Origin of the sequence: Dehalobacter sp. DCA (assembly GCF_000305775.1) — a bacterium.
GTDB lineage: Bacteria > Bacillota > Desulfitobacteriia > Desulfitobacteriales > Syntrophobotulaceae > Dehalobacter > Dehalobacter alkaniphilus.
The window spans coordinates 1324283-1381953 of sequence record NC_018866.1 but is presented as its reverse complement, the minus strand read 5'-3'; the positions used below and the strand labels follow the sequence as shown (position 1 = coordinate 1381953).

Annotated in this window: 57 protein-coding genes, 1 pseudogene and 1 riboswitch (2 of these 59 running past the window's edge); of the genes and pseudogenes, 48 read left to right on the top strand and 10 right to left on the bottom strand. The window is 42.2% G+C overall.

Going from position 1 to position 57671, the window contains the following annotated elements; translation table 11 throughout:
• The 12 genes from DHBDCA_RS06575 to tatA all read left to right on the top strand — a co-directional run.
• On the top strand, positions 1-3147 hold the 3' portion of the coding sequence (locus tag DHBDCA_RS06575) for a DEAD/DEAH box helicase (RefSeq protein WP_015043420.1). Its footprint begins 63 nt before the window's first position; only the last 3147 of its 3210 coding nucleotides appear in the window; its start codon lies off the left edge, out of view; its stop codon occupies positions 3145-3147.
• A gap of 472 nt (positions 3148-3619) precedes the next feature.
• Positions 3620-6241, top strand: coding sequence for an AAA family ATPase (locus DHBDCA_RS06570; protein ID WP_015043419.1), 2622 nt, complete (start codon positions 3620-3622; stop codon positions 6239-6241).
• Between the two features lie 358 nt (positions 6242-6599).
• The gene (locus DHBDCA_RS06560; RefSeq protein WP_015043418.1) at positions 6600-7007 is read left to right on the top strand and encodes a hypothetical protein; all 408 of its coding nucleotides are present in this window, start codon (positions 6600-6602) and stop codon (positions 7005-7007) included.
• A 2-nt stretch (positions 7008-7009) separates the two neighbouring features.
• Complete coding sequence (mobP3, locus tag DHBDCA_RS06555) at positions 7010-8683, top strand: MobP3 family relaxase (protein ID WP_015043417.1); 1674 nt, start codon at positions 7010-7012, stop codon at positions 8681-8683.
• Positions 8684-8700: 17 nt separating this feature from the next.
• Positions 8701-8832 carry a hypothetical protein gene (locus DHBDCA_RS15880; protein ID WP_256364956.1) on the top strand — a complete coding sequence of 44 codons (132 nt, stop codon included), beginning with the start codon at positions 8701-8703 and terminating at the stop codon, positions 8830-8832.
• Positions 8833-8850: 18 nt separating this feature from the next.
• Positions 8851-10284, top strand: coding sequence for a DUF3991 domain-containing protein (locus DHBDCA_RS06550; RefSeq protein WP_041226366.1), 1434 nt, complete (start codon positions 8851-8853; stop codon positions 10282-10284).
• Between the two features lie 13 nt (positions 10285-10297).
• A complete protein-coding gene (locus tag DHBDCA_RS06545) occupies positions 10298-12115 on the top strand; it encodes a VirD4-like conjugal transfer protein, CD1115 family (RefSeq protein ID WP_015043415.1) in 1818 nt (605 codons plus the stop codon).
• Positions 12116-12126: 11 nt separating this feature from the next.
• Positions 12127-12396, top strand: coding sequence for a helix-turn-helix domain-containing protein (locus DHBDCA_RS06540; protein ID WP_015043414.1), 270 nt, complete (start codon positions 12127-12129; stop codon positions 12394-12396).
• Between the two features lie 272 nt (positions 12397-12668).
• The gene (locus DHBDCA_RS06535) at positions 12669-12902 is read left to right on the top strand and encodes a hypothetical protein (RefSeq protein ID WP_015043413.1); all 234 of its coding nucleotides are present in this window, start codon (positions 12669-12671) and stop codon (positions 12900-12902) included.
• Complete coding sequence (locus tag DHBDCA_RS06530; RefSeq protein ID WP_015043412.1) at positions 12903-13511, top strand: transposase; 609 nt, start codon at positions 12903-12905, stop codon at positions 13509-13511. It abuts the gene before it with no gap.
• A 324-nt stretch (positions 13512-13835) separates the two neighbouring features.
• A complete protein-coding gene (locus tag DHBDCA_RS06525; RefSeq protein ID WP_041226364.1) occupies positions 13836-14324 on the top strand; it encodes a TorD/DmsD family molecular chaperone in 489 nt (162 codons plus the stop codon).
• Positions 14325-14339: 15 nt separating this feature from the next.
• Positions 14340-14543, top strand: coding sequence for a twin-arginine translocase TatA/TatE family subunit (gene tatA / locus DHBDCA_RS06520; protein ID WP_015043410.1), 204 nt, complete (start codon positions 14340-14342; stop codon positions 14541-14543).
• A 187-nt stretch (positions 14544-14730) separates the two neighbouring features.
• On the opposite strand, the gene DHBDCA_RS06515 is transcribed toward tatA, so the two are convergent.
• The 8 genes and pseudogenes from DHBDCA_RS06515 to DHBDCA_RS15765 form a co-directional block, all read right to left on the bottom strand.
• Positions 14731-15603 (bottom strand): DegV family protein, encoded by an 873-nt coding sequence (locus DHBDCA_RS06515; RefSeq protein WP_015043409.1) that lies wholly within the window; start codon positions 15601-15603, stop codon positions 14731-14733.
• Between the two features lie 98 nt (positions 15604-15701).
• Entirely contained in the window at positions 15702-16796 is a 1095-nt protein-coding gene (locus DHBDCA_RS06510; RefSeq protein ID WP_242825011.1) for an efflux RND transporter periplasmic adaptor subunit, read from the bottom strand.
• A 66-nt stretch (positions 16797-16862) separates the two neighbouring features.
• A complete protein-coding gene (locus DHBDCA_RS06505; RefSeq protein WP_015043407.1) occupies positions 16863-17564 on the bottom strand; it encodes an efflux RND transporter periplasmic adaptor subunit in 702 nt (233 codons plus the stop codon).
• A 30-nt stretch (positions 17565-17594) separates the two neighbouring features.
• Entirely contained in the window at positions 17595-19148 is a 1554-nt protein-coding gene (locus DHBDCA_RS06500; protein ID WP_015043406.1) for a DHA2 family efflux MFS transporter permease subunit, read from the bottom strand.
• A 77-nt stretch (positions 19149-19225) separates the two neighbouring features.
• Positions 19226-20068 (bottom strand): annotated as a pseudogene (locus tag DHBDCA_RS06495) (beta-ketoacyl-ACP synthase 3); the annotation flags it as partial.
• A gap of 15 nt (positions 20069-20083) precedes the next feature.
• Positions 20084-20209 carry a hypothetical protein gene (locus DHBDCA_RS15875; protein ID WP_256364955.1) on the bottom strand — a complete coding sequence of 42 codons (126 nt, stop codon included), beginning with the start codon at positions 20207-20209 and terminating at the stop codon, positions 20084-20086.
• Between the two features lie 62 nt (positions 20210-20271).
• Complete coding sequence (locus DHBDCA_RS15770) at positions 20272-20742, bottom strand: HD domain-containing protein (RefSeq protein WP_051014029.1); 471 nt, start codon at positions 20740-20742, stop codon at positions 20272-20274.
• 21 nt (positions 20743-20763) lie between these two features.
• Positions 20764-21510 (bottom strand): putative ABC transporter permease, encoded by a 747-nt coding sequence (locus DHBDCA_RS15765; RefSeq protein ID WP_015043403.1) that lies wholly within the window; start codon positions 21508-21510, stop codon positions 20764-20766.
• Between the two features lie 213 nt (positions 21511-21723).
• Between DHBDCA_RS15765 and DHBDCA_RS15760 the strand changes: the two genes are divergently transcribed.
• The 6 genes from DHBDCA_RS15760 (at position 21724) to DHBDCA_RS06460 (ending at position 27139) form a co-directional block, all read left to right on the top strand.
• Entirely contained in the window at positions 21724-22038 is a 315-nt protein-coding gene (locus DHBDCA_RS15760; RefSeq protein ID WP_242824990.1) for a hypothetical protein, read from the top strand.
• Positions 22039-22127: 89 nt separating this feature from the next.
• On the top strand, positions 22128-22400 hold the full coding sequence (locus DHBDCA_RS15755; RefSeq protein WP_242824989.1) for a hypothetical protein: 273 nt from the start codon (positions 22128-22130) through the stop codon (positions 22398-22400).
• A 117-nt stretch (positions 22401-22517) separates the two neighbouring features.
• Entirely contained in the window at positions 22518-22730 is a 213-nt protein-coding gene (locus tag DHBDCA_RS06475; RefSeq protein WP_015043400.1) for a phasin family protein, read from the top strand.
• Between the two features lie 151 nt (positions 22731-22881).
• Entirely contained in the window at positions 22882-24432 is a 1551-nt protein-coding gene (gene istA, locus DHBDCA_RS06470; protein WP_015043399.1) for an IS21 family transposase, read from the top strand.
• Between the two features lie 5 nt (positions 24433-24437).
• The gene (gene istB / locus DHBDCA_RS06465) at positions 24438-25202 is read left to right on the top strand and encodes an IS21-like element helper ATPase IstB (RefSeq protein WP_015043398.1); all 765 of its coding nucleotides are present in this window, start codon (positions 24438-24440) and stop codon (positions 25200-25202) included.
• Between the two features lie 257 nt (positions 25203-25459).
• Positions 25460-27139 carry an ABC1 kinase family protein gene (locus tag DHBDCA_RS06460; RefSeq protein ID WP_015043397.1) on the top strand — a complete coding sequence of 560 codons (1680 nt, stop codon included), beginning with the start codon at positions 25460-25462 and terminating at the stop codon, positions 27137-27139.
• Positions 27140-27419: 280 nt separating this feature from the next.
• Here DHBDCA_RS06460 and DHBDCA_RS06455 read toward each other — a convergent pair whose 3' ends face one another.
• Together DHBDCA_RS06455 and DHBDCA_RS06450 are read right to left on the bottom strand one after the other, a co-directional pair.
• Positions 27420-27941 (bottom strand): ImmA/IrrE family metallo-endopeptidase, encoded by a 522-nt coding sequence (locus tag DHBDCA_RS06455; protein WP_242824988.1) that lies wholly within the window; start codon positions 27939-27941, stop codon positions 27420-27422.
• Positions 27942-27984: 43 nt separating this feature from the next.
• Positions 27985-28401, bottom strand: coding sequence for a helix-turn-helix transcriptional regulator (locus tag DHBDCA_RS06450; RefSeq protein ID WP_015043394.1), 417 nt, complete (start codon positions 28399-28401; stop codon positions 27985-27987).
• Between the two features lie 232 nt (positions 28402-28633).
• Positions 28634-28721, top strand: a riboswitch (cyclic di-GMP riboswitch).
• A 72-nt stretch (positions 28722-28793) separates the two neighbouring features.
• Between DHBDCA_RS06450 and DHBDCA_RS06445 the strand changes: the two genes are divergently transcribed.
• From DHBDCA_RS06445 to DHBDCA_RS06300, 30 genes are all read left to right on the top strand, one after another.
• Positions 28794-29009: a hypothetical protein gene (locus tag DHBDCA_RS06445; protein ID WP_015043393.1), complete on the top strand. Its 216-nt coding sequence runs from the start codon at positions 28794-28796 to the stop codon at positions 29007-29009.
• Between the two features lie 301 nt (positions 29010-29310).
• Positions 29311-29727 (top strand): sigma-70 family RNA polymerase sigma factor, encoded by a 417-nt coding sequence (locus DHBDCA_RS06435; protein ID WP_015043391.1) that lies wholly within the window; start codon positions 29311-29313, stop codon positions 29725-29727.
• 560 nt (positions 29728-30287) lie between these two features.
• Positions 30288-30995 carry a recombinase family protein gene (locus tag DHBDCA_RS15565; protein ID WP_015043388.1) on the top strand — a complete coding sequence of 236 codons (708 nt, stop codon included), beginning with the start codon at positions 30288-30290 and terminating at the stop codon, positions 30993-30995.
• A 16-nt stretch (positions 30996-31011) separates the two neighbouring features.
• Positions 31012-31173 carry an SHOCT domain-containing protein gene (locus DHBDCA_RS15435; protein ID WP_015043387.1) on the top strand — a complete coding sequence of 54 codons (162 nt, stop codon included), beginning with the start codon at positions 31012-31014 and terminating at the stop codon, positions 31171-31173.
• A gap of 80 nt (positions 31174-31253) precedes the next feature.
• Complete coding sequence (locus DHBDCA_RS06425; RefSeq protein ID WP_015043386.1) at positions 31254-32885, top strand: recombinase family protein; 1632 nt, start codon at positions 31254-31256, stop codon at positions 32883-32885.
• Entirely contained in the window at positions 32854-33753 is a 900-nt protein-coding gene (locus DHBDCA_RS06420; RefSeq protein WP_015043385.1) for a recombinase family protein, read from the top strand. The genes DHBDCA_RS06425 and DHBDCA_RS06420 overlap by 32 nt, the downstream gene beginning before the upstream one ends.
• A gap of 22 nt (positions 33754-33775) precedes the next feature.
• Complete coding sequence (locus tag DHBDCA_RS06415; protein WP_041226358.1) at positions 33776-35425, top strand: recombinase family protein; 1650 nt, start codon at positions 33776-33778, stop codon at positions 35423-35425.
• Between the two features lie 190 nt (positions 35426-35615).
• On the top strand, positions 35616-35780 hold the full coding sequence (locus DHBDCA_RS06410; RefSeq protein ID WP_242825010.1) for a helix-turn-helix domain-containing protein: 165 nt from the start codon (positions 35616-35618) through the stop codon (positions 35778-35780).
• A gap of 24 nt (positions 35781-35804) precedes the next feature.
• A complete protein-coding gene (locus DHBDCA_RS06405; protein ID WP_015043382.1) occupies positions 35805-38891 on the top strand; it encodes an Eco57I restriction-modification methylase domain-containing protein in 3087 nt (1028 codons plus the stop codon).
• A 4-nt stretch (positions 38892-38895) separates the two neighbouring features.
• Positions 38896-40524, top strand: a complete 1629-nt coding sequence (locus DHBDCA_RS06400) for an Eco57I restriction-modification methylase domain-containing protein (RefSeq protein WP_015043381.1) — start codon at positions 38896-38898, stop codon at positions 40522-40524.
• 58 nt (positions 40525-40582) lie between these two features.
• A complete protein-coding gene (locus tag DHBDCA_RS06395; RefSeq protein ID WP_015043380.1) occupies positions 40583-42703 on the top strand; it encodes an ATP-dependent nuclease in 2121 nt (706 codons plus the stop codon).
• Positions 42688-44406, top strand: coding sequence for a UvrD-helicase domain-containing protein (locus tag DHBDCA_RS06390; protein WP_015043379.1), 1719 nt, complete (start codon positions 42688-42690; stop codon positions 44404-44406). The genes DHBDCA_RS06395 and DHBDCA_RS06390 overlap by 16 nt, the downstream gene beginning before the upstream one ends.
• 617 nt (positions 44407-45023) lie before the next feature.
• Positions 45024-45554 (top strand): hypothetical protein, encoded by a 531-nt coding sequence (locus DHBDCA_RS06385; protein ID WP_242824987.1) that lies wholly within the window; start codon positions 45024-45026, stop codon positions 45552-45554.
• A gap of 294 nt (positions 45555-45848) precedes the next feature.
• Positions 45849-46244, top strand: a complete 396-nt coding sequence (locus tag DHBDCA_RS06380; RefSeq protein ID WP_015043377.1) for a hypothetical protein — start codon at positions 45849-45851, stop codon at positions 46242-46244.
• A 38-nt stretch (positions 46245-46282) separates the two neighbouring features.
• Positions 46283-46615, top strand: coding sequence for a hypothetical protein (locus tag DHBDCA_RS06375; RefSeq protein ID WP_015043376.1), 333 nt, complete (start codon positions 46283-46285; stop codon positions 46613-46615).
• Positions 46616-46730: 115 nt separating this feature from the next.
• Positions 46731-47903 carry an antirestriction protein ArdA gene (locus DHBDCA_RS06370; RefSeq protein WP_015043375.1) on the top strand — a complete coding sequence of 391 codons (1173 nt, stop codon included), beginning with the start codon at positions 46731-46733 and terminating at the stop codon, positions 47901-47903.
• Positions 47904-49082 carry an antirestriction protein ArdA gene (locus tag DHBDCA_RS06365; protein ID WP_015043374.1) on the top strand — a complete coding sequence of 393 codons (1179 nt, stop codon included), beginning with the start codon at positions 47904-47906 and terminating at the stop codon, positions 49080-49082.
• Complete coding sequence (locus DHBDCA_RS06360; protein ID WP_015043373.1) at positions 49083-49406, top strand: hypothetical protein; 324 nt, start codon at positions 49083-49085, stop codon at positions 49404-49406.
• Positions 49407-49600: 194 nt separating this feature from the next.
• A complete protein-coding gene (locus tag DHBDCA_RS06355) occupies positions 49601-50467 on the top strand; it encodes an antirestriction protein ArdA (protein ID WP_015043371.1) in 867 nt (288 codons plus the stop codon).
• A gap of 29 nt (positions 50468-50496) precedes the next feature.
• The gene (locus DHBDCA_RS06350; protein WP_242825009.1) at positions 50497-51210 is read left to right on the top strand and encodes a Flp pilus assembly protein CpaB; all 714 of its coding nucleotides are present in this window, start codon (positions 50497-50499) and stop codon (positions 51208-51210) included.
• A complete protein-coding gene (locus DHBDCA_RS06345; protein WP_015043369.1) occupies positions 51203-51940 on the top strand; it encodes a cobyric acid synthase CobQ in 738 nt (245 codons plus the stop codon). The genes DHBDCA_RS06350 and DHBDCA_RS06345 overlap by 8 nt, the downstream gene beginning before the upstream one ends.
• Positions 51937-53331 (top strand): ATPase, T2SS/T4P/T4SS family, encoded by a 1395-nt coding sequence (locus DHBDCA_RS06340; RefSeq protein WP_015043368.1) that lies wholly within the window; start codon positions 51937-51939, stop codon positions 53329-53331. The genes DHBDCA_RS06345 and DHBDCA_RS06340 overlap by 4 nt, the downstream gene beginning before the upstream one ends.
• A 13-nt stretch (positions 53332-53344) precedes the next feature.
• On the top strand, positions 53345-54259 hold the full coding sequence (locus DHBDCA_RS06335; protein WP_015043367.1) for a hypothetical protein: 915 nt from the start codon (positions 53345-53347) through the stop codon (positions 54257-54259).
• Between the two features lie 38 nt (positions 54260-54297).
• Positions 54298-55203, top strand: coding sequence for a hypothetical protein (locus DHBDCA_RS15750; RefSeq protein WP_242824986.1), 906 nt, complete (start codon positions 54298-54300; stop codon positions 55201-55203).
• A 112-nt stretch (positions 55204-55315) separates the two neighbouring features.
• Complete coding sequence (locus DHBDCA_RS06325; RefSeq protein WP_015043363.1) at positions 55316-55513, top strand: hypothetical protein; 198 nt, start codon at positions 55316-55318, stop codon at positions 55511-55513.
• A gap of 169 nt (positions 55514-55682) precedes the next feature.
• A complete protein-coding gene (locus tag DHBDCA_RS06320) occupies positions 55683-55892 on the top strand; it encodes a hypothetical protein (protein WP_015043362.1) in 210 nt (69 codons plus the stop codon).
• A 178-nt stretch (positions 55893-56070) separates the two neighbouring features.
• Positions 56071-56280, top strand: a complete 210-nt coding sequence (locus DHBDCA_RS06315; RefSeq protein ID WP_015045277.1) for a hypothetical protein — start codon at positions 56071-56073, stop codon at positions 56278-56280.
• Positions 56281-56330: 50 nt separating this feature from the next.
• Complete coding sequence (locus tag DHBDCA_RS06310; RefSeq protein WP_015043360.1) at positions 56331-56819, top strand: DUF4320 family protein; 489 nt, start codon at positions 56331-56333, stop codon at positions 56817-56819.
• Between the two features lie 26 nt (positions 56820-56845).
• Complete coding sequence (locus tag DHBDCA_RS06305) at positions 56846-57331, top strand: hypothetical protein (protein ID WP_015043359.1); 486 nt, start codon at positions 56846-56848, stop codon at positions 57329-57331.
• Positions 57328-57671, top strand: the start of a protein-coding gene (locus DHBDCA_RS06300; protein ID WP_015043358.1) for a hypothetical protein. 2788 nt of this gene lie beyond the right edge of the window; 344 of the gene's 3132 nt are visible here — the first part of the coding sequence; the start codon lies at positions 57328-57330; the stop codon falls past the right edge of the window. The genes DHBDCA_RS06305 and DHBDCA_RS06300 overlap by 4 nt, the downstream gene beginning before the upstream one ends.

Below are 57671 nucleotides of genomic sequence, written 5' to 3'. Positions count from 1 at the left end.
AATAGTGCTACGCAACTTGTTGAACCTAGTGGCATTGTTGCGTTTGAAAGCACTGGGGAAAGCAACTATGTTAGATTTAACAGTAAAAGACGCTATCGTTTACTTAATCGTAATGAAAGCAAGTTTCCTCAAAAGCCTTTTATTAGGGCTAACTATTTGACTGATCCAGCTTTTCAGATAAATAATTGCGAGTGGCTCAATCAACCCGAGCTGATATCTGCAACTGATGTACTAAATTCGCTAGTAGATCAATTTTCATATAAACAAGAAAATGCAACAGACAAAGGGCTTAGATTGCCACAAATTGGTGCGTTGCATGCAGTATCGGCCAACTGGACACTTTCAGTTAAAGAACCTGTAACAATTGTTATGCCGACAGGGACCGGAAAAACCGAAACGATGGTGTCAATATTCGCTGCACACCGTATACCAAGATTATTAGTAATTGTTCCATCTGATGCCCTACGCACTCAAATTGCCAAAAAGTTTGAGTCTTATGGAGTTTTACAAGAATTTGGAGTCATTGGTTTGTCGGCTATGAAACCGGTTGTGGGAAAGGTGGAACATGGTTTTAAGACAAAAGACGGTGCAAAGGCATTTGCAAAAGCATGTAATGTAGTCATTGCAACGGTATCAGCTTTGAATGAAAACGAGTCTACAATACGTGCCGCTTTTCTGGAACAATTTACTCATCTTTTTGTCGATGAGGCGCACCATATTGCGGCAGCTACTTGGAAAGAGATGAGAGATAGTTTCATTGGTAAGCCAGTTGTCCAGTTTACCGCAACACCATTTCGTGAAGACGGTCAACGTTTGGGCGGGAAAATAATATATTCATTTCCACTCAAAGATGCACAAGAGCTTGGAGTGTTTTCCAAAATAAACTATATCTCAGTAGTCGATTTTAATGATATAGATCGTGCAATAGCAATAACTGCAATTGGGAAACTAAGAGAAGATCTATCAAATAATTATGATCACGTACTGATGGCGCGCGTTAAAACAAAAAAGCGAGCGGATGAACTTTTACCATTATATGAAGAGTTGGCGCCAGATCTTAAACCGATAGTTCTATACAGTGGTCTCAAGCCTAAAACGAGCAGACAAAGGCTGAGTCAGTTACTAAACCTGGAGAGCAAAATCGTGGTATGTGTCGATATGTTAGGCGAAGGGTTTGATTTGCCGGCGTTAAAAATTGCCGCAATTCACGATCCGCATAGGAGCCTTGGTGTAACACTACAGTTTATAGGTCGGTTTGCGCGCGTGGGCGGCATGCGGTTAGGCGACGCAACCGCAGTAGTCGGTCGTGGTCATCGTAATGTAGATGTTAGGCTTCGTGAGTTGTATGCAGAAGACTCAGACTGGAATAAGGTTATTCGCAATATATCAGCTGATGCTATTGAAGAACAACAAGAGATGAGTGAGTTTGAACAAGCTTTTTCTAACTTACCAGATGACATCTCGATTGTTAACTTATCGCCTAAAATGAGCACCGTTGCTTATAAAACACAGACAACTTCTTGGTGTCCAGAACGAATAGAAAACTTATATAAGGATAGACTCATCAACCAGCCTGCAATTAATCACGCTGAACATGTAGCATGGTTCGTTACTAAAGACGTGGAAGCGGTCAGTTGGGGAGATGTTAAGAGTATCGCGCAGACCAGTTATAATCTATTTGTCGCATACTGGGACTCAACGCATCACATGCTTTACATCAACGCATCCAATAATGAAGGCGTTTTCAAGGAGTTAGCAGAGGCTATATGTGGGGAATCCGTAGAGTTATACAAAGGCGGAAGCGTTTATAAAACAATGGCATCTTTGAATCGACGAATCGCAACCAATGTCGGTCTCCTTGATACCAGAAACAGGGATAGCAAATTCGAATTACGAGTGGGTGCAGATGTAATTGAGGCCCTAGATGAAGAAGCTCGTCGAAACAAGTCACAAACAAATATATTTGCCCATGGTCTGGATAGCGAAAGCGGAGAAAGGTTGAGTGTGGGAGCATCGCTAAAAGGACGCATATGGAGTCACAAAGCAGCAATTAACATTAAGCAATGGATGACGTGGGCAGAATCGATAGGTGCAAAGCTTAATGATCCAAGCATCGATCCGGCCGCAGTCATGGATGGTTTTATTGTCCCGAAACCATTACAGACTAGGCCTGAAAAATTTGTTGTGCTTGGTCTTGAGTGGCCTACAGAATCGTGGCTCGATGTTGGTGAGAGCATTCAGATTCAAATAGGAGATTCCACAGCATCGTTTAATGACATCGATCTCACGGTAACAGATAATAATGACAGTGGGCCAATCCCATTTACCGTATCAACGCCCGATGGTGCCGAAGCAAAATATCAACTTACGATGAACCGTGGCAAGATGCTCTTTTCTACTGCCGGTAATGGAGATACAGCCTTTTATGTACGGCCAAGATCGACAGTGCCGTTTGTTGATTTCTTGAATGAGTACGGCCTTCGGGTTTTGCTAAATAAAGAAGCTATAATTGAACCGGAAATGGTCTTGATAATACCAAAAGAAAACGCCCCAGCTTATCGAAAGGAACTACTTAATGCTATCGATTGGAGCGGCATTGACTTGAGTGTTGAATCTCAAGGTAGAGAACGAAATCCCAAAAGTATTCAAGCCAGAGTAATTGAACATATAAAAACGTTGGATAACTGGGATATAATTATCGATGACGATGGAGCAGGTGAAGTTGCCGATATTGTAGCGTTAAAAATTGAAAGTAGTAATCTCGTTGTGAATCTTGTACATTGCAAATACTCTACTGGTCATCCCGGCGCAAGAATTAAGGATTTATATGAAGTCTGCGGACAGGCGCAAAAATCAATTAAGCGTAGATTGAATCAGGAAGCGATGATAGAAAAGCTTATATACCGTGAAAAAAATCGCCGACGCAAACACGGCTATAGCGGTATTATAGTTGGGAATGAGTCGAAACTCATGGACATTGCTGATAAATCGCGATTACTTAGGCCAAAGTTCACAATAATTATAGCGCAGCCAGGAGTTTCGAAATCCTTAGTGTCTAATGATCAGCTTGAGCTTATCGCCAGTACAGAGAAGTATATAAAGGATTCGGGCGGCAAGACGCCGCTGATAGTGATAACGAGCGAATAGACAGAGATCTACTGTATCCATGATCTCAGCGAAAGCTTTACCGTATTCCACGAACATGTGGATGAGAATACTGGTAAACCGGAATGATGTCTGAACCGGACAAAATAAACAACGCGACAAATTCTAGTTTTTCGAGCTTCGCAGTTTGTTTATAACAAGAGAAGAACCCAACTGCGCCGAAGGCTAATAATGCGAAGTTGGTTTTCTGGTACAGTAAGTATTCACGACATACGTCGTTAATAACATTGCATTATGGATGATTTACGAAGGATACCGTGAAGAGGAGATAATCGGACATCACTCTCCTGCGCCTGATAGGCGATACCGCGCGAAAGCAAAATATGTTAATTAAAATGCGAGTGATCTAAAATTCCCGTGCCCCAAGTAATCCGGCGTCCATGCCGGAGTAAGAGTATGTTAATTTATTTGAAGCTTGCGCTGGCTCGGTTTCACTCGGTGGAGGGTATTACGTATGATTCAGGCTGAATATCTCCGTTTTATGCAAACACTCAGCATAGAAGGCATTCCAGGTGACGTGCGAAAAATCGCTAACCTTGTATTGAAGTATTTGGATACATTGATTCCCCTTTCAACCGCACAGGGCCAACGTATTAAAAAGATGGTAGAACTAGCTCAAACGAATTGGGATTCAATCTGTTCAGATATTCAGCTCACACTGGAACAAGTGACGGAACAAACCTGTCGAATTACTCAAATAAAAAGCTTTTCCGTTGGTCCGTTTCGTGGTTTTGCAAAACAAGAGGATTTTGATCTCGCCAGTCAGTTGGTATTGATATACGGCCCCAATGGCACGGGGAAATCCAGTTTCTGCGAAGCCTTGGAATATAGTCTGTTGGGTAATGTTGCCGAAGCGGAAAGTAAACGATTCCGTAATCAGCAAGACTATTTGAAAAACGCTCACACCAATAGTTTTACTCCACCAATTCTGATTGGTTTAGACAATCAAGAAAATGACATTCCAATTTCTGCAAATGAAGCCTTGTATCGTTTTTGTTTTGTAGATAAGAACCGTATTGACAATTTCTCCCGTATTGCCGCGCAGGCACCAGCTAAACAAACTGAACTAATATCCACGCTTTTCGGCCTGGATGCTTTCTCGGAGTTTGTCCGTAACTTTACAGATTCGATGGATAGATACATCGATCTCGAAGGCGCTAAAGAGAAAGAATTAAAATTAAAAAAGCAAGTGCTTGCTGGTTTTCAACAGCAATTAGCAACTACTGTACCCGAAGAACTGCAAAAACTGGGTGAAGATGAAAATCTGTTGGCCAAAGAGTTTCGCGCTGACTGCACCTTCTCTCAAATGATCATCGAGTTGAATGGTAATGAAGATAAAAATGGATTAATTGCGCAACTGGAAGAGGATCTGCAAAAACCAATTGGCACAAAAGGTAATCTAGTGCTTTCTGAACTGCAAACTTTGCAGCAATCCATCGACGCTGACATTCGAGAGTTAAACACCAAAAAACAGGATTTGGCAAATGCCAATCAACAGATTTCATTCAAACAGCTTTATGAAGCTGTGATTCAGGTACAGGATAACAGCCCCGAGCAATGTCCTGCCTGTCATACGCCGCTTTCGCAAGTTACTGTAAATCCATTTATTCACGCTTGCACGGAATTGAAAAATCTTCATCATTTGGGAGAACTGCAAGAGGCGACTAAGAAACTAAATGGAGGCATTAGCAGCTCACTTACCAAGCTTTCACAGATCATTAACATCTGTTGTTCACGCTTTTCTAAAAACAACCAGCTTTCAGCGTTTCAAACAACAGATGGGAAGGTTCCTACTATTGATTGGTGGAATTCTCTTCATCAGCAATTAAGTGATGGATTTACCTCATGGCAACATTTAGAAGCACAGGTTAAATATCTTGAAGACGTAGACAAAGAGATTGCTTGTGTTGCAGAGAAGCGCACTGAAAATCAAAAAGAGCTCAAACGCCTTCGTGTATTTGCTGAAAAAATCGTCAAATTGCAAACTCGCAGGGAGACCGCAAACAACACAATTATGAAGGCTAAAGAAGCAATCGAAAAATTTGAAACCGAAAATACTCAGCTCATTACGGATGTTGAAACTGAAAAGAGCATTGTTGCCCAAAACCAGAAAATAGCAAATGCCTACACAGTCTTTGTTCAAAAACTGAATGACTATAAAAATAGCCTTCCTGCTCAACTGGTTGCAGATTTAGGCGAAATGGTTGTAGAGCTATATAACGCCTTTAATCGACATGATCACCAACATGAGCGATTGGCAGCAATCAGGCTACCACTTCAACAAAATCAGCGACTGCAAATTTCGTTTAATAATTATCCAAATACCTTTTTCGATGCTTTGCATATTCTCAGCGAAGGCCATATCCGATGTATTGGTCTGGCAATACTGACGGCTAAAAATATTAAGGAAGACTGTCCTTTCCTCATCTTTGATGATCCTGTAAATGCAATTGATGATGAACACCGCGAATCAATACGAAGGACAATGTTTGAGGATGAATATTTTAAGGATAAACAAATTATTTTGGCATGTCATGGTGAGGAGTTTTTTAAAGACATTCAAAACCTGTTATCAGCTGAAAAAGCACATCAGTCCAAAACGCTCTCCTTTTTACCAAAGATTAGCGATTTCAACATCTCTGTCAATCATAATTGCTCCCCACGAAATTATGTTATCGCCGCTCGAACCCACTATGATAAGAACGAGATCCGAGATTCATTAGACAAATCTAGGAAGGCCCTTGAATCTTTAACAAAGGAAAAGGTGTGGCGTTATGTAAATAGACACGGCGATGGAAACCTAAGTATTAAAATGCGTTCTGTAACCTCACCTATCGAACTCCGAAATCTAACTGAGCAGCTAAAATCAAAAATTGCCAAAGCGGATTTTTTAGATCAAAACAAAACTGCTGTTTTGACTCCCATTGAAACTCTACTCGGTATTAACGGTGAATCAAGGGAATGGAGATACTTAAATAAAGGAACTCATGAAGAAGCAGATCGGGCAGAATTTGACTCTCAAACGGTCAATGAAATTGTGACAGCATTGGAACAGCTTGATGTGGCTCTCGGATAATGCTGAAAAAGGAGATTCTTTTAATCCGCAATTCACTATCACTAACAGGATGACCGCCTCCGCACGTCTAGTGCTCCAGCGGGAGGCGGCCGGGTATTTAGGAGTTTGGTACCTAGAGGGCGCGGACCAGCTAATCTCGGTAAAAATGCAATTGCAAATTGCATATTATCCATATACTTGCTATATCAAATAATTTGAATGAAATATATAGATATGAAATGATAATCTTTGAGGCTAACTCATACTCTTAATAATCTTATAAATGTAATATTAAAAGTGAATTATAAGCACTCTCTGGAATTTAAGCTGCAATTCCAGAGGGTGCTTTTTATAATTCAAAAAAATGGAGGTAAAACTTATGGCAGAGGAAAATAAAAAAAGATTTCCGTTATGGATGTACCCTAAAACACAGCAAAGGGTGCAGGAACTCTATGAAAAAGACAACTGCAAAAGTCAGAGTGAGTTTATTGAAAAGGCTATTCGCTTTTATTGCGGCTATATCTCGGCAGAGGATAGCATGAAGTTTTTGCCAACTGCTATCACCTCGGCCATGTCAGGCATCATCGGGACGTCGGAAAACCGCATTGCCCGCGTGATGTTTAAATTGGCCGTGGAGATGTCCATGATGATGAACATCCTAGCGTCCACAGCGGAGGTGGATGAAAACACACTGCATCGGCTGCGCGGAAAGTGCGTTGCCGACGTGAAGAAATCCATCGGCTCAGTGACCTTCGAGGATGTTACGAAATTCCAAAAGGGTGAATAACCATGCCGAAAATCATCTTCAAATGTCGATACTTAAAAAACTCAGCGGTTCATCTTGAGAATCTTGTGGAGTATGTGGCGACGCGCGACGGCGTGGAGAAAATATCTACCTTCTCCCGCGACAGCTCCGCCACGCAGAAACAGAAAATGCTCATCAAAGATATTCTCGTTCAGTTTCCTGATACCGCGGATGTGTTCGAGTACGAGGACTATCTCAAACATCCAACTACGAAAAATGCTTCGGAATTCATCAGCTCAGCACTGGATCAAAATCTGGATCAACTATCCCATCAGGAGATCTATGTCAATTACATTGCTACTCGTCCCCGTGCTGAGAAGCTAGGAACCCATGGACTGTTTTCCGATGGGGATACGCCGCTGGTGCTGTCAAAGGTGATGGAAGAAGTTGCCCAGCATACCGGAAATGTCTGGACTCCTATCATTTCTCTGCGGCGGGAGGATGCCGCCCGGCTTGGATATGATAATGCCGCCGCATGGATGGCACTCCTGCGCAAGCAGCGGAATATGCTTGCCGAGCAGATGAAAATAGCTCCGGAAAATCTGCGCTGGTATGCTGCATTTCATAACGAAGGCCATCATCCTCACTGCCACATGCTCGTGCACTCGGTGAATCCCCGCGAAGGGTATGTCACTAAGACTGCAATTGATAAAATGCGGGGCAGTCTGGCAAGGGAAATCTTTCAGCAGGATTTGATTCAGATATATGCTGAGCAAACCACTCAAAGAAACGAGCTCGCCGGCAAGAGCCGTGAAGCCTTAAGAGAGATTATAGGCAGGATGAGCGGGAGCGTGTGTGAGAGCGAAACTATTGAGGCACTGCTCATGCATCTGGCAGAACGGTTGAAGCACACCTCAGGAAAGAAGCACTACGGTTATCTAAAAGCGCCACTTAAAGCAATCGTGGATCAGATCGTAGATGAGCTGGCGAAGAATGAGCAGGTGTCGGAAGCCTATGCAAAATGGCATGGGCTTCGGAACGAAGTCCTGCGAACATATACTGACAAGACTCCTGATCCACTGCCGCTCTCGCGGCAGAAAGAATTTAAGAGCATAAAAAATATGGTGATCTCCGAAGCCATGAGCATCAGCAGTCACTATTTTACTTTAGAGGGAGATGAGGAAGCGGAGCAGTTACCCGATGACGGGCAGGAGATGAATACCGAAAACTCTGCGGAACTGTTAACGAAAGCGTCGGTTCCCAATAATTCATTCGCTCAGTATCGCCTCGGAAGACGCTATCTGCTGGGAGACGGTCACCCCAAGGATGTGAAAACGGCTGTTGAATGGCTGACCGCTTCTGCGGAGCAGGGCAACCAGCATGCACAATATGCTCTCGGCAAGCTGTTCCTTATGGGCGAGGATGTCCCTTATGACCGTGAAGCCGCAGTACGCTGGTTCACCTTGTCTGCTGAACAGGGTAACGTTTACGCGCGGTATTTTCTTGACAATATGGACACTTTCAGTAATCCCTTTCTGTTACTTGCAGCGACAAGGCTCCTGCATCACTTAAGCCGGATTTTCAGGGATGAACAGCAAAGACTTTCCGGCGGTCCCGCCATGCAGACGGACAGCAAACTGCGTCGAAAAATCCGTGAGAAAAAGATCGCCCAAGGTCACGCCCAGGACGATCATGAACTCAAGCATACAAACTATTAATACAAAGGAGGGCTTACATGCGGATGCAATATCCAAAACTGCTCCGAAAAAAAGAACCGATTCCCGTAAAAATCAAACCGACATCACCCAAACCATCCGCTCATCGGCGGGTGGCTTTTTTTCGTCGGTGCGGCAAGAGAAAACGCTGACTAAGGGGGTAGTGGAGTATGGAATATATTCACTTTACAGACGAACAAAAACAACGGGCCAATTCAGTGGATTTAGTGGACTTCCTCCAACGGCAGGGTGAACAGCTCGTTCGTTCCGGCCGCGAGTGGCGCTGGAAACGTCATGACAGCGTGACCGTGCGCGGCAGTCAGTGGTTCCGTCATTCCAGGAAAGAAGGCGGCCATGCCATCGACTTTGTCCAGCAGTTCTATGACATGAGCTTTCCCGAAGCCGTTACGCTGCTCCTCGGCGGCGAGTCCGGTGTGGAATGGAACCAGACCTCCAAGAGTGTGCCGCTTACACGCAAATTCTTCGCGCTGCCAGAAGCCAATATGGATATGCGCCGAGTGTTTGCCTATCTTATCAAACAGCGCTTCATAGACAGGGAAGTGCTGACGCACTTCGCCCACGAAAAGCTGATTTATGAGGATAAGAAATATCACAATGCAGTATTTGTGGGCCTGGATGAAAACGGCATTCCCCGTCATGCTCACAAACGCGGAACCTATACTCGGGGAGAGCCATACAAGGGCAACGTGGAAGGCAGTGATCCGAAATACAGCTTTCACCGGTTGGGGGAAAGCGATACACTATACGTTTTTGAGGCGCCTGTGGATATGCTGTCGTTTATCACCCTGAATAAAGATGGCTGGAAGCACCACAGCTATGTCACGCTTGATGGCGTATCGGAACACGCTATGCTCTGCCAGCTGGAGCTGAATCCTCATCTGAAAAGCGTCGTGCTGTGCCTGGACCATGATGAAGCAGGCATTGAGGCTGTCAGCCGCCTGAAAGATATCCTGCACGAAAAGGGCTATAGGGATATTTCAGTAATGCAATCGCAGTACAAGGACTGGAATGAGGATCTGAAAGCCAAAAACGGTGTAAGTCCCATCCCGGCAAGAGAGCATCCGAAGCTGGAGCTTCTGCCAAAGGTTGTTAGGGAGCTACATGATTTGTGCAATGCTCTTTCAGCGCATAAAGACATTGACTTCTTCCTTGCAGAGTGCGCCGAGGCAGTGGAGCCGCTACTAGCCTCCGGCAAAACAGCAGCTCTGAATTCGGAAGCTGTTCGGGAATGTCTGCAGTGCATGGCAGCCAGCTCACTGACATCCATGCAAAGGCAAATGCGCCAGATGGAACAGCCAGTGACAATGGTGCAGCTCATTCAAAAGCTGCAGGACAGCTACCGTCCCCATGAGGATCGTGGCTGGCTTCGCACCAAGGCGGAGCAGCTGCGACAGGACGTTTCCAATATCAGCCGTCAGCTTCAGATGATCGGCATCCGTACACTGGAGGATAAGGAAAAGCTCCTGTCCTCCTATCAGCTCCTTGCGCTGGATTGCATTAAAACCATAATGTTTGTTGAGCAGGAGCTGCCATCGATGTTGCCGGTGCAGGAGCAAGCAGTAAATTTTTCTATGACCATGTAAAGGAGGGATCGAGTTGCAGACATCCCAAATCATAATCCTATCAGCCGCCGGACTGTCTATGTTCGGGGTTATCGGTTTGTTATCGCTTATAGCGCATTACTACACCTTAAACGGGATCAAGTCCAAAACCGTCGGCGACGGCCAGCACGGTACGGCGCGCTGGGCAACGAAGCAGGAGATTAAAAAGACTTATACAGAAATTCCCTACGAGCCGGAGAAGTGGAGAAAGGGTGAAAGCCTTCCGAAAGAGCAGGGTCTGATAGTCGGCTGGAGGAAAGCGTCGCTGTTTGATAATAAAGCTCAGCACGGATATGCGATGGTAGACGATGACGATATCCACTGTCTGATGATCGGCGCGGCAGGCGTCGGCAAGACCGCTAACTTTCTTTATCCTAATCTAGAATATGCCTGCGCCTGCGGAATGAGTTTTGTGACCACCGACACCAAGGGCGATCTCTACCGCAATTATGCCGGGATTGCAAAAGAAAAATATGGATACGATATTGCAGTCATTGACCTGAGAAACCCTACCCGCTCGGACGGAAACAATCTTCTCCATCTGGTCAACCGGTATATGGATGCATATCTCAATAATCCTCAGAATCTTGCATTTAAAGCCAGAGCGGAGAAGTATGCAAAGATTACCGCAAAGACTATCATTAACTCCGGAGGTTTCGATACGGCAATGGCTGGACAAAATGCCTTCTTCTATGACGCGGCGGAAGGACTGCTGACATCCGTGATTCTGCTTATAGCGGAATACTGTGAACCGAAGCAGAGGCACATAGTATCCGTATTCAAGCTCATTCAGGATCTGCTTGCACCCAGCGGCGTCAAGGGCAGGACTTTGTTTCAGCTGCTCCTTGTCCATCTGCCGGATGAGCACAAGACCAAGTGGTTCGCTGGGGCGGCACTCAATACTGCGGAACAAGCAATGCAGAGTGTTCTTTCTACGGCGCTGTCAAGGCTCAATTCGTTTCTGGATTCTGAGCTGGAGCAAATCCTGTGCTTTGACACAGCAATCGATGCGGAGAAGTTTTGTACAGAGAAAAGTGCAATATTCCTGGTAATGCCGGAGGAAGACAACACAAAGTATTTCATTATCAGCCTGATCGTCCAGCAGCTCTACCGTGAAATCCTGTCAGTGGCTGACGAGCATGGAGGAAAGCTCCCCAACCGTGTGATGATGTTTCTCGACGAGATCGGAACCATCCCCAAAATCGAGTCGGCGGAGATGATGTTCTCTGCTTCCCGTTCCCGTCGTGTGTCCATTGTAGCCATCATCCAGAGCTTTGCTCAGCTGGAGAAAAACTATGGCCGCGAAGGCTCTGCCATCATCATTGACAACTGCCAGGATACCGTGTTCGGCGGCTTTGCTCCCAATAGCGAATCAGCGCAGATTTTATCAAAAGCCATGGGAAGCAAGACCGTCATGAGCGGCTCCGTCAGCCGGGGTAAAAACGACCCGTCGCAGAGCCTGCAAATGATCGAGCGTCCGCTGATGACACCGGATGAGCTAAAGTCTATGCCTAAGGGTCATTTTGTTATCACAAAGACGGGCACCTACCCGATGCGTACCAAGCTAAAGCTATTTACGGAATGGGGTATAACCTTCGGCAAGCCTTATGAGATTTCCGAGAAATCGGCCCGGAGGGTGGAGTATGCCGACAGACACAGGGTAGAGGAAGAAATCATCCGCCGGCACTCTGCCAGCGTGGATGTGACGGAGGAAGCTGAAGCTGGTCCATCCGCATCGGGCGGAATACTTCACTCACCGATTCAGGAGCCGGAAGCGCCTGCCAGGACAAAAGCACCTGTTCGGATTGAATAGGAGGTGAAGCTGTGGGTTACTTTTTTTCTCTTTATTCCTCGGAGCTTCCGCATCGTGCCAGGGCTGTCTATATGTACCTTCATGACCGATCAGATAAGGATGGTAAATGCTACCCGGCGATTGGTACCATCGCCAAGGAGTTAAAGCTGTCCCGAAGCACCGTTAAACGTGCTATAGCTGACCTTGAAAAAAGCGGCCGTCTGCGTAAGGAAAAAAGGTGGCGTGAGAACGGCGGCAAGAGCAGCAATCTGTATCATTTAATGCAGAGGGATTTAGGCTGATGGGCTAAAAATGACCTTCCCCGCCGAGGGGAAGGTCTGTCTAATTGTTGGACTATGGAAGGGTTCATGATGAACCGTGAAGGGGAACTTATCACTCTAAGAATATATAACGCCAGAAAAAGAACATGAACAATATCATATACACACCAGTGAATTTTATATATGTAAAACAGGAGTATGTTATGACCACGCAGGATATTGCGAGGCACAAGATGATTTGATGTATAAATACGGCTTTCCAGGTTGATGCAATCAGAGATACGCTTAAAGTCATGAATATTGATGGGCTAAAACAAATCAATCAGGACACTGTAAAAAAAGCAGTCGAGAATAAGGCTTTTGAAAACGGTACCATTGACGGATATATGGTGGCCGCGATCGATGGAACAAAATTCTTTGGGAGCAATAAGAAAAACTGTTCAGAATGCTTGAAAAGCACCAAAGCAGAAAAGATTCATTATTTCCATAGTGGTGCTGTCATGCCCTACGGTAGGTATGGGTCCTAAATGGTTATTGACTTCGAGATGTACAAGCCCGGACAAGATGCTGTTTCAAAAGATGAAGGTGAGCTGAACGTAGCAAAAAGGCAGATTTCAAGCGTCGTGAAGAGTCATAAGAACTTGATTGATGTTGTAGTTTATGATGCTCTCGCCTGTAATTCCATCTGGATTAACCACCGCAAGGATTTGGGCATTGATGCAATTGTCCGAGCAAAAAACAATAATAATAATAGTTTGCGGTTGGCGAAAAAAACTGCTAATAAGGCGGAAGCTGTTGAGGTTTGGAAAGATGAACAAGGATTTGAGAAAGTTCATGTTTACCAGTCAACCTTCACTATGGACAACGTGGAGCAACCGTTGCGGTTTGTGAAATTTGCAATAAAACATAAGAACAAGCTTCGCTCACAGATTATGATCGTAACAACTTGTATGGATATGACACAGAAGACCTTGTTCAAGATAATCAGGGCACGCTGGGATATCGAGAACTCAATTTTCAATAACTTAAAACGTGACTGTGGCTTTGAGCATTGTTTTGTGCATGGCGGGAATGCCATAGAAGCGGTGCTCCCTTTGATCTTTATCATCAGATATCATGAAGTCATTTTTAGTTAGACGTTTGAGAAATCATTTTGCAACTCAACGAGAAGTGGTAAGGCTTTTATTGAAAGGACTATATCTGTTGAAGTATCGTGCTGAATTTGTTTTTAGCAGTGCTTAGAAATCAGGCAATTGAGTAAGAATGTGAAATTCTGGGGTAGGGGGAGGTATATCCATTTTTAAGGCAAATTCGATAAATTAGAGGATAATTCACAAAGTAATTGAAATGTACAATAAAGGGCTGCAAAATTTTTACAGAGGCTAAATTGCTGGCATGAACCCGGAAAATGCGGAGCTTATTGCGGACTTGCAGTTACTGGGAAGCTTTATTAACGAGGAATGTCAAAGCTGCGGCAGCCTTTAACCGAATGGCGTGTCGAGTTTACCCGATTATTTGTTGGACCCGAACACCTTCCCAGTCCGCCCTTTGAATCATGCTACCGGGAAAGGCTTGAAGACGGGAGTTTTGTGTATTTGATGGGAGAAATAACCCTTGCCGTCAAAAATCTATACAGGGAAGTAGGGCTGGAAGTAAATCCTCCCCAAATGCCGTGTCATATCAGTGCAGAATTGGAGGGCATGGCTATTTTTACAAGTATTGAAGCTGAGGCTTGGGAAAAGGATGACAAAGCGGCTCTTTTAAAAATGACGCACTTCGAGCAGCGTTTGTTTGGAGAACATTTAGCGCAATGGCTACCGGATTTCTGTAAGGATGTCAGAACCTACGCTCAGAGTAATTGTTATCAAGCCCTCGCGCTGTTAACTGAGAGTTATGTAAAACTGGAGCAAGCTAGAAACCCCGAATTGTTTAGACAAGCTGAACTTTAGGAGAAGGGGTAGCCTATGCAGATAACATTTGGTTTAATGACGCCAACGGCTTTAATCATTATCTTAGTTATTGCCTTAATCATTTTTGGTCCCGGAAAATTGCCCGAACTCGGAAAAACGTTAGGAAACGGAATTACGGAATTCAAATCAGCCACTACATTAGAACAGGACAAAAAGACTGACGGGGGTGAAAAATCCGAGAAAACTAAGCAGGGTTGAAGCAGAAGGAAATTCCGTTCCAACCCTGCTTATCTCTTTTTTAGCATCTATCTCATGTGCAAAAACATGAGAGCACTCTTCAATTTTGAGAAGCTGGTCGTCAAACTTTCCCAGTTTGGGAAATCGAAAAAACAAATAGAATAGTATTAAAGACATAAAGCCTAAGCACAATTCGGGCTAAGGCTTTTCAAGCTGTCCTATTTTCTCCTAGGAACATTACAGCCAGCATACCAGGACCAGTATGCGCCCCTACTATAGGTCCAGTGTAATTCACGATGACATCTTTTACTTCTATTTTATCAAGAATAATGTTTTTGAGAAACTCTGCTTCTTCCAGACAATCTCCATGACAGATAAAGATTGTTTGGCCCTCAGCATTAATGATGCGGTTTTGCAGCTCTTCAGCTAGAGCTCTAATAGCTTTTCTTCTTCCCTTAACCTTTTTGGAAAAGGTCAGACCACCTTGATTATCGACAAAGAGAACGGGCTTAATTTCCAAGATAGTTCCTAGAACGGCACTTGTACTTGAAATTCTACCTCCTCTTTTTAGGTGAGTCAAGTCATTGACTGTAAACCAGTGATTAACTTTGAGTTTATTTCTTTCTATCCAATCAACGATTTCTTCTTTTGTTTTTCCCTGTTTAAGCATTTCACTAGCATAAAAAACAAGAAGTCCTTGCCCAACCGTAGCGCTTCTTGAGTCAATCACTGATATATCTGCCGTGGGATTGTTTTTCATAATAATATCGCGAGCGATGAGTGCGTTATTATAAGTCTGGCTTAAGGCAGAAGAGAAGGCGATATAGATAATTGAGCTCCCTTTTTCTAAATACGTTCTAAAATATTCTTCAAAGACAAATGGCGTGATCTGTGAGGTATGAGGCATTTCACCCCTACGAATTAACTCATAAAATTCTTTATAACTTATCGATTTACCGAAGTCATCATTATAGCTTTGACCTTTGATAAAATAGGGGAAGGGGACAACACAGATTTCGTTTTCTCTAATAAAGTTTAGAGGAAGATCGCAATTTGAATCAGTCATAATCTTCAACTTCATAAAAATACCCTCCATGGCTACTTTAAACTTTTTATACCTAAATAGGGAATAGAATTAAATTTTCACTTTTGCAATTTAAGAATTAAAAATTCATTTTATTATTCCTTTACTTCAACACCATCGGACAATCGCTCTACCCCGTTAATAATAATACGTTCACCCGCATGCAAACCCTGGACGATAACTGTTGATTCTTCATTTTTAAGACCTGTACGAACGGCGGTTTTCACTGTTTTTCCTTCTTTCACGACCATGACATAATTTTTGTCGTCCTGCCTCAGAAGTGCAGAGTTAGGAATAACTATAACCGATGGATTTTTCACAGTAATTTTAGCTGTAGCCGTCATTCCTGCTTTTAATATTGCTTCCGGATTGTCTATGGCAACTTTTACCGGAAAGAACTGTCCGGTTGGAATGGAGGTTGGACTGATATAAGAGATTTTCCCAGTAAAGGTTCGGTTTGGAATAGAATCTACGCTGACTTCGACAGGGTCTTCCTCCTTGACGTAGTTAATTTGGCTCTCGGAAAGGTTTCCGCTCAAGGCCAGTTGATCGATTGCTACAATCGTACCCAGAGGAATACCGGGGCCAACCGTATCCCCAACAGACACATTCGACGTTACTAAAATTCCATTGATAGGACTCTTGATATCCATTTTGGCAAGATTTAAGTTGATAGCATTGATGGTTGCTTGAGCGGCTTTAAGACCTGCCCCTTGGGCAGTTTCATATTGAGATTTAGCAATATCTCTTTTTAATGTGATTTGTTCCATTTGTTGTTGGGGAATTGCGCCGGATTTGAAGAGCTCCTGAAAACGTTTATAGTCATTTTCCGCGTTTTCATAATTGAGACGGGCTTGTTCGACCTGAGCCTGACTATTGGCAAGCCCTGCTTGAGCTTGATCCAGTTGATTCAACAAGTCTTTTTTATCAAAAGAAATGATGACATCGCCCTTTTTAACAAAGGTTCCTTCCTTAGCCCCGACATTCGTGACGATTCCCGGGAGTTGGGAACTAAGATTGGACTTTTCCTGAACATCCATGATACCAGTTAAGGCTAATTGTCCGCTAAAATCCATTATTTTGACTTCCTCTGTTTTTACGGGTACCGGAGCTTCTACAGGTTTGGTGGTAGGGTTTGTGGAAATTGCGTATCCTGTAATGGAAATGAATACGGCTAAGGCTAAAAGCACCAGGCTTATGATCTTTTTATTAAACGCATTTGGCCTTATATTTAACACCGGCTTCTCCTCCTTTCGTTATTCTGCGATATGGATTTTGGCGGTAACACTCATCCTGGGTAAAAGCCCCAGGTTATTTATTTCCGGAAAACGTATTTTTAACGGAATTCGTTGTGTAACTTTGGTAAAGTTACCGTTGGCAGATTGCATGGGTAAAATATCAAACGTTGAAAGAGTTGCTTTACCAATTTCATCGACCCGTCCCTGAAAGGTTTTTCCGGGTAAAGCATCGACTGTTAAATCCACAAGTTGACCGACTTTTACTTTGCTTATTTCAGTTTCATCAATATTCACATCCACAAAGAGATCGTCCGTATCGGCAATCACGGCGAGAGGTTGCCCCGCTCCGACCAATTGTCCTACCCGTACGGAGGACTTAATAATCTGGCCGGAAATCGGGGCAGTAAGCTCTGCTTTACTAACCATGATGCTGCCCACGGGATTAAGCGCACTGGGGTTTATACCCGCTGAAGTGGCAATGGCATTTGTATCCTGCCACCCAATCGTTGCTCCGGCTTTGACATATTCTCCTTCAGAAACATTCCAGGATGTTATTTTACCCGAGATGGTCGGACTGACATTTGCAGTATAGGCACTGATCCGGGCGTCATCTGTAGTAATATAATGAGACATTTCGAACCAGTAATAGCCTGCGATTCCGCCACCAATCATTAAGACCAGAGTCACTACCACTGCGAGTACAATCTTTTGATTTTTCATGATTCTCCTCCCGCATATCCTTTAAGAGTGTTATATTTTTTGTTCGGCAGTAATGGATTGTTTTTTACGAATTCGATTCAAAAGTGGCTTTTGTACTAAGAAAAAGGCGGGTACTATACCGATTAAGCCCAGGAGTACATTAACGTAGAACGCATCTTGAAACGCTAAAACAGCAGCTTTTTCTTGGGCTATCCTAAACAGGGTTAACAAATTAAACATTTGAGCTTCAGGAGCTTGAAATCCCCAACTCTGAAGTAAAGAAGTTAAAGGTTCCAGAGACTGTGTTGTATAGGACCATGGGGTGGCGGTTGTTGCTAAATTAGCATAGTGCCAAGGCGTTCGCAGCTGAATTATGCTGGTAAGAATTGCTACGCCAACAGCGCTCCCAATTTGACGAACCATATTAAAAAATGCTGACCCTTGGTTCACTAATTCTTTTGGTAAAGAACTATAGGCTAAGGTAACAGAAGGCATAATGCCGAGACCAAGCCCTACTCCAACTATGAATAAGTTCTGTCTAATGGCTGATAAGCTTGTATTGACATCAAGATTAATAAAAAACAGTGTTCCAAGTGACATAATTGCGATCCCCACAACGGTTAAAAAGGTTGCCCCAATCCGAGGAAGGAGAACAGCACTGATTGGAATGAAGATAATGATACCCAAGACTTCCGGCAAGAGCATCATGCCAGTGTCCATTGCACTTAATCCCGTTAGTTGCTGCAAGAACAAAGGCAGGAGAAAGAGGCTGCCAAATAAACTCATAATAATAAAGAATGTAACGACCAGAGAACCGGAATAGATACGGTTTCTAAAAATTCTTAAATCCAAGATGGGATCAGGCGAAAAGGCTTCCACAAGGAAAAATAGAATCAAACTGCTTATGGCAGTAAAAAAGAGAAACACAATATTAAAAGATGTCCAACCTTCGTCAGCACCGTTGCTGAGGGCTAAGAGCAATGTAGAGAAACCCAGTGCAGATAATACAAAACCCCAAAAATCGAATTTTTTAGTTACTGTTTCAAATTCATGTAATAATAAATAAGAAGCGCTGATTGACAATAGACCAATAGGGATGTTAATCCAGAAAATCATCCTCCAGTCAAAAGTATCGACCAAGTATCCTCCGATCATTGGTCCGATAGCAGGAGCAATCAGTAAAGGAATACCCATCAATCCCATGGCTAAGGGGAGTTCTTTTTTAGTAAAGGTTTTCTCAACGATGGACAAAGCCAGAGGCATAATCATCCCCCCGCCAATCGCTTGGATAATCCGAAAGAAAATTAGGGCATTAATATTCCAAGCTAACGCGGATAAGATGGACCCACCCGTAAAAATAAAGAGACTCAAAAGATATATCTTCTTCATTCCTCTTGTATCAGCCCAATAAGCCGTAATCGGTTCAAAAACCCCAATGGTTACCATGTAAGCAGTAATAACATACTGAGAAAGATGTAGATCCGTCCCAAGCTCCAGCATAATATCCGGGATGGCAACGTTAACAATCGTCATATCCAAAAGATCCATGGATAACCCCAAAACAACAGCAATCAGGCTCAGCCATTTTCCCCATTTTGCTTGCATTACCACCACTCTCCCATGAAATTTTTCTTATAGAAAATACAAAAGACCCAAAAAGTAAAAACAAAAGAACCATTATTTTAGAGATTTGACCGTATGAGAATGGCTCCCCACGTTAGACCCGCACCGAATCCTGTTAATAAGTAATAATCCCCGCTTCGTATCCTCTGGTTTTCATAGGCTTCTGCTAAAGCAACGGGAATAGAGGCAGAAGACATATTTCCGTATTTCTCAATATTACAGTAGATTTTTTCGGGTGCTATCTCTAAGCGGTGTGAAACTGACTGCAAAATTCGTTTATTGGCTTGATGAGGGATGATTAAGCTGATTCTGTCGAGATTAATTGATGACTTATCGAGAAGTTCCTGTACAGTTTTTTCAAAGATTTTCACGGCGAACTGAAATACAGCCCTGCCATTCATAGCTATTGTATTTGAATGGGCATCTAATAGATTAGGGGTAAGAGGCAGCCTGGAACCTCCAGCCGGTACTTGCAGTAATTCCCATCCTGTACCATCAGCCCCTAAGGTAGAGTCAATAATTCCATACCCCTGGGGAACTTCTCCGAGGACAATTGCTCCTGCTCCGTCTCCAAATAAGATACTTGTATGGAGGTCTTCATCGTTGGTAATTTTTGAATAGGTATCGGCACCAATCAGTAAGATTTTGTTATAACGTCCCGAAAGCAGATAAGTAGCTGCAATATCCAATCCGTAGATAAAACCACTGCAGGCAGCAGCGATGTCGAAGGCCGCTGCCTTATGAGCTCCGATCGTATTCTGAACCAGACAGGCAGTTGAGGGAAGGAGCATATCGGGTGTAGTCGTTGAGACTATGATTAAGTCTATGTCTGCAGGAGTAAGATTTGCATTATGCAAGGCAGCAAATGCTGCTTTTGCTGCCAGGTCTGAAGTACTTATATCCTTTCTGGCTCTTCTTCATTCTCGGATGCCGGTTCTTTCTTCAATCCAGCTACCATCTTTGTTAAATCGATGGGCAATTTCTTGATTAGTTACTACTAATTCAGGTAAATAGTAGCCATAACCTAAAATTCCTACACTCATTACTAATTAAACAACTCCTTATAGCAAAGTTTGGAATAATGTACTCACTAATTTTGAAGAAATCAACTCAAGAATTTAACTCTAAATATATATCCTATTTGTACAAAAAACTCCTGTAAGGTTACTGTTTTATCGGCAAAAGTAACTAAAAAGGCTTCTAAGGTTGAGGGCCAAGGTACAGTGAGTGGCCACATGTGGCTAAGTATAATGCCTTTTTCTTTGGGGTTAAGATCAAAGCAACGCTCGGCATTTTGGCAAGCAATTCGAGGATGTCGAAAACCGTGCCAACGTGAACCATCAGGGCGGGGCAAATGCCAATCATAAAGGTAAAAATCATGGAGGAGCGCCCCGCGTGTCGCTGAATAGACATCAATTTTAATAACACGATTTAATCTATCCGCCCAGGTATAAGTTAAATGTGCAACATTGAGAGAGTGTTCCAAAATACTGAATGGATGGTGATGAGTAAAGGTTGCCAGTTTTTGAAATTCCGGATGCTCAAGAATATCCTTGGTTAAATCATTAAAATTCAAAGGAATCGTCCTCCTTTCTGGTTATCTATCGTTTTTCATCTGCCGCAATTTGTTAAAAGAATCTTCCTTAAGGTGTTGAAGCGCGGCCTGTTTTTCTTGGATAAAAGATGCCGATTCTGAAAGAGTGTGGCGTATTTTAGGGTAAGTTGAAATAAGCCGCCTAAAAGAGACGCGAGCCGAATGAAGATTAGGCATCTTTAAATGGCCACTCATTTTATTTTCAAATCTAAGGAAAATATCAATTTGATGCAAAAGAATAGTAGAATATACGAGATCAATCACGAAATAAATCGTAAATATTATGGCTAAGAGTATTTTAGAAGCCAGCGGAATTTGTAAAAATACTAATTCAACATGAGGGTGGAGATAATAGTTAAAGACAAGACCCAGACCACCCCAGAGAAGAGAGAACGGTAGGGCAACCCGTCCCTTAAAGTTGAGAGGGGTATCATGATAATCCCATAATTGCAAGTTAAAAAAACGTTCCAACAATGTGTCGGCGAGATACTCAATAACGGTACTAAGGAAAACGAATAAAACAAAAGCCAAGCCCCAAGAAGTATGCGGCCAGATCTCATTCGTTAGGATCACAATTAAAGCAAATGATCCATAAATTGGGAGAAAAGGTCCTTTTAATAACCCGGGATTGACAAAATGATGCTGCGTCAGTGAACGATAACCGGTTTCTAAGATCCAGCCTGCGAATGAATAAAAGGCAAAGACTAATATTAAAAATGTTATGTCACTAAGTAAGCGTGTTGCTATCATTAGTCATTCTCTCCTATATTTTCAATAACAAGACTACACAGACCCCAAAAGACCCAAAAAGTAGATACATAATATGGCTTAGAAAATTAATAGAAGGTCAGTTGCATTTGACGTTGTCTTATATTAGAATAGACCCAAAAGACCCAAAAAACCTCTGCAAAAAATATACATCATCTAAGGGACCATTGTCAAGAAAGAAAAGGAAGAAGAAAGATGAATTTAACGGAACGACGTAAACAATTTCTCCAGCAAATCATACGTTTATATGAAAAGTCGGGACTACCGGTTCACTATGAGACTCTAGCTAATTTACTAGGTGTCAGCAAATGGACCGCTTATGATATGTTAAAAGAATTAGAAAAAAACGATTTTTTAAAAAGAGATTATGTAGTTAATCCCAATGTGCAGGGACGTTCGACTATTGTTTTTTCGCCCACTCCCAAAGCGAATAAACTATTCGGACAGACAAGGGAAGTAACATTTGATGCTGGCATGCTCAATGAAATTAAAAAAAGATACTTAAAATAGTATTTGAACTTCAATCTAAAAATTTGCAACAGTCCTTGGAATTTATGCTGAACAAAATTACTACGACAAAAATTCAGGCAGAATTTTGCATGGATATCTTGGCAATATTAATTTTGTATCTTCATTCATTAGGTAAAGTTCAGAAAGATATAATTACAAATATCTTAATGGCAGCGGACAGCGGTAATATAAAAATTACAATTTTCGTAGGAATGGTCTTGGGCACCGCAATTCAGTCCGTTGCCGAAGAAATTGATCCAAGGATTAGTGATTTAATCGTATCCTTTTTAAAGCACCTCGACCAATTGAGTCAGGACGAAATACAGGTTCTCATTGAATTTCTTCATGAAGCAATGAATTAGATGTAAACAGGTATTATCTAACCATTATAAGAGAAAAATATCCACACGGGAGATTAGCAAACCTGAATTCCAGGAAGTTAAAAGGAAACAAGGGAATTATACTAGGGAGGCTAAAGTATGAAAAGTTTAATACAAAAAGGGATATATATTGGACTTGGTTTGGCTATGATGAGCAAGGAGCAAGTGGAAAAAATCGTAGAAGAACTGGTTGAAAAAGGAGAAGTGCCGGTTTCTGAATCTAAGAACTTGGTAAGTGACATAATCAATAAAGGAGAAAAGCAACAACAAGTATTGGAAACGAAGCTACGAGAGAAAATCAAAGAAATGTGAATAATTCGGGTGCAAATTACCACCCTGTCCGGACTTCCGTTCCAATCGTTCCGGAGTAACGTTCCACCCAATCCGGGCTGGTTTCAATCGCCTATAATGAAATTATGCATCAGATTCTGGTGCAAATTTCATTATGAGGGAGGTCATTTTTATGACCCAGTATCGAGAAATCCTGAGACTTCATAGTCTCGGGATTAATCAAACCGGCATTGCCCAAAGTTGCGGCTGTGCCCGAAAAACGGTTCGTGATGTTCTGAACCGCGCAAAAGGACTGGACATCGCCTGGCCTTTAAAGGCCGAAATGACGGATGCTGAACTAGGAAAGCTTTTCTTCCCTAACAAATCAGTTCCGGAAACCCAGCGCAAGTATCCTAATTTCGAGTACATCGACAAGGAAATGATGCGTAATGGGGTAACTCTTAAACTACTCTGGAATGAGTACTGTGAGGAATGCCGGCAATCCAATGAACTGCCACTTATGTATTCTCAGTTTTGTTTTCATTACCAGAAGCATGCAGAAAAGAAACGGGCAACCATGCATATTCCGCGCAAGCCGGGTGAACAGATTGAAGTAGACTGGGCCGGTGATCCAGCTTACGTTGTGGACCGTGACACAGGAGAAAAAATTCCTGCTTATGTCTTTGCCGGAGTTTTGAATTACAGTCTGTATGCTTATGTGGAAGCATTCTTTGCCAGAGATTTGGAAAGCTGGATTGCTGCTCATGTCCACATGTACCAGTTCTTCGGCGGAGTAACACGTATGCTCATCCCCGACAACTTGAAGACAGGTGTTGAGCATTCCGACTGGTTCACCCCAAAAATCAATAAAACCTATCATGAAATGGCTGAACACTACGATACTGCAGTGCTCCCTGCTCGGGTGAGGGCACCCAAGGATAAACCCGGAGTTGAAGGAACTGTGGGTAATATATCCACTTGGATTACGGCAGCCCTTCGGAACGAGAAGTTCTTTTCGTTAGAAGAACTAAACCGGGAAATAAGACGTCGCCTCGATGCTTTTAACCGTCGCCCTTTTCAAAAGAAAGAAGGCAGCCGTTATAGTGTTTATCTCAAAGATGAGAAGCCATTTCTCGCACCATTACCGTCTGCCCCTTATGAACTTGCACAATGGAAAAAGCTCACTGTGCAGTTCAATTATCATATTTCTGTGGAGAAGATGCAATACTCAGTCCCCCACGAATATATCAAGCAGGAAGTCGATGTGCGCATCACTCGAAGTGTCATTGAAGTGTTTTTTAAGAATAACCGTCTCACTTCCCATAAACGTCTTTATGGGCGCCCTGGTCAATATAGTACCATCGAGGCCCATATGCCAGAGGAGCACCAGAAATATTTACAGTGGAATGGGCAACGTTTTATCGAATGGGCCGAAAAGATCGGCACCAGTACTGCCATTACCATTAAGTCAATCCTTGCCTCCTATAAGATCGAACAACAGGGTTACAAATCGTGTATGGGACTTCTCAAGCTGGCGGACAAATATTCCGTTGATCGACTGGAAGTCGCTTGCCAAAGAGCTTTATCCTATACACCTCATCCCAGCTATAAGAGTGTGAAGAATATCTTGACCACAGGTCAGGATAAGCTTCCACCCAATGAACCCTCTGGAAAACAAAAACAAAATCGGTCAAATCCCGATGCTTACGGGTATACTCGTGGCGCGGACTATTATGGGAGGTAAGGATTATGACCAATGAAGTGACGATCAATAAACTGATTGAAATGCGCTTGTCCGCAATGGCTGATGCTTATCGTAACCAGTTAGCGGATACATCGATGAGTAATATATCCTTTGAAGACCGAATGGGACTTCTTGTGGATATGGAATATACCAGTCGTAAAAACAACCGACTGCATCGGCTGATCAAGAATGCTACCTTCGATCAACCTCAGGGTTGCATCGCCGATATCAATTATCATTCGGGCAGGAAATTAAATAAATCACTTATCGAACGGCTGGCCTCCTGTGAATATATCACAGAAAAGCACAATGTTATCATTTTGGGAGCGACCGGGTCCGGTAAATCCTATCTGGCCTGTGCACTCGGCATGGAAGCTTGCAAACACTATTACACCACGAAGTATATACGGCTTCCCGAGTTACTTTCTGAACTGGCCATTGCCAAAGGAGAGGGTGTGTTCAAAAAAGTCATCAATCAATATGCGAAATATCGGCTTCTCATCATCGACGAATGGCTGCTTGTCAAGCTAACCGAAAACGAAGCTAGGGACTTACTGGAGATCATCCATGCCCGTCATAAAAAAGCATCCACAATATTTTGTTCTCAGTTTGCACCAGCAGGATGGTTTAACAAGATTGAAGAAGCCACTTTGGCTGACGCCATCCTTGACCGGATTGTTCATGATTCCTATACCATAGAGATTCAGTATGTGGATAAGGAACATGACAAATCCATGCGGGAAGTGTATGGAATAAAGAACGTGGGTTAGAACGAATCACTAAGGTTCCGTCACGGAACCATTGGAACATCCGTCCGGAATGGTTGGAACCAACCTTCCGGACAGGGTGGAACTTTCAACCGTAATATTCAGAAATGCTAGTTGAATTGAACATTGCTTCTAAGGACGATCTTGCCCAACTAGAAGAACGTATTAAAAAAATTTGAGACCGGAGAAGAAAGTAAATAGAGAATAAAGGATAAGGAGCCTGTACAATTCGGGCTCCTTATCTCTAGGAAGGGATTTGTGTGATTAGAAAGAGAATACGTCATCTGGGTCGCTATAAAGAAGTTGCTGGAGTTTTAGCTCGTAACGGTTTTGGGTTTATTTTTGTAGAAACAGGTTTATCTGATTTGGTGCCTTTTTCAAGTAGATTTATGCCGAAATTGGAAACTGGAACAGGTGACTTAAAGTCGGTTGGACAGCGAATTCGGAAAGTGATTGAAGAATTAGGTCCAACGTTTATTAAAATGGGACAAATTGCAAGTACGCGTCCTGATGTTGTTCCTACAGGAATAATTGCTGAACTGGAAAAGTTACAAGATAATGTACCGTCATTTCCTTTTAACGAGGTTCGCGAAATTATTCAAGAAGAACTAGGAATTCAGATCGAAAAGATTTTTATTAATTTTGAGGAAATACCATTAGCGGCAGCTTCGATTGGGCAGGTCCATCGTGCTGTATTAATTAGTGGGGAAACGGTAGCTGTTAAAGTTCAACGTCCACATGTTTCAACAATAATTGAAACTGATCTGGAAATTCTTATGGATATAGCGGGCCTTGCTGAGCAACGATTAGATTGGGCAGAAAGGTATCAGATTGCGGAAATTATAGATGAATTTGCCAAATCACTTCGTGCTGAGCTGGATTATACAATAGAAGCAAAGAATGCTGAAAAAATGACTCGCCAATTTTCAAATAATGCCAAGATTAGGATTCCGAAAATCTATGAGGATTACTCTGCGAAAAAAGTACTGACCATGGAATATATTCAAGGTACGAAGTTAAGCCGAACCGAACGATTAATCGAATTAGAATATGACACTTCCGAAATTGCAAAACAGATTGTCGAAGCAATTCTTCAACAAATTCTAATTGATGGCTTTTTTCATGGTGATCCTCATCCAGGTAATATTCTTGTTTTAACAGATCAGGTCATTACTTTTTTAGATTTTGGAATGGTTGGACGGCTGACACCTCAAATGAAATATCATTTTGCATCGTTAGTTATTGGCATGGTCCGAAAAAATACAGATGAGATAATTCGAGTAATCTTAAATATGGGGATTGCCCCCAGTGATATAAACATCTCTCGCTTGCACAGTGATGTCGATGCTTTAAAAGACAAATATCTGGACATTGCCTTAAGTCAAGTTAGCCTGGGTCAGGCGGTTAACGAACTATTTACTGTTGCTTTTAATCATCGAATTAGAATACCATCGGATTTGACTCTTTTGGGAAAATCGCTTCTCACGCTTGAAGGCAGCGTAGAGAAACTTGCACCTGAATTAAGCGTAATGGATATTGCTCGGCCTTTCGGATATAAGTTGTTAAAAGAGCGTTACCGGATTAGTTCAATTACCAAAACAGCTTTTGAAAAACTCAACGAATATGTAGATATTCTTTTGGACTTACCGAAGCTTATTAAGGAAATATCACATGATTTAAAAGACGGTAATATGAGGGTTGAAGTTAGGGTTCCGGAAATCAGTTTGATTTTAAAAAAATTAGATCGAATCAGTAATCAATTATCTTTTAGCATAGTAATGTTGTCTTTCAGTATTTTAATGATGGGTATAATTATCGCGTCGGCTTTAGGGGAACGACTGTTTATTTGGCATTTTTCGGTGGTAGATTTAGGATTTATGCTAGCATCTTTAATGTTCGTTTGGCTACTAGTTTCTATTCTAAGGTCCGGAAGGTTTTAGATAACAGCATAAAATTCATACTTACTTAGTGTATAAAAGATAATCAGGGTAAGGTTAAATAGTCCTTGGTAGAAAACCCTAGGTTACCATCGTTAAGATATATGCTTAAAAGCATCAGTCATTCAAAAGCCCCTCTTACAGTGATACATTGAGAAGGGCTTTCGCGTTATCATTTTTTTATCATCGTTCAACAATAATAAACCGTCCTTGTCATAGGCGACCACGCAGGCACATAGACTTTAGTGTCAGCCATGTCTGTATCCTTCCTCAGAAAGAACGGTTATCTGATCAAGAAATCTGAGCGTGGTGTATAAGCTGTATTAAACGAGTAGCCTCTTGAATTCATGTCTCCCATCTTTATCAGCATGAGGTTAATATCTGTGTTCATCATGGCTGCAATCTGGACAACGTCATAACCTTCACAGGCATACTTATGAACCTCATCATCGGGAAGAAGCAGTGAAGCTGCAAATAAATTGGCTTCGTACTCTGGACGCGTATTCATGGAATAAAGAACGTATTCACGGAAAGGACTGTCATCGGCAAGATTCCGATGATGTGCGTCATGGCCGAGCTCATGGGCGCATACCAAAGTCTGCACCTGTTCCGGCAAGTTACCATTCAAAAAGATGAAGCGGTTGCGCTGAATCACGCGGTAAAGCCCTTTCAGTTTAGTGAAGTCATTGCGGAACAGAACCTCAATGCCCAGCTCGTCTGCTATGGCAAAAGGATCACGCGTTCCGAAGCGCTTGATATATTTTTCAGCTGATTTATAAATATGCGCCTTGTTCAATGAATTCACCCCCTATGCTAATTCTATCACAGCAGCAGTCCAAAAAAACGGACTACTCCTTGTCTGCATTGCGGTACTTTTTCGGCGTGTACTTTTTGTTTTTCTCCTTGGCTATCCAATAAGCGTCGGTGATTGCCCTCATAACGGCATCCAAATCCTCGTCATCCATGTCGCCTCCGGCAAAAAGGCCGCTGACCTCTGTGATGAGCTGCTGAGCGTGCTTCTTTCCACGGTAGCCGTATTTTTCTCCGGCAGCATTTATAAACTCCTCATTCTCGGTTAGAAGATAATTCATCTCAACACCTAAAACTGCAGCAAGCTTCCCGTATACCTCGCGTTTCTTGGGATAGCAATCTCCGTTTTCATAGCTGACCATTGTTCGCAGAGATACTCCGACCGCCTGCGCCAGTTCCGCCTGCGTCATGTCTTTTGCGACGCGGGCATTTTTTATTTTTTCTCCGAATTTCATGTAGACCGCCCTCCTATAATAAGCAGGTAAGTTTCATATTGTATATTGACAAGTGAAAGTAAATTGCATATAATTCAAATATGCAGATAACATGCACATTTATAATAATTCATGTTGCACATAGTGTCAAGAGTTATTTCTTCTGTGAAAACGATTGAACCAACGGATTGCCGGAAAATTACCGTCTGCAAAGCGCATGACGGCTTTAATTACTCTGACAGCTAAATGTAAATAAAGTTAAGGGCAAACCTGTCTAAAGGCAGGGACGCAAAGCCGAGGGTCTAAAGCGTTTGCCGCGCTATGACAGCCTGGCTGCCGATCTTTGCGAATGCCTGCCCTTTTTAAGAGCAGGCGTTTGTATTGATAGAGAAAATAATGCAGGAGGGTACGAGATGGTGAAAAAGATAATGCTCAAATGTCCGAATTGCGGACGCCGAATTGCTGATTACAGCGGAAATGCTGAGGCACTGGCCCTGTTAGCTGAAACGAGTGAGGCTGAAAGTGATGTTGTAAACGTAAAGTGTCATCTATGCAAGTCTCAGGTTTCAATTTTGCTGGACAATAACGAGGTCTATAAGAGTAAGAAGTTCTCAGACCTCAAGCTATAAGGCAGACTGCACAATCAAATAAATGAACTTATGATATTCGATTCCAGCGCTTGACGCTATCCTCCCCTTGTAAAGCGGAGTGATTATAAAGGTGCCGGCCGGGCCTGACGAGTAGCACTATTGCTATGCGTCAGGCCCGGCCGGTTCTGCATTCAGAAGAAGCTGCTCGTTTGGCTCCCCAGAAAGGAGCAAAACCAGTGGCTTTTATTTTATGCAATAACAAAACAGCGGTTCGCTGCCGATCTCCTCCGCTTGTTCTTCATTTCCGGATTTTCAGATTCACGAAATGGAGGACAAGCTTATGAATAGCCATGATAAAAAATATACCCTGCTGGTCAGAGGGACGCGTGTCACAGTGGCCAAGGAGGTCTACAAAGCATATTACCACTGCCGGGACAGAGAGAAATACATGGACAAGCTGGCGGAGGATAACAATATCTCGCTTGAAGGATGCAATGAGAAAGGCATCTCCGTGGAGTACATAATTTCTACTGCAGAGGATTCCATGGAGGATGTAATTGTTCAGCGCGATATGGTTAAAAGGCTTAAACAATGTCTGCTGCAGTTAAATGAAAATGAACGTCAGCTGATTATAGCGCTTTATTACCTCAAAAAAAGTGAGCATCAATTGTCTGCAGAAACTGGTATTCCTCGCATGACCATACACAATCGCAAAAAACGAATATTGAGTCAGCTCAAAAAACTTTTAGAAAAATAAAAGTTTTTTGGTCCAACCCCTCACTTTTTTCCCTAAAGAAGTGAGGGGAATTGTTTATCTCCTGTTGTTCTTTGAAAATATTATATCCGGCAGCATAGATACATGAGCTGTCCAGCCGTGTGAAAAGCGGCAGCGACGTTGACGGGCGCGCCAAGACTGCCTGCGGATGGATTTCATCCGTCGAACCGATGGCATCGAAGGTGACGAGCGGGAACGCCCGGTCATAAAACAGTCCGTGGTGGACTGTTTCGCAATGAAATGGACAGTGATAATGCTACTTCCGCCCAGCCACAGACTCAAGCAATGGGGGCGGCTCGCAGAGATCCTGGGAGAGGTTAAATTCCTATGGCGTTTGCTTAACCGGCAAACCATTTATGCTGCCGCCCTAAGAGCCGTAAGGTTTTTTCGCTTCGGGAAGTAGTGTCGAATAGAAGCGGCAATTCGCAATGAAGAACAAGCAGATTATTTTTGATCTCGGAAACTATGCGGCAGGGCGGTCTTTTTTTCGTCCTGCCGTATCCTTCTGAGATTAAATTCAAAATATCAGGGAGGAAAACGTAATGGAAAAGAAAGTGTTAGCTGAATTGCTAAAGAAGGAGCTAATTATCGGATATGTGTACGGGCTTGACGGAGAGTGTCAGGAATTCTATTTTGAGAAATCCCCGTCCGGCATTGCAAGCTTTATTATGCTGAAAAAAGTGCATGCGGACAAGATGGTTTTAACGGATATGCTGGATAAGCTGGTTCTGGACACCTTTGGCGAATTTATCAACTGCTGTCCGGACCAGAGGCTTCTGCAGGAGATCACGAAAGAGCTGGTACCCATACAGATGGGTGAAAAGGAGCCTGTCAGTATTCCGATTGTGAGCGTTGATGAGGCTCTTGAATTTTTAAGCCATGGAAGCCAGAAGCGAGCATGGATTTACTGCCGGATCGACGCACCGGAGGATACCCACGGTGTCCTGAAAGGCCAGAAGAAGGAGCTTATGGATTACTCAGAACAGATGGGATTTGTTGTTGTCGGCGAATCAGAGGATATAGGAAGCGGGCTGGATTTTGACCATGCCGGTCTTGCGGAGGTCATGAAGGCTGCCGGTGATGGCAGAATGGATGTATTGCTTGTAAAGAAGCTTGACCGCCTAGGGCGGGATACAGCCGAATTGCTGGAGTTTCTGCGGGGACTGGATCAGCTGGGCATTGAGCTCTATTCACCACTGGAGGGTCGAATCCGGCTGAATTATCAAAGCCCTTTCCTTTCTATGCGGTAAACGGAGGTTGCGAGATATGTCAAAGGATCAGTCGGCTAATGAAGTGAAATACAAGGTGGCATTAAAGCTGCTGGATATCATGCTCCGTAACGGCCTTATCTCCCCTGCCGAGTATAAAAAAATCGATGAACTGAACCGTCAAACCTTCACTCCAGAGCTTTCCAAGGTATATGCGTAAAAACACCTGGATATCTCAAAGTTTGTGTGGTATTGTGTGTTGCTAACAGGAGTCAAAAACGAGAGAAAGGAGAGAAAGTCATGGCAAAAAAGATAACAAAAATTGACCCTGTCAAGCAGCAGGTCGTTCGGCAATTACAGCCGAAAAAGCGAGTTTGCGCCTATTGCCGGGTAAGCACCGACTCCCGTGAGCAACAGAATTCCTTCACCGCACAGCTTGAGTATTATACCGCCTTGATTGAAAATCAAGAGGACTGGCAGTTCGCCGGAATCTACGCTGATGAAGCAAGAAGCGGGACAAAACTTCAAAAAAGATATGACTTTTTACGGATGCTGAAGGACTGCGAGGACGGCAAAATTGATATGATCATCACGAAATCCTTGACCCGCTTCGCCAGAAACACGGTAGACAGCATCGAGGCAATCCGCCGCTTGAAGGGGCTTGGTGTCGCCGTCTATTTTGAAAAGGAGCATATCGACAGCCTGTCGGAGAAGAGCGAGCTGATGCTGACCATTTTAAGCTCCTTGGCACAGGGCGAATCCGAAAGCATCTCCACCAACAGCAAATGGGCGGTGATAAAACGCTTTCAGGACGGTACCTTCATCCTTGGTACTCCCGCATACGGCTATACCAAGGATGAAAGCGGCGAGCTGATCATTCAAGAAGGAGAAGCTGCGGTAGTCCGACGCATTTTCCGAGAATACTTAAACGGCAAGGGTACTTATGCAATCGCCAAGGATTTATCGGAGGAAGGGATCTCCACCATACGCTCAGCTGAAAAATGGAACGACGGTGTGATAAAGGAGATATTGTTAAATCCCATTTACACTGGAAATCTGCTTCATCAGAAAACCATGACCACAGAGGTACTGCCCTTTAGGCGACAGAGAAACAAGGGCCAGCTTCCTCAGTACCTAGTAGAGGACAACCATGAACCTATTATCTCACATAAACAGGCGCAGGCGGTCAGGGAAATCTTTGAGTACCGTAGAAAGCAGATGGGGGTGGACGATACGAGCAAATACCAAAGCCGGTATGCCTTCAGCAGTAAAATTCTCTGCGGCGAATGCGGTGGTATGTTCCGGAGGCAAAAAATCTACATCGGCAAGCCCTATGAGAAAACCCAATGGTGCTGTCGTCAGCACATTTTGGACTACATCAAATGCAGCCAAAAGGCAATCCGAGAAGATGACATCCAATGGGCGTTTACCGTGATGTGGAACAAGCTTGTAAGCAATTATGCCGAAATTCTCACTCCCCTGCTGGATACGCTTAAAAAGCTCCGAATGGACGAGCAGCAGGAGCGGGAAATTGGGGAATACAGTAACAGAATCATGGAGCTGACAGAGCAGGGTCATATACTTAGCAGACTGGTATCAAAGGGGTATATTGACCCTGCAGTATTTATAGAGCGGCAAAATGCTCTGACTATAGAGCTTGTCGCTGTGAAAAAGAAGAGGGGCCAGCTTCTGGACAATAACGGCTTCGACATAGAGATCGCCGGAACAGAGCATCTTATGGAACTGATCATAAACAATCCTCATGTTATTGAAGAATACCGTGAGGATTTATTTTTACAGGCTATAGACAAGGTAACCGTACAGAAAAACGGACAAATTACCTTCCAGCTCATCAACAGGCTGGAGCTGTCCGAACCCTGCAGGAAGGAGGCGATAGAGGATGATGCAAAGGCACATGCCCATCGGATATAAGCTGATAGAAGGAAAAATACAGCTTGATGAACCCAAAGCCGCTGTTGTGAAAAAGATATTTGCAGATTATCTATCCGGTACCTCCACCTCTGCTCTTGCCAAGCGGCTGACCGAAATGGGATTTCCGAATGCCAACAGCAAAGCCTCCTGGAACCACGGCTCCATCGGCAAGATACTGGAGAATGTCAAATATCTTGGGGATGAATTCTATCCGCAGATGATTGCCGTCGAGCTGTTCGAGCAGGTGCAGAAACGTCGTAAAGAACGCTGTGATCAGCTGGGGCGAAGTATTCAGCCAAACAGTGCGAACCGCCAATACCCGTTCACCGGAAAGCTCCGGTGCGGAGAATGCGGCGAGGTTTACCGAAAATACATCGAGCACTGCGGTAAAACGTCGGAGAAGTCCTTCTGGAAGTGCAAGAGGTATATTTACAAAAACCGAGTGTGCTGCCGATGCGGTTTCCTCACGGATGAGCAGATTGAAAAAGCCTTCCTTGAGGCAGCCAACCGTATTCTGGCAAGGATACAAATCCTCGACCGGAAGCCTAAGAAGGAGCCGATTCACAATAACACTGAATTTAATAGCTTGGATCAGCGTATTAAGGAGCTGGAAGCAGAAGGGCGGTATTCGTCCAAGGAGCTTCCGGCTCTTATTTTTAAGCGTGCACAAGCTTTCTATAAAACGGCGAAAGTCGATGACGCAGAATATAACAACGAAAAGATGAAGCAGGCGTTTTCAGGCAGACAGTCTCTCACAGAATTTGATGAGGATTTGTTTCGAACAGTGATAAAGCAAATAACCGTCTACGCCGACCATCGGCTGGTGTTTGAATTTATAAACGGATTAACAATGGAAACCGGATATTAAACCAAAGGAAGGAGAAGCCATGATGCAGACAGCGACAGCTAAAAAGAAAAGTATATCCTTCATACCTCCGCAGCCGGAGTATGACAGGAGCATAAAGCCCCAGTTTAAAGCACTTAGGGTGGCAGCATACTGCCGCGTCAGCACCACGCTGGAGCAGCAGGAAACCAGCTATGAAGCTCAGGTTTCCTACTATACCGAAAAAATAAAGAGCAATCCCAACTGGAAGCTTGCCGGAATCTTTGCCGATGACGGCAAAAGCGCAACTAACACCAAAAAGCGCGATGACTTCAATGCCATGATCGAGGACTGTATGGCCGGAAAAATCGACATGGTCATCACCAAGTCAGTCAGCCGCTTCGCCAGAAACACGGTAGACAGCCTCCAGAACATACGCAAGCTCAAGGAAAAGAACGTAGCCGTATTTTTTGAAAAAGAGGGTGTGAATACACTGGATGGTACCGGCGAGCTTTTAATAACCATCCTGAGCAGTCAGGCACAGGAGGAAAGCCGAAACCTCAGTGAGAATACCCGGTGGGGCCTAGTCAGACGATTTGAGAACGGCATCGTCTCGGTCAATCACAATAAGTTTTTAGGCTATACCAAGGACAAGAACAATGAGTTGGTCATCGTACCAGAGGAAGCAGAGCTGGTCAGACGAATTTTTCGGCTTTACCTCGAAGGAAGCAGTATTGTGCAGATCACCAAGATATTAGAGTCGGAAGGTATCACCACCGTCACAGGTCTGGATAAATGGTGCCCCGGCACTATTAATAAAATGCTGAGCAACGAAAAATACATGGGCGATGTCCTCCAGCAGAAAACCTATACCATCGATTTCCTCACCAAAAAACGGGTACTGAACAAAGGCATCGTCCCCCAGTATTACATAGAGGATGACCATGAAGCTATTATCCCCAAGGAGCTTTATTATCAGGTGCAGGAGGAAAAAGCGAGGCGGGCAAGCCTCCATAAACCCTCAGTCGCCAGAAAGGAAAAGAAGGAGAAAAGCAAATACAGCTCCAAATTCGCCTTAACCGATATTATGGTCTGCAAGGAATGCGGTCAGCCATATCGCAGGCAGATATGGTCTAAATACGGACAGAAAACTGCTGTGTGGCGATGTGATAACCGCCTGAAGAACGGGACAAAGAACTGTAAGCACTCGCCTACATTTAAAGAGGATGTCCTGCATGAAGCAATAATGACTGCTATAAACAGTGTTGTGGAGAATCGCGGCGAGTTTGTCGGTGCCTTCCGAGAAAATGTAATCCGGGTTATCGGTAACTACTCTACCAAAAATGTACCTACCGAATATGACGGGCAGATTGAAAAGCTGCAGGCTGAGATGCTGGCCTTGATAGAGGAAAACGCTAAACAGGGTTCTATAACAGAGGATTTTGACGAGCAGTATCATAGGATCGCGGAGCGGATCAACGATCTGAAGCAGAAAAAGCTGGAGCTGGTGCGGGAGCAGAAAATGGCGGCGAATTTTCAGCAAAGAGTTGAGGACATGGATGCCTGCCTAAAGAAAACTACCTGCGAGGTCGGGGAATTTGACAATGACTTGGTAAGGAGGCTCCTGCAAAGCATCAAGGCCGTCAAGGACGACCTAATTGAGATCCAATTCAAATCCGGAATCGTGATGAATCAGCGGGTTTCATACTTTGATTAACACAAGGCAGGGACGGCTGTGATCCGGCTGTTCCTGCCAGAAGACAGAAGCTGGCAAGATGAAAATTCTCAGTAAGCTGAGGATTTTAGTCTTGGCGAAAGATCATAATTATGTGCTTGTTATTGTTCGCCAAATGGTATATAATATTTCCATGTTTATACTTTGAGGAGGAATTTACATCGTGGAATATATGTCCGTAATTGAAGCGGCGGAAAAATGGAAGATAACAAGACGTCGCATACAAGTCCTTTGCAATCAAGGACGTATAAATGGTGCTCAAAAAGTAGGAACCGTTTGGATTATACCATCAGATGCGGAAAAACCCAAAGATGCCAGATTCAAAGATAAAAAATAATAATGAGATGAGAGGAGATTAGGCATGAGTGTTCTAAAAATAAAATCGCTAGTAGAAAGATTTAGTAAAAACCTTCAATACTACAAGAACAGTTCAAATGCTTACAATGAACATTCATGTAGAGTCGAATATATAGACCCTTTATTAAAAATATTGGGATGGGATGTTGCTAATGAAAAAGGCTTACCTCCACAATACAGAGAAGTAATAGCGGAAAATTATTCGAATGAAACAGATAGACCTGATTATTCGCTTACCCTTAAGGGCGTTACAAAACTATTTGTTGAAGCGAAAAAGCCTGCGGTTGAAATTTCTACAGCGACAGAACCAGCTTTTCAAACAAGAAAATATGGCTGGAATGCTAAGCATAAAATAGCTGTACTTACTAACTTTGAATATCTGGTAATTTATGATACAACATGTATTCCAAAGGATACTGATGAGACGGCTGTTGCGCGATACCGCAAGTATCATTACACAGAATATGTGGAAAAGATAAACGAGATCATGCAGTTGATTTCAAGGGATTCAGTATATGATGGAACATTTGATGAGTTCATGAAAGAACATTTCCCTGTTTCAGGCAGACAGACTGAGCAAATTGATGAACTTTTTTTAAAACAAATCAATGAATGGAGGATAGGCCTTAGTAATTATTTGTATGGGCAAACTAATACATATTTCGAATTACATGATGAGCCATCAAAAAATACTGAACATTTACTGGTAGCAGAAACAAGTTACAAAATTAAGAAAATACCATTAAAGTACAACTCTATTGAAGTATTAAATGATGTAGTTCAACAATTCATTAATCAGATTGTTTTTTTAAGAATCTGTGAGGATAGAAATTTACCGCTTTATCACAAGTTAAAGGAAACAATAGCTGATCAAGATCTAATGAAAAAGAATCTTGCTGAGTTGTTTCATGCTGCCGATAAACGATATAATTCCGGTTTGTTTGAAGGCGAATATATTATTTTTGATTTAGATAACCAAATAATTATGGATATGATTGAAGGACTATACTATCCTCAAAGTCCATATTTATTTAACATAATTGAACCAAATATGCTTGGTAAGATTTATGAAGCATTTTTGACTGAAAAGCTTATTCTTTCAGATGATGGAAAGATAGTTCTTGCCAAAAAGAAGGACTGTGTGAATCGTTCAGTGGTTACTACACCAACTGAAATTGTAAAATACATGGTTTCGAAAGCAATGAATGAGCTTTGTTTTAGTAAAACTCCAGAGCAATTATTGGATCTAAGGATTGCAGATATTGCTTGCGGCTCAGGTATATTTTTGGAAGAAGTATATGATTATCTAGTCCACTATTGCGTTGAATGGTATCTAGTAAATAGCCCTGAGCATTTGATTGAATTAAGCAATGGGAGAAAGAAGTTACCTCTTGAAGATAAGAAAGCCATTTTATGTTCCTGCATTTTTGGCATAGATATCGATATACATGCAGTCGAAGTGGCTAAATTCTCATTGCTGTTAAAATTAATTGAAGATGAAACTGCTCCGTCTGTAGTTAATTCTACCCCTATATTACCGAACCTAAGGAAAAATATTTTTTACGGTAATTCCTTAATAGATAGTGCTCGTTTACAGGGTAAAGGCATAGACAATGCAGTTCGGATAGAAATTGTTCCGTTTGATTGGGAACATATTAATAAAGGGAATCCATTTGACTTAGTCATTGGTAATCCACCGTATGTAAGTACAGAAGATATGCATGGTTTGTTACCCTCTATAGAAGTTTCGACATATAAAAATACCTATAGCTCAGCGTATAAGCAATTTGATAAATATTTTATGTTTATTGAACGGGCAATCGAAAAGATTAAAGAAAATGGTATGGTATGTTATATCGTTCCGAATAAATTCTTTAAAATTGGTTCAGGTAAAAATTTACGAAAATTGCTTGCTTCAAATAGCTATTTAATGAGTTTAGACGACTTTGGAGATGCTCAATTATTTGAAGATAAGACCATTTATAGTTCTATTTTACTTATTCGTAAACGTAAAAATAATGAATTTGTTTATACTAAAGTCAATTCTACAGCTTCATTATGGGCGGGAACGGAAACAAACTCTATAATTATTAACAATAATACTTTAAGTGAGCTACCTTGGAGATTGTCAACTGATATTGAATTCATGCAATTGCTCAAAAAGCTTGATGAAGTGTCTGTTCCAATCACACAGTATGCAGATATTTACAACGGTATACAGACCAGTGCGGAAAGGCCTATCCCTGTATACTGGTTTGCTCATGACGAGATAGTAAATGAAACAGAAGAATATTTCACTATTTCAAGAAACAATAAAAATTACAATATCAATAAGAAAATTTTAAAACCCTATTTTAAGCCTTCAAAGAAGAGTGAAAAAGGGTTGAATTCTTATAGCCCCATCTTGACTGACAAGTGGATTATATTCCCTTATGACGAAGATGGAAAGTTAATTAACATACAAACTATGCAATCCGAGTACGCAGCCACATACGAATATTTAATGTCCTACTTTAATCGGCTGTTGCCAAAGAGTGTATCTCCAAAAGGTTTCAGGGATGTACAAAACGCTACAGAAGACACATGGTATCAATATGGTCGCACCCAGCATTTGACATCATTTATTAATACCCCGAAACTAATTGTTGGTGTATTGAGCAAAGAACCTATGTATGCTTTTGACAATAATGATATGTTGATTGCCTCTGGGGGAACGGCTGGATACTGTGCTGTAAGTTTAAAGGAAGACAGTCCATATAGCCTTGAGTACATACAAGCATGGCTTACCCATCCTTATACTGAAAAGTTACTTGAGATTATCGGCAGTGACTTTGAAAACGGATTTACAGCGAGGGGTACCTTTGTATTGCAAACACTGCCTTTTGTTGAGTTGGATATGAATATAGCTCATGAAAAAGCTGTTCATGACAAAATAGTTACTTTGACACAAAGAGTATATTCCATTAATGACTCATTAATAGATCGTCCGAATAAAGGGGCTGCCAGTGTTCTGATTAGAGAAAAGAACAGATTGATTAAAGAGATAGAAAGCATTGTAACTCGAATTTATAGACTTGAGTTCAATAGGTGAATTTATGAGACTGAAGAAAGATAATACAGATCAAAAATTAAGAGGAGCTTATTATACGCCAATGCAGCTTGCAAGTGCAATGGTGGGTATTTTTGCTGCAGATAAGACTATAAAGACTATTTTAGAACCTAGCTGTGGTGATGGTGTTTTTATTGATGCTGCTATTGAAGCTGACTTAATTAATAATATAGATTTATTTAGAGCAATCGAGATTGAAACAAGCGAGGTTGATTTATTAAAAAACCGTTTTGCAAAATATAAAAATATTGACATACAGTGCAAGGATTTTTTCGATTTTTACAATGAATCATACAAGACAACGAAATATGATTTGATTTTAGGTAATCCGCCATATATTAGATATCAATATTTAACTGAATCGCAAAGAGAAATTCAATCAAAAATATTGATCACTCATGGAATGAAGTCAAATAAATTAATTAATGCCTGGGTGGGGTTTTTGGTTGCCTGTGTGCAAATGCTAAGTGAAAATGGGAAAATTGCATTTGTGATTCCTGCAGAAATTTTGCAGGTTGCTTATGCAGAGGACTTGAGACTATATTTGTCCAACCATTTTTCAAAAATAACATTGATTACATTTGAAAAATTGGTCTTCCCTGACATAGAGCAGGAAGTACTGGTCTTTGTTGGCGAAAAGGGTAACGAAGAAAAAGGTATTCGTATATTTGAAATGAGCGATTTAGATGATTTTAGTGCTATTGATCTTGCCGCGAATGGGTACCAGAAAATGCAGCATGTAAAAGAAAAATGGACAAAGTATTTTACAACGAGCCAAGAAATTGAATTAATCCAGAAAATAAAAAAGGATAGTCGCTTTCAAAAATTTTCAGACTGCGGAATTATTAATGTTGGGATAACAACAGGAAATAATGATTATTTCTCGATTGATAGTAAAAAAGCGAAAGAATATGACCTCTCCCCTGTTTTGCTTCCGTTAATTGGACGTAGTGCTCATGCACATGGAATATACTTCACGAAAGAAGATTGGATGAAAAATGTTGGAAATGGCAAAAAGGCACAACTAATCAATTTCCCAGATATGCCTTACGAAAATTATTCTGATAAGCATAAAGAGTATATTCAAAAAGGCGAACAGGAAGGGCAAAACAAAGGCTATAAATGCTCGATACGTGATAGGTGGTATATTGTTCCTTCTGTATGGGTTCCGGATGCTTTTTTCTTAAGAAGGAATAACTTGTACCCAAAATTTGTTTTAAATCAATGTGAGGCGGTTTCTACTGATACTATGCACAGGGTAAAGTTTAATGATAGCGTTGATCCTGAGACCCTATTGCTCTCGTACTACAATAGTATTTCGTTTGCTTTTACTGAAATTTGCGGACGAAGCTACGGGGGTGGTGTACTTGAAATATTACCTGGTGAGGTTGGAAATATTATGCTACCTAAACTTGATAAGATTGATGATGAAAAGAAATATCCTCTGCTTCAAAAAATTGATAGTACCGTACGTAATAATGAGGATATAGAGATTGCATTAGATATTGTGGATGAAGAAATTTTAGTTAAACAGTTAGGTATTGAATTAAGTGTTTGTAAGCAGTTTAGAGCAATATGGAAAAAACTCCAAAAGCGAAGATTAGGTAGAGGGTAAGTTGCGATATACAGTCCTGCGTTTTTAAGTTTAATAATTGAAATCAGGGGGAAAAGATATGAAATTAACTAATGCGAAAATACGCAATTATCGATTGTTAGAAAATTGTGCTATTCGGATTGATGAAGAAACCACAATTTTAGTAGGAAAAAACAATTCCGGTAAAACATCGTTTTCATATCTTTTTGAAACTTTTTTGAAGAATACCAAAGAGTTTACATTTAATGATTTTTCGATTGCTTGTCAAGAAAAATTTATAAGTGCATATAATGAATATTTATCTGTAAAGGATAAAGAAGACTTACTGGAAGATTATTTCACAAATATTGATGACAAGCTGCCTGCAATTGAACTGGAGCTAGATATTGAATATGGAAAAGACGATAATTGGAGCAATATCAGACCTCTTTTAACTACATTAGATAATAATAATATCTTACATATTCTGTTTGCATTTAAAATTAAAGAGCCAAAAAAATTCTTTGATTCATTGACTAATACAATTTCAAAGTTATCTACTAAAAAGCAAAATAAAAAACAATGTATTTTGGGAGAAATATCAAAAACGATTAATGATTTTTATGGTTGTGTTATAAAACCAATTTACCAAGATATATATACAGATGAGGTAAAGTATACAGACATTCAAAAAATAATAAGTAGTTACTTTATAGCAGCACAAAGGCAGGTTGAAGACAGTAATTCAAAAACAAATTCTAAATTAGCACCAGTTTTTCAGCGTGAATATAAAAACTGTGAAAAGTCAAAAGAAAATGAGACATTACCTGAATTAGAAAAATTACGCGATACTATGGAGAAAGCTAATGGTGATATAGATACAAAATTAGCATCATTCTTTAGGGATTTTACAGCTTCATTTTCTACTTTTGGATATCCTAATGTGGAAGGTTCAGATCTTATATTAAAATCAAATGTAACTCTAACAAATTTATTTAGTGGAATACAATTATTTTACAAAGATCAGGAACACTTACTTCCAGAAAGATATAATGGATTAGGATATAGCAATTTAATCTATATCATATCCGAAATGCTTTGTTTTAGGTCGCAAATTAAAGAACTTAATTCTGATTTAAATCTAATATTCATAGAAGAACCTGAAGCTCATATGCACCCACAGCTACAGAAGACCTTTATTACAAAGTTAAGTGAGTTTATGGAACAAAATGGAATAAATGTTCAGATTGTTATATCCACGCATTCTCCTCATATAGTTTCAAATGCAAAATTTGAAAATATTAGGTATTTCAATAGAAATGAGTATTCTGTAACTGTAAAGGATTTATTGGAATTTGAAATCGATACTAAAAAGAAAGTAACTCATGATGAACCTTTTGATGACGGCACAATTGAGTTTCTAAAGCAATATATTACACTTGTAAAATGTGATATGTTTTTCGCAGATAAAATCATTTTAGTTGAAGGTTTATGTGAACGTCTTTTAATGCCATTGTTTCTTATAAAAATAGATAATCTAATAAAGTCGCAGCCTGAGTACCAGAAACTGCGTGTACTTTCTGAGCAATATATTGCAATAATAGAAATTGGTGGAGCTTATATGTATAAGTTCAAGGAGTTCCTTGAGTTTTTGGGGATAAAAACTCTTATTATTACAGATGTGGATAGTTGTCTATCTGAGCAAGAAATGGACAAGGATGGTAATCTTGTTTTTTTGAAAGATGGTAAAACACCTAAAATGACTCGTGATAAAAAGAAAGAAATCAAATCAGATTATATATCACAGTTGGTAACCTCAAATCAGACCTTAATAAAATGGCAACCTGGGAAGAAAAAGATTAAAGAGCTGATTTTCAATAAGTTTAATCAGAATAGTAAGCAATTAGTTAATGTGTCGTTTCAAAGAAATATATACGACACAAAAGCAAATATCAAATGCGGGCGCTCCTTTGAAGAAGCATTTATTATTGATAATTGGCTGTATATGTTTAACATGAAAGACCGGTTAGAAAGTGTCAAAAGTAATATTAGTGATTATAAGGACGCAGATGAGATCCTAAATAATTCTTATAATATATACGAATATATTGATACAAATAATAAAAAATCTGATTTTACATTTGACTTAATGTATGTCTCATCGAAGGGCTGGTCTGTTCCGACTTATATTAAGGAGGGATTGATATGGCTAGCAAAGTAGAACATCTTATCATGAGGTGTATTGACAATAATGAAAGCTTTATTGTTGAGGCTGGTGCCGGAAGCGGCAAAACTTGGAGCTTGGTACAAGCCCTGTTTTATATTCTACAAGTTAAAGGAAATCAATTAAAAGTAGCAAACAGAAAAATAGCATGTATTACATATACGAATGTTGCTAAAGAAGAAATTATTGATAGAATTCAAGCAAATGAGTTGATAGATGTTAAAACTATTCATGATTTCTTGTGGAATATAATAAAGCCTTTTCAAAGAGAATTAAAGCTTGAATTGATAGAAATTTTAAAAACACAATATACTAAAAACACAGATATCTTAAGGACCTCAAAAACAACAACAAAGAAATATGCTGAAGCTAAAGAAAAAGCTGATAAATACAAACTGACATTAGACGAATTAGATAAATTCAAAGGAAAAATCGAATACAAAGATTACTATGATCGTAAAAAAGGAATTGTCTCTCACGACGATATTCTTAAATTGGCAACTGCACTGCTAGGAAAGTATAATAAAATTTATAAAATAATTCAGGATACATACCCTATTATTTTCATTGATGAATATCAGGATACCAATCAAGAAATTGCAGAGGTATTATTAAATAACGTCAAGAACAACTCTTCGATTTTGTTCGGGTTGTTTGGTGACTATAATCAGCAGATTTATGTAAAAACAATTGGCAAAGTAGATGATACCAAATTCAGTTTAAAAAAGATTCCCAAAGACGAAAATTATAGGTGCTCTTTGGAGGTAATTAGTCTACTGAACAAATTGCGAAGTGATATAGAACAACGGCAATCAGGTGAGGAAAAGCATGGAAGATGTGTTTGCTATTATGTAAATGACACCGAATTAGATACTGAGGAATTTATTTCAAGTAAAATATATCGTGAATTAAACATAACAGAAGAGATGGAGATTAAACGACTTTATTTAGTAACCAAATCCATTGCTAAAAGAAATGGCTATCTTGGACTTCACGATTTATATGACGAAGAAAACAAGGACGTAACTAACCGCAGGGCAAAGAATAAAGATGAATTACTCAAGAATAAAGATAATAGAGATTGTCCATTCGCTAATTTTCTATTTGAAATAGAAGAATTGATTGAGCTATATCAAAACAACAAGATACAGAGATTATTAGCAAAAACATCTTATGAGCTAATATGTATGGAAGACAAAACAAAATTGGATAACCTGATGCAGAAACTTATTAAACTGGCAAGTAAAAGTAGCATACAGGAGATCTTTGAGTTTGTTTGGAATAATAATTTATTGAAAAAGCCAAGTAAAATCAAGTATATCTACGATAATAAAGAACTGCATGATGATTTTATTATTGCTTTGATGAAAATGGAATACAAGCAATTTCAAAATTTATATTATACCGTAAAAAAGACATCGCCTTTCTCTACCGATCATGGTACTAAGGGTGCTGAATTTGATAATGTTGTTTGTTTTGTTGATGATAACGATTGGAAGACAAGCTATAATTTCAGTAATTATTTTGATGGAACCGATGCCGGCACACCTAGATTTGATAAGACAAAAAATATGTTGTACGTAATTTGTTCAAGGGCTAGGTATAATTTGGCTATTGTGTTTTTATCAAAATTAAGTGATAACTCACAAAAAAAGGTCGAGCTGCTATTTGGAGAGAGAAATTATTTTCCTGAAAAATGATGGTATCTAAGCACATTATACTGATTAACAATAATCAGAGGGAATATTTGGATCACAAGTGGTAATGGCATAGAGAAACCGGACAGCTTCTTGAGATGCTAACAGGGATTAAAGTAATGCTTATTGAAATCAGGATATAAAAACTTCCATAACATTATCTATTATTTGCTTTTCTAAGATTTATATAAGCAAGGTAAGCTTAAAAACATCCTGCCGCCAAGGCCCCATCAGGCTCAAGCGGCATCTTTTTTGTACACTCAAGGCACGTTGAAACGATAACTCGGATAAATCGTGCTTAAAGCCGCTTGTAGCAAGGGTTTCAGGCACTTTGATTAACGACCTAAAAAAAGAAAAAACCACTGATAAAAAATAGATTTTAAACTAAATTTTAATAAAATTGAGGCGGTTTCATTCAAAAAAGGATGAAGCCGCTTATTATTTCCACAGTATTTCCCAGACCTCAAAATGAGAAAAAATAAGGAGGTAAAAAAAACAATGAACCCTGAATGATTTCTTTAATGAGTCTATATAAAGCTCAGATCGCGAGGTTCTCACGGCTGGTACAGTATCAAATGACCACTTGCCAATATATCTTTAGAAATAAAGAAGAAAGGAATATGAAAATGGACAATAATGAATTACAAACCGTATATATTGAAAAGCTCAACAAGGATATTCTGCCAAAGCTTGATTTTAAAAAGCTTCATGAATCCTATAATAGTTCAGATAAGCAATACGCAAAAGAGGTGTTGAAAAGTCTACACGATGCCTTTATACAGGTATATCAAACGGATTATTTAACAGATAGAGAATTTGAATTTGTACTTGTGCCTGCCGTTATTAAAGCACAGAAGACAGGAGATGTCTCAATCGGTATCGTTACATTGGATATCGGATCCTCCAGTGAACATTGGGGCACAATTTTCTTTACAGACAAAGGGCTGATTGATGATCAGAATGAAAGCTTTACGAAAGCAGAAAGAGAATATATAGATACGAACTTTATACCATATGATTACTGGTATACCATAGACATTGAGCGGGATCACCATGTGGACTTTGAAAATGTCCCCGAGGAAATTTGCGAAATGCTGAATTACTGCAGACCTAGCGAAAATGATCTGCAGATGAACGGACCGGAAATTTAATGATACCATTCCACGATACTTAAATTTAATTAGAGTAAGTTTAGGGCTGTATTTTATGAAATGAGATACAGCCTTTTTAATTTTTCCGAAAAACTTTAGGAGGATTCAAATATGGACAGCAACAGATTTTTTGCCGAGGTCACCCGCAGAGCTGCACAGCAGGGAATAAAAGTTCCGGACTTCCTGCAAGGAAAAGGAAATCTCCACAACGACTGAACTGATTCAAGAAACCCTTGTGGCATCCATGCAGGATGGCATGCAGCCGGGTGAAATAAACATGGGAGGTATATAAAATTGAAAACCGTTTACGCCTTTATCCAGCATCAGAGGAACAGCCTGGCGGTAGATTTCCCCCTAAATATTCATGATATGCCTGACCATCTCGGGAGCATTGGAATCCGGCTTCCTGCCAGCAAGGTGACCGTGGACAACACAGAAAATGTGTCTGTTAGACTAACCGGGCTAAATGAAGTCGGTAAGGCCATTGTCGGCAAGGTAGCCGGTAGCGACAGTCTTGAGGATATCAACGCACTCTGCCAAGCAATAGAACGAACTTGCTTATATGGCTATGACGATATGGCAGAACGCCTAGCAGCCAGCGATGCGGGATGTGCAAGAGAGCTGATGGCTGTGGTTGAGCAATTCACTCAGGCACAACAATCACAAACGATGGGAGAATGTCAATGCTGAAAGCTTTGATCGCAGGCATTAGTTAGGGAGGGAAAGCAATGGATTACCCATATTTAATTGGCTATGTCTATTCGGAGGAAGGAAGAAGCGAACATTTTTTGAAAGCTACTCCGACAAACATTGCCTCTTTCATTGTAAAAAATTCGCCGCTAGATGTCATTCAAATTACTACCCCGCTGGATACTGCCTTCATATCCACCAGAGCAGGATTTATCGACTATTGCGCCGATCAGGAATTTCTAAGGAATGAGTTGCTTCCCGTGCTGATTCCAATGCAGATGGGCGACACAGAACCCCCAGAAGTAGAGTTGGTTCCTGAAAATGAAATGAATTCGATGGATGAGGAAGGATTGGATTCCCTCGAATTTTAAATTTGCAGGAAGCTCTTACTTAAAACAGTATAGTAGTAAAAAGCGGTTGCATTTTCAAAAGATGCAGCCGCTTTTTTTATTTCTCCAACTCTATTAAGGAAAGGATTGGTACAAGATGATTATTGCCGAACTCAAAAACGGTGTATATCGCGATAACTATAGCATCGACATCACCTTCCCCGTTGATGAGGAAAGCATGATGGAACAGCTCAGTGTGATAAACATCAGCGACAGCAACATAGCAGATTGTCATGTTGCGAAGATAAGCGGAGATATACCTGCTCTTTGCGTACTTGAAAACAACCGCATCAATGTGGATGAGATGAACTATCTCGCGAGACGGATAGACAGCTTTGACTACTATGAGCTTGCCAAGTTTCAAGGAGCTATTGCAAGAGAGGGTATCTGCACCATGAAAGACCTCATCAACCTAACCTTCAACCTTCACAATTATACGGTCGTCACTGATTTCTTGAACCTGAAAAACATCGGAAGTAATCATTACCTTGATAAGAACATCGGATGCCCTGCAAGTGAAATGGAACGGCTCGACTTTGAAACAATGGGCAGAAATCTTTTAAGCAGCGGTGATGGTAAGGTAACACCTTATGGTGTAGTATTTTGCAACAGCCTTCCCATGGAAGAAGTATACAATGGAAAAATGTTTCCCGATTATGATTACACCAGTGACTATGTATTGAAGCTGGAGATGATGAGAAAGGGTTCCCAATCAACAAGCCCGGAAAAGGTATGGCTGTATCTTCCCACATCAAAAGCCTGTATTTTGAAAGCGCTCCTCCATCTCGGCGCAGACACATATAACGACTTGGCCTTTCAATGTGTAGACAGCATGAGCTTGTCGGAGAGCTTTATGGATCATCTTTCCCTGATGGACAACATTGGTGAAATCAATGAATTGAGTAAAATCATCCATGAGCTTGATCCGGAGGAAATCAAGAAACTGGAGGCGGTCATTGATTATACGCAAGCCAAAACCACTGATGAAATGATAGAACTTGCAAAAAACCTTGACAGTTTCGTTTTTATTGAAGGTATCTCAAATGTTGAGCAATACGGAAGGCACATGATTATAGAGTCCGGCCATTTTGAATATGACAGCGAGCTGGAAAGCTACATCGACTTTGAAAAGTACGGTCAGGATCGCCTCAAACATGAGCAGGGGTGCTTCACCTCATACGGATATATCTGCCGTACTGATTCAATGGAAGAAGTCTGTGAACTGTATGAACAGCAGGAAGAAAACACCCAAAGGATGGGAGGGATGTAAATGCTGAAAGTCTTTTTAACAAGAGTAGAGAAAGAAAATGGTGTATGGCTCTCGTTGCCCACTACTCCTGCAGACATAGGGGTAGCTTATGTAACACTGGATAATATCAATGGCACTGAGAACCTTGATACACGCCTCACCGGGGTGGAATCTTCTATCCGGAATCTACGGCAATACTTAATAGGAAAAAGTACCGATGACCCCAATACCATAAAAGAGCTTGACTTCATCGCTCGGCGTATAGATGGCTTTACTGAAACGGAAGCAGTCCTTTTCTCCGGCGCTCTTGATATTGAATCCATCAACACACTGGCAGACATCATCAACTTGACCTACAGTTTGGAAGGATACGAGTTGTACCCCGATGTCACCACTGCCAAAGAGCTTGGGCAATATCTGGTGGAAAGCGGTGAGGTGCAAATCCATGAAAGCGCCCTGCCATATGTGGATTATGAAAGGGTCGCAACAGAATATGAGGCAAAAAACTCCGGCACCTATACCTCAGCAGGATATGTGGCAAAGACCGGCGGCAGCATGGAGCGCATCTATGATGGGATCACGCTGCCCGATGTGAATGCCGATAAGGATTATATTTTCAAGCTCAAGCTCATATCTCAGTACAGCTTTGATAGGTTGGAAGACCCCTACACCCTCAAACTGCCAACATCGGATATTGCATTGCGTCAGGCAAGAGATCAGCTGCGGGTAAAACATTTTGACGAGTGTGAAATTGCGGATTTTGACCGTCCAATCGCAAACCTATCAGACAGGCTTCATATGGATGGGGACATCTATTCTCTCAACAAGCTGGCGCAGAAAATTAAAGACATGCTGCCAAACGAGGGAATGATCACAAAGCTTCTCGCTGCCCTTGAAGCAGAAATGCCGGAGGATTTGTGCAATACACTGGATATCGCAGAAGACCTCGATAGGTATGAACTTATCCCTGCCTCTGTTATCAATGCAACGGACTACGCTCACCATGTGCTCTTTGAGTCCGGCAGATATGATATATTCGTTGACGATGAGATTAATAGCTTTGTCGACTACGAGAAATATGGCAATTACAAAATGATAGAAGATGGTGTAAAGCAGACTGCATTTGGAATGATCCGAAGAATTGATGAGCCGTTCCAAGAACAGGAGCAAGGCTTCACACAAAAGATGGGAGGTATGTAAATGAGTAAAATATTTTCACTGGTAGAACTTGAAGCAAACACAGGGATCACCTACAGCGGTTATATGAGCGGGATGTCCGACCGGGAGGACGTAGAAAACTCCGACCTCTACCAAGAGCTTTTGGAGGACTGCGGCGGTACCGAATCTATAAAGGTCACTGTGAATTCCTACACCTACGGTGAGGGGGGGAGCGAGCCTGCAGACGATGAGGACCTGGAATATATCCGCTCGCAAAAAGACTTCACCGACCGGGATGAAGTTGACTGGCTGCAAAGCGACAGCTTCACCATTTATCCCGAACAGGTTCAGGAAATGAACTATTAAGGAGGCTGGCGTCATGTATGAAATCAGAGTGATGTCGGTAAGGGATGGTCAAAACGATAACTATATCTACCTCGGGGATGGCCTTGAACTTCCGGCGTCCACCCCGCCGTCTACACAGCAGCAATTGATATAGTGCCTTTTGGTTTTTAAAAACTGAAAGGCACTTTTTTATTTTAAAAAACAGGAGGAAAAAAATGCTTAAATTAATTATCAGCAACACCCAAAAAGATGAACATGGGCAGCAGCTTGCGGTGCACGTTGAGCTTCCCGCGGCAGATGAAACGCTTCAAAAAGCTGCCGGAGAAATCGGATTGAGCGATTTCGACAACGGCGGCTATGAGATCATTGGTCACTCCTTCGGAAAATATGAGGACCTGCAGAACAACATCCCAGGGGGAGCCAACATCAATGAACTCAATCTCCTTGCCCATAAGTTCAAAGGATTTACTGAAGAACAGGCTGAGGATTTCATGTCCCTGCTCACAGACTGCGGGGATATTACGGTTAAAGACCTCATCAACAAGGCGTACTATCTTGAAGACGACTCCTATGAAATATGGCATGGCGTCACGGATTTAGATGAGCTTGGACACCGTTTTGTAGAGGAAAAAGCGCCGGATCTGCCGGAAGAAATCTTCGAAAACATTGACTATGAGGATGTAGGCTACGATGTGCAGTCCAATGACCATGGCGAGTTTACTAATGCCGGATATATTCGCAACTCCAATGAGGTAGTGGACGAGGTATACGATGGCACTAACCTCATTGAACTGATTGCCAAAGAACGGGAGAAGCAAAAATCGTTGAAACGTAAAGACGGCTCTTTGAGTAAAGAGGATGTAATGATTAAAGCAACTATCGATGGCCTGACTGCTACCGCTGTAGAAAAAGCTTGTGTTCTTGGAGTGGAAGCAACAGAGGATATCGGTGAACTTCGTAAAACGGTAGCTGAACTGATCCGTTTTTGGAGCCTTGATGAGCGATGGCTTGAACAGTTTGATATGGAGGTTCAAACCGTCATGGAGGGTACGGTGCAGCAGAGCGGCATGCAGATAAACTAAATTCCTTGAAGGAGTGATGATATAAGTTGATGATACTCAAGAACCGGATATTTTTAAGCGTCCTCTGCATTGTCCTGGCAGGAGCCATTTCTTTTTTGCTCCTGCCAAAGTTTTATGCAGACAAGAGCGCGACAGTGATGGTGCTTCGGGCTGCGGAGGACATCCCGGCAGGCACAAAGATACAGAGTAAGTATCTTGCTTCAGTAGAGGTGGGGAAATTCGGTTTGCCTGATGCCGTCATCAAGGATAAGGCTTTGGCTGAAGGGAAGATCGCGCAGACTGACATTGCGAAGGGGGACTACCTGTTTCCCCAAAAGATCGGTGACTTTGTCGCCGATGAAAAGCTGGACCGTATTGCCAAAGACGATAAACGCCTCGTTACCATCAGTGTGCCAAGCATTGCCGCAGGGCTCTCCTCCCATTTAAAAAGCGGCGACATTGTGACAGCAGCCGTCTTTTCAAATCAAAGAAAAGAGGGGGACGCAAGTCAAAGTACTTCCGCCCAGGTTATCCTCTATCCTGAACTGAAAGGACTGGAGGTTTACAGTGTGGAGAATGCCCGCACACAGAGCACCGCCCAGGTCCGAAAGCAGCAAGCGGAAAATCAGCAGTCTTCCAGCGATCCCATCCCCAAGGCGGTTACCCTGATAGCTAGCGAAGCGCAGGCAGCGAAACTCATCGAAGCCGAATACACGGGCAAGCTGCACTTGATCTTTGAAAAAAGAGGGGTGAGCCATGAGTAGTAAAATCATCACAGTTTGGGGCAAGGACAACAGCGGAAAAACCACCTTTGCGGTCAACTTGGCCTGTGCTTTGGCGAACCGTGACCACCTTGTGGGGCTCATTTCCTCCAACCTGATCTACGGCGACCTGCAGGTGTATTTCGGGCAGAGCATACCACCGGAAAAGGGACTGTTCCGTGCGCTCCATGAAGACAATCCCAATGTGGGGGAGAAGTTTATGGAGGCCGGGGAAAGTAAAAATCTCTTTTTTCTGTCCGTACCCAACCATTACACAGGGCTTTTATGTGACAGCGTATCCCTCCAAAGTGTGGAAAGACTCATAACGGCATCCTCCCTCCTGTTCGACATCTTACTGATTGACGGCTCGGCGGATCTGACCAATCCCGTATCCGGAGTAGGACTCTGGCTGGCGGAAAAGGTGTACACCCTGTACAGACCATCTGCTTCTGCCCCTATGTGGCATAAAGGAGTTGAGGATTTTGTCCAGGAACTTCATATCGCCGACAAGCAAATCAATGTAATGCAGACACCGAATGGTGAGTTCGATGACAAAACCTTTAAGAGTCTTATAGAGCTTTCCTTTAAATATGAACTTCCCTTTGTAAAGCAGGCAAGTGAGCTTGAAAACGCCGGAACTCCGGTGTTTTTTTATGAGGATCGAGGGTGCAGACAGTACAGCAAAGTCCTGGAAAAAATCTCAGATGAAATATGCGGAGGAAAGGACAAATGAATGACGGATTTTCAGTCAATGAACTGATCTACAAGGCCAACAAGCAGCGCTCCGACAGCGGGGAGAACAGCCTGGAAGCTCAGGACTACAGCGACATCTTGGATAAATTGCAGCGGATTATCTCCAAAAACCACTCCACCGAATTGGCACAGGTGCTGTATTCGGAAGAAGCGGAGGGAAAACTGAAAAACCTCATCATGCAGTATTTGAATAGTGAACGGATGGTGGCAAAGGGAATTCAAAATATTTCCGAGCTGGTCGACAGGGTATACAACGATATGGCAGGCATGGGGATTTTATCGGAATACCTGAAGGACAGCGAGGTTGAAGAGATCAACGTCAATGGGTACAACGGAGTATGGGTTATATACAAGGATAAAAAGGTTAGGCTCCCGATAACCTTCAGCAGCCCGGAGGCTTGCTCCAACATCGCCAAGAAAATGAGCCGCTTTGGAAATGTCATCCTGGATGGCTCAAAGCCTATAGGCGACAGCTTTATTTCACGAGGCATCCGCATGTCCGGTGCCATTGTACCCTGCGTTGATTTCGATGCCGGTGCCATTGCTTCCATCAGAAAGCAAAAGCCGTCCTATATTACAAGAGATAACCTGATTTATTGGGGGACAGCTACAGAAGATGAGCTGGACTTTCTCACCCTTTGCGTCAATAACGGCATATCGGTGGCCATCGCTGGGGCAACCGGCAGCGGAAAGACCTCCGATATGGGATATATTCTAAGCTGTATTTCAAGTGATAAAAGAATCGTAACCATAGAGGACACCCGTGAACTGACCCTGGTTCAACTGGATGAAAACGGCGTGATGGTCAATGATGTCATTCATCTTCTTACCAAAGAAGAACCCAACCCCATTACTATGCTGGATCTGTTGAAGCTGTCTTTGAGGCTCCACCCTGCCATCCTTGTCCCGGCTGAGATGAGGGGGAAGGAAGCCCTGACGGTGCAGGAAGCAGGACGTACAGGGCACACCATCGTCAGCACTCTGCATGCCAACAGTGCCAGGACAGCCTATGAAAGAATCCTCACCATGTGTCTGGAAGCCGGAACCTCCCTGTCGGAAGAAAGGTTGCTGAAAAATATCGTAGAAGCTTTTCCCATCATGCTTTTTAAGATGCAGCTTCCCGACAAATCCCGCAAGTATATCGAAATATTCGAAGCCACAGGGGTAAAACGCGGTGAGGTCACAGGCAATACCCTTTTCAAATATGATGTAGACCACTACGAGAAAGATGAAGCCGGAAGAATCAAAACGGTCGTAGGAAATCACAAACACATGGGGTATATGTCTCAGGCCCTTGCCGAGAGGCTCTTGATCAATGGGGTTGAACGAAAGGAAATTCGTCGTTTCGCAGGAAACGAGTTTAAAAATTGAAGGGGGGATGACTATGAATAACATCCAGGGTTCCCTTGCCTTTGTCTTTGTCCTGATCAGCCTAGCTTTTTTCCTCCTGCTGAAGCTAAACCCTTTTGCAGTGGGGAAAAACACCTTGAAACAGCGTCGGTTGCACCTATCGAGGACAAAGCTGAAAATCAGCGAGAGAGTGAGCCTCCGGTTTACAACCCTGTTCCGGCAAACCAGATACACCTTCAAAAAATTTATCCTGATGGTTGCCGCAGCATTTGTGTCGGGTTTTTTGACGGGGGTTTTGCTTTTTAACAACGCTGGCTTGGCAGCGGTTACAGCAGTCTGCCTTATCCCTGCTCCTTACTTTTACCTGACAGTGAAAAGTTCCAGAGCAGCTAGGGAAGAAATTGAGGGGCTGGAAAATACCATGTCCATCATCACCAACGCCTACGCTGGATGTGATGACCTTATCAAGGCGGTGGAAACCTATGTCGAAGAGAAGAACCGCTATACCCCTGTGGAATTAAGGAAGCCAACACCCTTCGATGAATTTATCTCAGAAATAAAGCTTATCAATCCCAACATAGAACATGGGCTGTACCGCCTGTCGGCTAAAATTAAAAACCGCTACTTTGCCGAGTGGATAAAAATGTTGATTCTCTGCTATCACGACAGGCGACTGAAATTTGCCCTGTTTCCCGTGATAAAGTCGATGAATGATGCCAAGGCCATGCAGATTGAAAGTGACAGCATGATGGGCAGGGTATGGCGAGATTATCTGATGACGGTGGGCATGATGTTCAGTATTATTCCCTTGATGCGTTTTTCAAATGCCGAATGGTTTGCCATTCTGACCGGAACTACCCTAGGAAAATTACTGATTGTCGTCATGCTTGTAACCGCTCTGGCAACTTCGTTCTTCGTGATGAAGATGACCAGACCTGCCAACCGATAGAAAACTCACCAAAATCAATTTTTCAGGGAGGTTTAAATTTGTTCTATCAAATCATCGTCTTTGTCCTGCTGACTGCGGCAGGATTTTTAATTTGCAGGCAAATACTCAAAATACCCAAGCTGAGCATGAAAAAAAACATCAAAAACTTACAGGCAGAAAAAGAAAAAACGGGAGCAAGGTTGCTCAACCTTTTTGTGATGCCCCTTGTAAAGCCGGTATCCCGATTGATCAGAATTGAACCGGAGAAAGAAGCAAAAATGGCGTCAATGCTAAGGCGTGGAGGACTTGCGCTAACACCAAAGGAATATCATGCACGTGCTCTCATCTGTGCGGCTTTCACTCTGCCGCTCTTGATTCTGCTTTTGGCAATCGGAGCAACAAACATTGCTCCTGCCATCCTTATCTTTTCGGTGGTAGTATATTTCCACTTCATGACCGACCTCAAAGACAAGCTGAAAGAGAAAAAGGAATTAATCGAAATAGAACTTCCAAGCTTTGTCCGCTCCATCCTCTATAAGCTTGAAGATGTGCGAGGCAGCAACGAAAATACGGTTGTCCAGGTGGACCTGATCCAGATATTTGAGGACTATCTAAAGGTAGCGAGTGAGGTTTTCTACTATGACATTGCGGTTCTGATCATGGAGATGAAAGCCAAGGACATAGAAACAGCGCTTCGAAACTTCAGTGAGCGTGTCGGACTGCTTGAGGTATCCTTTCTGGTCAATGCCCTCATCGGTCTATACCGTGGAGAGCATCAGGGCGAGGCTCTAATGTATCTTGCCAAGGATATGGACATCAAGGCGAAAGAAGCCCTGCGTAAAAATCTTAACAAGCTGCCCGGTAAAATAAAGATGGCATCCATACCCCTTGTGGTAGTGACCCTGGCAAGCCTTTTATATGTCATAGGCTCCCACTTAGTCCGATCCATGGGGGGCCTTTTTTAATGTGAAAACGGGGCAACCCTTTTCAAATAAAACTATATTTTTCAGGAGGGAGGTAAGCTTGAGAATCAAGACAAACACAATCCAAACCGTAGAAGAAAGGAGGTTAAACCCCATGAGAAAGAAAATGGCAAACGCCTTTTCAAAGGCAAGAGGACTTATGGTCAACAAGTCCGGTGACCAGATGACTGGCTGGCTCATTGTCGTACTGGTCGTAGTGGTAGTTGGCGCAGTGTTTATGACGCTGTACCAGGGTTCTATTACCGAGATTTGGAACAGCATTGTAACCAAAATCACCGGTCTTTTGAATTAAAAAACACCAGCAACTGAAAACACCACTGAGGAAAAGGGAGAGATTATCTCCCTTTTCCTCTTAGTAGGGCACTATTACAACTGAAACTATGGACTCTAACTAAGGCATAATTGCAATGCAGATGAAACCAAAATCTTAAAGAAATAAATGATACGGAGGTACTTTAATTATGATGAGAACTTTGAGAAACAAAATGATGGTGGCTGGCTTAAAGGCCAGGAAAGTATTGACCAATCAATCCGGTGATCAGATGACAGGATGGCTGATCGTTGTACTGATCGTAGTCGTTGTCGGTGCGGTATTTATGACGTTGTACCAGGGTTCCATTACGCAGATTTGGAACAGTATTGTAACCAAAATCACCGGCCTTTTGAGCTAAAAAAACACCGGCAACTGAAAACACCACTGAGGAAAAGGGAGAGAATATCTCCCTTTTCTTCTTAGTAGAGCGGTATTGCAACTGAAACTATGAACTTTAACTAAGGCATAATTGCACATTGAATGCAGATGAAACCAAAATCCCAAAAAAATAAATGATACGGAGGGTACTTTAATTTATGATGAGAACTTTGAGAAACAAAATGGCGATGGCAGGCTTAAAGGTAAGGAAAGTATTGACCCATCAATCCGGCGACCAGATGACAGGATGGCTGATCGTTGTACTAATCGTAGTCGTTGTCGGCGCGGTATTTATGACGCTTTACCAGGGTTCTATTACGCAGATTTGGAACAGTATTGTAACCAAAATCACCGGCCTTTTGAGCTAAACTATGCGGCGGCTGCGAAACAACACCGCCGGAACAGGGGGTGTAAAGGGATGAACAGGCAGTGCCGGAGCTTATGGGGGAGATGTTCTCCCCCTTTTTCTTTAAAAAGGGTGCTGGTTAATCGAAAAGGCAGCGCCTATTATGAACTGATTATCAAAACCCTGGTGGTGATTACGCTGATGGCGACGGTGTTGTCCTTCTTAAGCATCTTCACCACCTATCTGAGTCTTAACCAAGTCTGTCGCCGGGTGGTCCGGGTCATTGAGCTGGAGGGGCAGGTATCGGACAACGCATATGATGTTTTTTACCGGCTCAAGGAACAGACCAGGCTGTCTCCGGAAATGACCATCGAAGATGTCAATTATTGCGATGAACAAAACCAAAAAATTCAGCTAAGAGATACTTTTACAGTAAAAATGAAATACAACTATGCCTTTACGGTGTTTCGGCCTTCCTCCTCTCCGCCAGTGCAAATCATCATTCCCATGGAGGTGCGCATCACGGGCATGTCGGAAAAATATTGGAAGCTTTTAGAGTGAAAGCGCCGGAAGGGAGGGGTAATTTTGTGGGCAAAACCGGATCCATTTTAAAAAGCAGAAAAGGCGATGGGCTGGTGTTTATCTTGATCCTCATCTTTTTTATCATGACCCTTGCAGCCATCGTCATTGAATATTTCCGCATGGACAGCCTGTACCAGCAGGTGGAATATGTGCTCCAGCGGGGAGTGAATTCCTCGGTGGAGTACGCCATGCTGGATGAATACCGCAAAGACGGCTATGCCCGGATGGACAGTGTCCTTGCGGAAGAACAGTTCTACGGCTATCTTCATGAAAACATGCAGCTGGACCGGGATCTGAACAAGTATTCCGGGGAGCAATGGGTGTACACTCTTGAAATCCAGAGCCTCACCGCTACCGATGATCCGCCCCGGCTCATCTTGAAAGGGCAGTTGAAAACCCGCAGCGTTTTTAGTTTCCTGACCGGCGAGGTGCGGCTGCCCTTTACTCTCTCCAGCAGCAACAACAGAATTGATGAAGGAGGTTCCCCATGAAGCGAAAAGTGATCATTGCTATACTCTTGGCGTTTTTATGCTGTCTGCTGCTGTCGGCACAGGCTTTTGCCATGTCCGGCAGCGCCATACGGTTGGAAATACGCTCTCCCGTAAACAGCCTGACCAGTGAAAACGGCTTGATCGCGGTGGAGCAGTTTCCGGCAGAGATTGCCATCAGCGCTGCAGCAAAGGCGGGCAATTTGGCAGGAATACAATTAAGCCATAATGGTCAGACCCAGGAGATTCCGGCAGACCACATTTTGACCATTTCGAATAAAGAGGCCTGCGGGGTGTATACCCTGACAGCGAAAACAGATGAGGGCGCAGTCCTCACCATAAG

Coding starts and splice junctions, on each gene's coding strand:
- DHBDCA_RS06570 (WP_015043419.1), top strand. CDS start 3,620: ATGATTCAGGCTGAATATCTCCGTTTTATGCAAACACTCAGCATAGAA.
- DHBDCA_RS06560 (WP_015043418.1), top strand. CDS start 6,600: ATGGCAGAGGAAAATAAAAAAAGATTTCCGTTATGGATGTACCCTAAA.
- mobP3 (WP_015043417.1), top strand. CDS start 7,010: ATGCCGAAAATCATCTTCAAATGTCGATACTTAAAAAACTCAGCGGTT.
- DHBDCA_RS15880 (WP_256364956.1), top strand. CDS start 8,701: ATGCGGATGCAATATCCAAAACTGCTCCGAAAAAAAGAACCGATTCCC.
- DHBDCA_RS06550 (WP_041226366.1), top strand. CDS start 8,851: ATGGAATATATTCACTTTACAGACGAACAAAAACAACGGGCCAATTCA.
- DHBDCA_RS06535 (WP_015043413.1), top strand. CDS start 12,669: ATGAATATTGATGGGCTAAAACAAATCAATCAGGACACTGTAAAAAAA.
- DHBDCA_RS06530 (WP_015043412.1), top strand. CDS start 12,903: ATGGTTATTGACTTCGAGATGTACAAGCCCGGACAAGATGCTGTTTCA.
- DHBDCA_RS06525 (WP_041226364.1), top strand. CDS start 13,836: ATGTCAAAGCTGCGGCAGCCTTTAACCGAATGGCGTGTCGAGTTTACC.
- tatA (WP_015043410.1), top strand. CDS start 14,340: ATGCAGATAACATTTGGTTTAATGACGCCAACGGCTTTAATCATTATC.
- DHBDCA_RS06515 (WP_015043409.1), bottom strand. CDS start 15,603: ATGAAGTTGAAGATTATGACTGATTCAAATTGCGATCTTCCTCTAAAC.
- DHBDCA_RS06505 (WP_015043407.1), bottom strand. CDS start 17,564: ATGAAAAATCAAAAGATTGTACTCGCAGTGGTAGTGACTCTGGTCTTA.
- DHBDCA_RS06500 (WP_015043406.1), bottom strand. CDS start 19,148: ATGCAAGCAAAATGGGGAAAATGGCTGAGCCTGATTGCTGTTGTTTTG.
- DHBDCA_RS15875 (WP_256364955.1), bottom strand. CDS start 20,209: ATGAGTGTAGGAATTTTAGGTTATGGCTACTATTTACCTGAATTAGTA.
- DHBDCA_RS15765 (WP_015043403.1), bottom strand. CDS start 21,510: ATGATAGCAACACGCTTACTTAGTGACATAACATTTTTAATATTAGTC.
- DHBDCA_RS15760 (WP_242824990.1), top strand. CDS start 21,724: ATGAATTTAACGGAACGACGTAAACAATTTCTCCAGCAAATCATACGT.
- DHBDCA_RS15755 (WP_242824989.1), top strand. CDS start 22,128: ATGGATATCTTGGCAATATTAATTTTGTATCTTCATTCATTAGGTAAA.
- DHBDCA_RS06475 (WP_015043400.1), top strand. CDS start 22,518: ATGAAAAGTTTAATACAAAAAGGGATATATATTGGACTTGGTTTGGCT.
- istA (WP_015043399.1), top strand. CDS start 22,882: ATGACCCAGTATCGAGAAATCCTGAGACTTCATAGTCTCGGGATTAAT.
- istB (WP_015043398.1), top strand. CDS start 24,438: ATGACCAATGAAGTGACGATCAATAAACTGATTGAAATGCGCTTGTCC.
- DHBDCA_RS06450 (WP_015043394.1), bottom strand. CDS start 28,401: ATGAAATTCGGAGAAAAAATAAAAAATGCCCGCGTCGCAAAAGACATG.
- DHBDCA_RS06445 (WP_015043393.1), top strand. CDS start 28,794: ATGGTGAAAAAGATAATGCTCAAATGTCCGAATTGCGGACGCCGAATT.
- DHBDCA_RS06435 (WP_015043391.1), top strand. CDS start 29,311: ATGAATAGCCATGATAAAAAATATACCCTGCTGGTCAGAGGGACGCGT.
- DHBDCA_RS15565 (WP_015043388.1), top strand. CDS start 30,288: ATGGAAAAGAAAGTGTTAGCTGAATTGCTAAAGAAGGAGCTAATTATC.
- DHBDCA_RS15435 (WP_015043387.1), top strand. CDS start 31,012: ATGTCAAAGGATCAGTCGGCTAATGAAGTGAAATACAAGGTGGCATTA.
- DHBDCA_RS06425 (WP_015043386.1), top strand. CDS start 31,254: ATGGCAAAAAAGATAACAAAAATTGACCCTGTCAAGCAGCAGGTCGTT.
- DHBDCA_RS06420 (WP_015043385.1), top strand. CDS start 32,854: ATGATGCAAAGGCACATGCCCATCGGATATAAGCTGATAGAAGGAAAA.
- DHBDCA_RS06415 (WP_041226358.1), top strand. CDS start 33,776: ATGCAGACAGCGACAGCTAAAAAGAAAAGTATATCCTTCATACCTCCG.
- DHBDCA_RS06410 (WP_242825010.1), top strand. CDS start 35,616: ATGTCCGTAATTGAAGCGGCGGAAAAATGGAAGATAACAAGACGTCGC.
- DHBDCA_RS06405 (WP_015043382.1), top strand. CDS start 35,805: ATGAGTGTTCTAAAAATAAAATCGCTAGTAGAAAGATTTAGTAAAAAC.
- DHBDCA_RS06400 (WP_015043381.1), top strand. CDS start 38,896: ATGAGACTGAAGAAAGATAATACAGATCAAAAATTAAGAGGAGCTTAT.
- DHBDCA_RS06395 (WP_015043380.1), top strand. CDS start 40,583: ATGAAATTAACTAATGCGAAAATACGCAATTATCGATTGTTAGAAAAT.
- DHBDCA_RS06390 (WP_015043379.1), top strand. CDS start 42,688: ATGGCTAGCAAAGTAGAACATCTTATCATGAGGTGTATTGACAATAAT.
- DHBDCA_RS06385 (WP_242824987.1), top strand. CDS start 45,024: ATGAAAATGGACAATAATGAATTACAAACCGTATATATTGAAAAGCTC.
- DHBDCA_RS06375 (WP_015043376.1), top strand. CDS start 46,283: ATGGATTACCCATATTTAATTGGCTATGTCTATTCGGAGGAAGGAAGA.
- DHBDCA_RS06370 (WP_015043375.1), top strand. CDS start 46,731: ATGATTATTGCCGAACTCAAAAACGGTGTATATCGCGATAACTATAGC.
- DHBDCA_RS06365 (WP_015043374.1), top strand. CDS start 47,904: ATGCTGAAAGTCTTTTTAACAAGAGTAGAGAAAGAAAATGGTGTATGG.
- DHBDCA_RS06360 (WP_015043373.1), top strand. CDS start 49,083: ATGAGTAAAATATTTTCACTGGTAGAACTTGAAGCAAACACAGGGATC.
- DHBDCA_RS06355 (WP_015043371.1), top strand. CDS start 49,601: ATGCTTAAATTAATTATCAGCAACACCCAAAAAGATGAACATGGGCAG.
- DHBDCA_RS06350 (WP_242825009.1), top strand. CDS start 50,497: ATGATACTCAAGAACCGGATATTTTTAAGCGTCCTCTGCATTGTCCTG.
- DHBDCA_RS06345 (WP_015043369.1), top strand. CDS start 51,203: ATGAGTAGTAAAATCATCACAGTTTGGGGCAAGGACAACAGCGGAAAA.
- DHBDCA_RS06340 (WP_015043368.1), top strand. CDS start 51,937: ATGAATGACGGATTTTCAGTCAATGAACTGATCTACAAGGCCAACAAG.
- DHBDCA_RS06335 (WP_015043367.1), top strand. CDS start 53,345: ATGAATAACATCCAGGGTTCCCTTGCCTTTGTCTTTGTCCTGATCAGC.
- DHBDCA_RS06325 (WP_015043363.1), top strand. CDS start 55,316: ATGAGAAAGAAAATGGCAAACGCCTTTTCAAAGGCAAGAGGACTTATG.
- DHBDCA_RS06320 (WP_015043362.1), top strand. CDS start 55,683: ATGATGAGAACTTTGAGAAACAAAATGATGGTGGCTGGCTTAAAGGCC.
- DHBDCA_RS06315 (WP_015045277.1), top strand. CDS start 56,071: ATGATGAGAACTTTGAGAAACAAAATGGCGATGGCAGGCTTAAAGGTA.
- DHBDCA_RS06310 (WP_015043360.1), top strand. CDS start 56,331: ATGAACAGGCAGTGCCGGAGCTTATGGGGGAGATGTTCTCCCCCTTTT.